41 protein-coding genes and 3 pseudogenes are annotated in these 43,198 nt (G+C 73.1%); 30 read left to right on the forward strand and 14 right to left on the reverse strand.

The annotated features are described in order from the left end of the window. The 4 genes from MCAG_RS16155 to MCAG_RS16170 form a co-directional block, all read right to left on the reverse strand. Nucleotides 1–342, reverse strand: a 342-nt coding sequence (locus MCAG_RS16155) for a hypothetical protein (RefSeq protein ID WP_007074054.1), incomplete at its 3' end; no start/stop codon positions are given. A 171-nt stretch (nt 343–513) separates the two neighbouring features. Further along, nucleotides 514–774 (reverse strand): hypothetical protein, encoded by a 261-nt coding sequence (locus MCAG_RS16160; RefSeq protein ID WP_007074055.1) that lies wholly within the window; start codon nt 772–774, stop codon nt 514–516. A gap of 79 nt (nt 775–853) precedes the next feature. Beyond that, entirely contained in the window at nt 854–1,327 is a 474-nt protein-coding gene (mscL, locus tag MCAG_RS16165) for a large conductance mechanosensitive channel protein MscL (protein ID WP_007074056.1), read from the reverse strand. Between the two features lie 40 nt (nt 1,328–1,367). Next, nucleotides 1,368–2,051, reverse strand: a complete 684-nt coding sequence (locus MCAG_RS16170; protein WP_007074057.1) for a FadR/GntR family transcriptional regulator — start codon at nt 2,049–2,051, stop codon at nt 1,368–1,370. 50 nt (nt 2,052–2,101) lie between these two features. On the opposite strand from MCAG_RS16170, the pseudogene MCAG_RS16175 reads away from it, so the two are divergent. Next, nucleotides 2,102–3,414: pseudogene (locus MCAG_RS16175) on the forward strand (MFS transporter). Between the two features lie 34 nt (nt 3,415–3,448). Here the strand turns inward: MCAG_RS16175 and MCAG_RS16180 are convergent. Beyond that, entirely contained in the window at nt 3,449–3,805 is a 357-nt protein-coding gene (locus MCAG_RS16180; protein WP_007074059.1) for an STAS domain-containing protein, read from the reverse strand. Nucleotides 3,806–3,969: 164 nt separating this feature from the next. On the opposite strand from MCAG_RS16180, the gene MCAG_RS16185 reads away from it, so the two are divergent. From MCAG_RS16185 to MCAG_RS16210, 6 genes are read left to right on the forward strand one after another with little or no spacing between them, the layout of a single operon-like run. Next, on the forward strand, nt 3,970–4,833 hold the full coding sequence (locus MCAG_RS16185) for an STAS domain-containing protein (RefSeq protein ID WP_036373696.1): 864 nt from the start codon (nt 3,970–3,972) through the stop codon (nt 4,831–4,833). Then, nucleotides 4,833–5,246 carry an STAS domain-containing protein gene (locus MCAG_RS16190; RefSeq protein WP_007074061.1) on the forward strand — a complete coding sequence of 138 codons (414 nt, stop codon included), beginning with the start codon at nt 4,833–4,835 and terminating at the stop codon, nt 5,244–5,246. The genes MCAG_RS16185 and MCAG_RS16190 overlap by 1 nt, the downstream gene beginning before the upstream one ends. Beyond that, nucleotides 5,243–5,662, forward strand: a complete 420-nt coding sequence (locus tag MCAG_RS16195) for an ATP-binding protein (RefSeq protein WP_007074062.1) — start codon at nt 5,243–5,245, stop codon at nt 5,660–5,662. The genes MCAG_RS16190 and MCAG_RS16195 overlap by 4 nt, the downstream gene beginning before the upstream one ends. Beyond that, nucleotides 5,659–6,675: a SpoIIE family protein phosphatase gene (locus MCAG_RS16200; protein ID WP_036377303.1), complete on the forward strand. Its 1,017-nt coding sequence runs from the start codon at nt 5,659–5,661 to the stop codon at nt 6,673–6,675. Before MCAG_RS16195 ends, MCAG_RS16200 begins: the two co-directional genes overlap by 4 nt. A gap of 32 nt (nt 6,676–6,707) precedes the next feature. Then, the gene (locus tag MCAG_RS16205) at nt 6,708–8,033 is read left to right on the forward strand and encodes a sensor histidine kinase (RefSeq protein WP_036377304.1); all 1,326 of its coding nucleotides are present in this window, start codon (nt 6,708–6,710) and stop codon (nt 8,031–8,033) included. 2 nt (nt 8,034–8,035) lie between these two features. Next, nucleotides 8,036–9,577 carry a SpoIIE family protein phosphatase gene (locus tag MCAG_RS16210; RefSeq protein ID WP_036373700.1) on the forward strand — a complete coding sequence of 514 codons (1,542 nt, stop codon included), beginning with the start codon at nt 8,036–8,038 and terminating at the stop codon, nt 9,575–9,577. Nucleotides 9,578–9,669: 92 nt separating this feature from the next. Here the strand turns inward: MCAG_RS16210 and MCAG_RS16215 are convergent, their stop codons facing one another. Further along, the gene (locus MCAG_RS16215; protein WP_007074065.1) at nt 9,670–10,050 is read right to left on the reverse strand and encodes a hypothetical protein; all 381 of its coding nucleotides are present in this window, start codon (nt 10,048–10,050) and stop codon (nt 9,670–9,672) included. 229 nt (nt 10,051–10,279) lie between these two features. On the opposite strand from MCAG_RS16215, the gene MCAG_RS16220 reads away from it, so the two are divergent. The 6 genes and pseudogenes from MCAG_RS16220 to MCAG_RS16240 all read left to right on the forward strand — a co-directional run bounded on the left by MCAG_RS16220 (nt 10,280) and on the right by MCAG_RS16240 (nt 14,123). Continuing rightward, nucleotides 10,280–11,089: a helix-turn-helix transcriptional regulator gene (locus tag MCAG_RS16220; protein WP_007074066.1), complete on the forward strand. Its 810-nt coding sequence runs from the start codon at nt 10,280–10,282 to the stop codon at nt 11,087–11,089. After that, on the forward strand, nt 11,080–11,271 hold the full coding sequence (locus tag MCAG_RS16225) for a DUF397 domain-containing protein (RefSeq protein WP_036373705.1): 192 nt from the start codon (nt 11,080–11,082) through the stop codon (nt 11,269–11,271). The genes MCAG_RS16220 and MCAG_RS16225 overlap by 10 nt, the downstream gene beginning before the upstream one ends. Before the next feature lie 171 nt (nt 11,272–11,442). Next, nucleotides 11,443–12,012: a TIGR03086 family metal-binding protein gene (locus MCAG_RS16230; RefSeq protein WP_007074067.1), complete on the forward strand. Its 570-nt coding sequence runs from the start codon at nt 11,443–11,445 to the stop codon at nt 12,010–12,012. A gap of 38 nt (nt 12,013–12,050) precedes the next feature. Further along, entirely contained in the window at nt 12,051–12,587 is a 537-nt protein-coding gene (locus MCAG_RS16235; RefSeq protein WP_007074068.1) for a PadR family transcriptional regulator, read from the forward strand. Next, nucleotides 12,584–12,745: pseudogene (locus MCAG_RS30930) on the forward strand (ATP-binding cassette domain-containing protein); the annotation flags it as partial. The gene MCAG_RS16235 and the pseudogene MCAG_RS30930, both read left to right, overlap by 4 nt. A 430-nt stretch (nt 12,746–13,175) precedes the next feature. Beyond that, a complete protein-coding gene (locus MCAG_RS16240; protein ID WP_007074069.1) occupies nt 13,176–14,123 on the forward strand; it encodes a threonine/serine dehydratase in 948 nt (315 codons plus the stop codon). A 3-nt stretch (nt 14,124–14,126) separates the two neighbouring features. On the opposite strand, the gene MCAG_RS16245 is transcribed toward MCAG_RS16240, so the two are convergent. Continuing rightward, the gene (locus MCAG_RS16245; RefSeq protein WP_007074070.1) at nt 14,127–16,220 is read right to left on the reverse strand and encodes a S9 family peptidase; all 2,094 of its coding nucleotides are present in this window, start codon (nt 16,218–16,220) and stop codon (nt 14,127–14,129) included. Between the two features lie 112 nt (nt 16,221–16,332). Between MCAG_RS16245 and MCAG_RS16250 the strand changes: the two genes are divergently transcribed. Continuing rightward, nucleotides 16,333–17,691, forward strand: coding sequence for an FAD-binding oxidoreductase (locus MCAG_RS16250; protein WP_036373710.1), 1,359 nt, complete (start codon nt 16,333–16,335; stop codon nt 17,689–17,691). Between the two features lie 76 nt (nt 17,692–17,767). On the opposite strand, the gene MCAG_RS16255 is transcribed toward MCAG_RS16250, so the two are convergent. Continuing rightward, nucleotides 17,768–19,849, reverse strand: coding sequence for a SpoIIE family protein phosphatase (locus tag MCAG_RS16255; protein WP_007074072.1), 2,082 nt, complete (start codon nt 19,847–19,849; stop codon nt 17,768–17,770). A 281-nt stretch (nt 19,850–20,130) separates the two neighbouring features. On the opposite strand from MCAG_RS16255, the gene MCAG_RS16260 reads away from it, so the two are divergent. Together MCAG_RS16260 and MCAG_RS16265 are read left to right on the forward strand one after the other, a co-directional pair. Beyond that, the gene (locus MCAG_RS16260) at nt 20,131–24,498 is read left to right on the forward strand and encodes a HAMP domain-containing protein (RefSeq protein WP_007074073.1); all 4,368 of its coding nucleotides are present in this window, start codon (nt 20,131–20,133) and stop codon (nt 24,496–24,498) included. Beyond that, on the forward strand, nt 24,495–25,049 hold the full coding sequence (locus MCAG_RS16265; protein WP_007074074.1) for a two-component system response regulator: 555 nt from the start codon (nt 24,495–24,497) through the stop codon (nt 25,047–25,049). Before MCAG_RS16260 ends, MCAG_RS16265 begins: the two co-directional genes overlap by 4 nt. A gap of 72 nt (nt 25,050–25,121) precedes the next feature. Here the strand turns inward: MCAG_RS16265 and MCAG_RS16270 are convergent, their stop codons facing one another. Further along, nucleotides 25,122–25,457, reverse strand: coding sequence for an STAS domain-containing protein (locus MCAG_RS16270; protein WP_007074075.1), 336 nt, complete (start codon nt 25,455–25,457; stop codon nt 25,122–25,124). A 173-nt stretch (nt 25,458–25,630) separates the two neighbouring features. Between MCAG_RS16270 and hemL the strand changes: the two genes are divergently transcribed. The 10 genes from hemL (at nt 25,631) to mqnP (ending at nt 35,168) form a co-directional block, all read left to right on the forward strand. Continuing rightward, nucleotides 25,631–26,968, forward strand: a complete 1,338-nt coding sequence (gene hemL / locus MCAG_RS16275; protein ID WP_007074076.1) for a glutamate-1-semialdehyde 2,1-aminomutase — start codon at nt 25,631–25,633, stop codon at nt 26,966–26,968. 64 nt (nt 26,969–27,032) lie between these two features. Further along, nucleotides 27,033–27,680, forward strand: a complete 648-nt coding sequence (locus tag MCAG_RS16280; protein WP_007074077.1) for a histidine phosphatase family protein — start codon at nt 27,033–27,035, stop codon at nt 27,678–27,680. Further along, nucleotides 27,680–28,255: a TlpA disulfide reductase family protein gene (locus MCAG_RS16285; RefSeq protein ID WP_007074078.1), complete on the forward strand. Its 576-nt coding sequence runs from the start codon at nt 27,680–27,682 to the stop codon at nt 28,253–28,255. Before MCAG_RS16280 ends, MCAG_RS16285 begins: the two co-directional genes overlap by 1 nt. Beyond that, nucleotides 28,255–29,193, forward strand: a complete 939-nt coding sequence (locus tag MCAG_RS16290) for a cytochrome c biogenesis CcdA family protein (protein WP_007074079.1) — start codon at nt 28,255–28,257, stop codon at nt 29,191–29,193. Before MCAG_RS16285 ends, MCAG_RS16290 begins: the two co-directional genes overlap by 1 nt. Next, nucleotides 29,193–30,959: a cytochrome c biogenesis protein ResB gene (locus MCAG_RS16295; RefSeq protein WP_083802290.1), complete on the forward strand. Its 1,767-nt coding sequence runs from the start codon at nt 29,193–29,195 to the stop codon at nt 30,957–30,959. Before MCAG_RS16290 ends, MCAG_RS16295 begins: the two co-directional genes overlap by 1 nt. Next, nucleotides 30,959–31,981 carry a c-type cytochrome biogenesis protein CcsB gene (gene ccsB / locus MCAG_RS16300; protein WP_036373716.1) on the forward strand — a complete coding sequence of 341 codons (1,023 nt, stop codon included), beginning with the start codon at nt 30,959–30,961 and terminating at the stop codon, nt 31,979–31,981. Before MCAG_RS16295 ends, ccsB begins: the two co-directional genes overlap by 1 nt. 266 nt (nt 31,982–32,247) lie before the next feature. Then, entirely contained in the window at nt 32,248–32,502 is a 255-nt protein-coding gene (locus MCAG_RS34885) for a hypothetical protein (protein ID WP_007074082.1), read from the forward strand. A 7-nt stretch (nt 32,503–32,509) separates the two neighbouring features. Continuing rightward, complete coding sequence (locus tag MCAG_RS34890; RefSeq protein WP_232290197.1) at nt 32,510–32,650, forward strand: hypothetical protein; 141 nt, start codon at nt 32,510–32,512, stop codon at nt 32,648–32,650. A gap of 146 nt (nt 32,651–32,796) precedes the next feature. After that, the gene (locus MCAG_RS16310) at nt 32,797–34,257 is read left to right on the forward strand and encodes a menaquinone biosynthesis decarboxylase (RefSeq protein ID WP_036373719.1); all 1,461 of its coding nucleotides are present in this window, start codon (nt 32,797–32,799) and stop codon (nt 34,255–34,257) included. Further along, nucleotides 34,257–35,168, forward strand: a complete 912-nt coding sequence (gene mqnP, locus MCAG_RS16315) for a menaquinone biosynthesis prenyltransferase MqnP (RefSeq protein WP_036373722.1) — start codon at nt 34,257–34,259, stop codon at nt 35,166–35,168. Before MCAG_RS16310 ends, mqnP begins: the two co-directional genes overlap by 1 nt. Before the next feature lie 128 nt (nt 35,169–35,296). On the opposite strand, the gene MCAG_RS16320 is transcribed toward mqnP, so the two are convergent. After that, nucleotides 35,297–36,295, reverse strand: coding sequence for a terpene synthase (locus MCAG_RS16320; protein WP_036373724.1), 999 nt, complete (start codon nt 36,293–36,295; stop codon nt 35,297–35,299). A 132-nt stretch (nt 36,296–36,427) separates the two neighbouring features. Between MCAG_RS16320 and MCAG_RS16325 the strand changes: the two genes are divergently transcribed. Beyond that, nucleotides 36,428–37,057: a UbiX family flavin prenyltransferase gene (locus MCAG_RS16325; protein WP_036373727.1), complete on the forward strand. Its 630-nt coding sequence runs from the start codon at nt 36,428–36,430 to the stop codon at nt 37,055–37,057. 85 nt (nt 37,058–37,142) lie between these two features. Here the strand turns inward: MCAG_RS16325 and MCAG_RS16330 are convergent, their stop codons facing one another. Further along, nucleotides 37,143–37,409 (reverse strand): BldC family transcriptional regulator, encoded by a 267-nt coding sequence (locus tag MCAG_RS16330; RefSeq protein ID WP_007074087.1) that lies wholly within the window; start codon nt 37,407–37,409, stop codon nt 37,143–37,145. 268 nt (nt 37,410–37,677) lie between these two features. On the opposite strand from MCAG_RS16330, the gene MCAG_RS16335 reads away from it, so the two are divergent. Both MCAG_RS16335 and MCAG_RS16340 read left to right on the forward strand, forming a co-directional pair. Beyond that, complete coding sequence (locus MCAG_RS16335; RefSeq protein WP_007074088.1) at nt 37,678–38,136, forward strand: Lrp/AsnC family transcriptional regulator; 459 nt, start codon at nt 37,678–37,680, stop codon at nt 38,134–38,136. 89 nt (nt 38,137–38,225) lie between these two features. Continuing rightward, a complete protein-coding gene (locus MCAG_RS16340) occupies nt 38,226–39,317 on the forward strand; it encodes a PLP-dependent cysteine synthase family protein (protein WP_007074089.1) in 1,092 nt (363 codons plus the stop codon). A 74-nt stretch (nt 39,318–39,391) separates the two neighbouring features. Here MCAG_RS16340 and MCAG_RS16345 read toward each other — a convergent pair whose 3' ends face one another. The 3 genes from MCAG_RS16345 to MCAG_RS16355 all read right to left on the reverse strand — a co-directional run bounded on the left by MCAG_RS16345 (nt 39,392) and on the right by MCAG_RS16355 (nt 42,610). Beyond that, a complete protein-coding gene (locus MCAG_RS16345) occupies nt 39,392–40,021 on the reverse strand; it encodes a putative glycolipid-binding domain-containing protein (RefSeq protein WP_007074090.1) in 630 nt (209 codons plus the stop codon). A 97-nt stretch (nt 40,022–40,118) separates the two neighbouring features. Next, entirely contained in the window at nt 40,119–41,918 is a 1,800-nt protein-coding gene (locus tag MCAG_RS16350; RefSeq protein WP_198141746.1) for a DEAD/DEAH box helicase, read from the reverse strand. Nucleotides 41,919–42,355: 437 nt separating this feature from the next. Next, complete coding sequence (locus MCAG_RS16355) at nt 42,356–42,610, reverse strand: hypothetical protein (RefSeq protein ID WP_198141575.1); 255 nt, start codon at nt 42,608–42,610, stop codon at nt 42,356–42,358. A 257-nt stretch (nt 42,611–42,867) separates the two neighbouring features. Here MCAG_RS16355 and MCAG_RS34895 point away from each other — a divergent pair. Continuing rightward, nucleotides 42,868–43,198: pseudogene (locus MCAG_RS34895) on the forward strand (hypothetical protein); the annotation flags it as partial.

Consider the following 43,198-nt stretch of genomic DNA (forward strand, 5'->3'; position numbering starts at 1 on the left):
GTCGAGGCGTACCCGGCCGTTAGCGACGGCGGCGATCTGGTCGGCCAGCACGTAGACCGCGCCGGTTGGGGCGCGGTCGGTGGAAACCTTCAGATAGCCGGTACGCAGCAGGCGGGCGGCCAGATCGGCCGGGACGTCCGGCTCCTCGACCGCCGCCGACTCGATCAACTCGTCCAGGCTGCCGCCCGGGTCGGCGGTCGGCGCCTGCACGGTCACCGCGTACGGGTCGCCCCGCTGGACGAGGTCCACGGTGCCGATCTCCGCCCCGGTCACGTCGACCACGGGCATTCCGGTGGTGACGCGGGAGATGGCTGCCTGCTGATCCGTGCCCTGCTGCTCCATTCCGGGGCGGTTCCCACCCCGCCGCCCGACTAAACGCCCCGCCGGTCAGGCCCGGCCGGCCCGTCCCCACCGCCCCGGCCGGCCCGTCCCCACCGCCCCGGCCGGCCCGCCCGAACGCCCCGCCGGTCAGGCAGGGCTGGCCCGGTCGGGCCCGACTGAACGCCACCCCGGTCAGGCCCGGGTGCCCGGGGTCGGGAGCCAGGAGCCCGGCGGCCGGGGCGACAGCTCCCGCCAGCCGTCCGCCCCGGCGAGCAGCGCGCGGACGGTTTCCTCGGCCTCCTCCGCGCTGGGATACTCGTAGAACTGGGAGACCCCCTCCGCGCCGCCGGCGCGCTGCTCGACGTGCCACCGGTCGCCGTCCACCCGGAGGAAGACGTCCCGCCGGGCCAGTCGCCCCCACTTGCCGTTCCACCAGTGCTTCCGCTGCTCCATGGCCGGACTCTATCGAACATGTGTACGAGGTGATCCGGCCCCCACGGGAATCGCGCGGGGGCCGGTGTGCAGGTGGGTGTCAGCGCGCGGCCGGGGGCTCCGGGTTGCGGCCGAGCACGTCGTCCAGGGCGCCCCGCTGCTGGCCCGGGGCGGTGTGGCCGGCGGCCACCAGCGCGTCCCGGATCTCGGTGAGCAGCTTGACCTCCTCGCTGGGAGCCGAGGGCGGCGGCTCCTCGCCGCGCTTGCGCCGCTCGGCCAACTTGTTCATCGGGTAGACGACCAGGAAGTACAGCGCCGCCGCGGTGAGCAGGAAGGTGATCACCGCGTTGACGAAGGCGATCCAGTCGAAGGCGATGCCCCGGAACTTGGGGGCCGTGCCGGCCAGACCCTTGTCGCTGCCGGTGATCAGCAGCACGAAGACGCGGATCAGCGGATCCAGGAACGACTTGGTGAGCTGGGTGACCACGCCCGTGAACGCGGCGCCGATGACGACGCCGACCGCGAGGTCGACGACGTTCCCGCGCATGATGAAGTCTTTGAAGCCCTTGAGCATCCGTTTACTCCCGTGGGTCCGGTTTACCGTCGGGGGCAACCTATTCCCCCCGGGGATGCTCCAGAAAAGCACCAGCCTCCCGAGCTGCCAAGCCCGGGTCGCCGGCGCGGATGGCGTCCACCAGCCGGGCGTGGTCGACGTACCGCTCGGGCTCCAACGCGTCGCCCATCGCCTGGGTGATCGTGCTGCGCAGCGCCACGCCGACGGACGCGTACAGCTCGGCGAGCATGCCGTTGTGCGCGGCGGCCACCACCGCCGTGTGCAGGGCCGCGTCGGCCTCGACGAACTCGTCGACCCGGCCCGCGCACCAGGCGGCTTCCCGGGCGGCGAGCGCGCCGTCGAGGGCGGCCAGGTCGTCGGGGGTACGCCGCAGCGCGGCTAGCCGCGCCGCCTCCACCTCGAAGGCGCGGCGCACCTCGACCACCTCGGCCATCCGGTCGTCGGTGAGTCGGCGGGCCACCACGGGGGCCAACTCGTCGGTCGACACCACGTACGTTCCGGAGCCCTGCCGGCACTCCAGCACCCCGGAGTGCACGAGGGCGCGGACCGCCTCGCGGACCGTGTTGCGTCCCACCCCGAGGGCGGCGACGAGCTGTGGCTCGGTGGGGATGCGCCCACCCACCGGCCACTCGCCACCGAGGATGCGGGCCCGGAGCTGCTCGATCGTCTGCCGGACCCGCTGGCCCCGGGGTGGCGGGGGCGCGGAATCAACCGACGGTGGCACTGGTTACATCACCTGCCCAGAATTCATCCCATGATTGTAGGTTGAAGGCCATGACCCCGCCACCGACCGCCATCGCGGAACCCGCCACCGGGATCGCCCGGCCCCGACCGACCGTCGACGGGGCCCGGCGCCCGGCTCCGGCCCCCGCCCCGAAGCCCGGGCGGCGCGCGGAGCGGCCGGTGACCGGCGGGCTGCTGGTGCTGGTCGGCATGCTGCTGGTCGCCCTGAACCTGCGCGCCGCCGTGACCAGCCTCGGTGCCCTGCTCGGCGAGGTCCGCACCGGCCTCGGGCTCTCCGGGGCGATGGCCGGGCTGGTCACCACCCTGCCGACGATCGCCTTCGCCGGGCTCGGCGCGCTCACCCCCTGGCTGGTCCGCCGGTACGCGCCGGCCCGGGTGCTCGTGGTCGCCATGACGGCCCTGGCCGCCGGGCAGGTGCTGCGCGTGGTCACCGACTCCGCGCTGGTCTTCGTGGCCACGAGCGCGCTGGCGCTGGCCGGCATCGCGGTGGCGAACATCCTGCTGCCGATGCTGGTGAAGCAGCACTTCCCGCGCCGTACCGGGCTGGTCACCGGCGCGTACACGATGGCGTTGACGGCGGGCACGACGGTGGCCGCCGCGTCGGCGGTGCCGGTGGCGCACGCCTTCGGGTCCTGGCGGGCCGGGCTCGGGGTCTGGGCCGCGCTGGCCGCGCTGGCCGTACTCCCGTGGGTGCCGTTGGCGCTGCGGGCCCGCGCCGCGCGACGGGCCGCCACCCCGACGGCGGTCGTCGCCGCCCCGGCCCGGGTGCGACCGGCGAGACCCGGCTCGCCTGGGCGATGGCGGTCTACTTCGCGCGCAGTCGCTGAGCGGGTTACGCGATCATGGACTGGCTGGCGCAGCTCTTTCGCGACGCCGGCTTCCGCCCGGAGGCGGCCGGGCTGCTGCTGGCCGGGGTGACCGCGCTCGGCGTGCCGGTGGCGCTGCTGATGCCGGCGCTCGCCGGCCGGCTGCGGACGCTGCGCCCGCTGGTGTTCGGGCTGACCGCCTTCTCCGCCGCGTCCTACCTGGGGCTGGCGCTCGCGCCGCACGCCGGGGCGCTGCTCTGGGTGGCCCTGCTCGCCCTCGGCCAGGGCGCTTTCCCGTTGATTCTCACCACCATCGGGCTGCGTGCCCGCACGGCCGAGGGGACGGTGGCGCTGTCGGCGTTCGCGCAGAGCACCGGGTACGTGATCGCGGCGCTCGGCCCGCTGCTGGTCGGCGTCCTCTACGAGGCGACCGGCGGGTGGACCGCGCCGATCGGGTTCCTGCTCGTCGCCCTCGCCGTGCAGGCGGTCGCGGGCATGGCGATCGCCCGCCCCCGGTTCATCGAGGACGAGCGTTGAGCGGGGCGGTTTGCAGCCAGTGCTGAGTGGGCGGTCAGGAGGAGGCCGGAGTGGGGTCGCCCGCGACGGCCTGCTCGACCGTCGGGTACGTGTGCAGCACCTCGACCAACCCGCTGACCTCCAGGATGCGCAGCACCCCGCGCTGCGGTGCGGCCAGCCGAACCACGCCGCCGGCCTCGTCGCAGCTGTTCTTGGCGCGCACGAACACGGACAACCCGGTCGAGTCGCAGAACGAGACTTCCGTCAGGTCGAAGACGAGGCGGCTGCGGCCCTTGTCCAGCAGGTCCGTGATCTGGTCCTGGAGCTGTGGAGCCGTCGCCATGTCCAGCTCGCCCGCGACCGACACGACGACCACGTCGCCGCGCTGTTCCGTGTGCACCGTCAGAGACATTCGCCGACCTCCTGCTCCTATACCGGGGAACCGTATCCCACGGGCGGCCTCCGGCGCAGAACGGGAGCGACGAGGGTGCGCGTCGTCATGTCGTTGCCGTGTGGCAAGTAGTTCCCCCTACCCGGTGGTAGAGTCCGGCCGACCCAGGCCAGAGGGAGGATGCCATGGCGTTGAGCGCCGAGGAAAGCAGTCGGCTCACCGGTCTGCTCGACGAGCACGCCGAGCGAATCACCAACCGCTGGGTGGAGCTGCTGGCTGCCTCGTTGCGCGGCCGGCTCAGCCAGGCGGAGCTTCGTCGCCAGGTTCAGGAGCTGCACCACGCCATGATCGAAGCCGCCCGCAGCGGCGGATTCGACCTGGAGTCCGAGTCGGCCGGCGAGCTGCGGGCCGTGCTGGCCGAGCTGTCCCGGGGCCGGGCCCGACAGGGCTTCACCGCGACCGAGACGGCGACCAGCGTGTACGCCCTCAAGGACGTCATGCTGGAGGTGCTGGAAACCGACACGACGGACGCCCGCACGCTGCGCGACTACGTGGCCTTCTCCTCTCTGGTCGACCAGATGGGGCTGTTCACCTTCGAGAGCTTCGTGCGGACCCGGGAGAGCCTGATCGCCGACCAGGCCGAGCAGCTTCTCGAACTCTCCACCCCGGTGGTCAAGATCTGGGAGGGCGTGGTCGCCGTCCCGCTGGTCGGCACGCTCGACTCGGCCCGCGCCCAGGTGGTGATGGAGCGGCTGCTCCAGACCCTGGTCGACACCAGCTCGCCGTACGCGATCATCGACATCACCGGCGTGCCGGCGGTGGACACCCAGGTCGCCCAGCACATCCTCAAGACGGTGGTGGCCGCCCGGCTGATGGGCGCCGACTGCATCATCTCCGGCATCCGGCCGCAGATCGCCCAGACCATCGTCGCGCTCGGCATCGAGTTCGGTGACATCGCCACCAAGGCCAGCCTCGCCGACGCGCTGCGGCACGTGCTGCGGCTGACGGGCGTGGAGGCCGCGCGCCGCCAGCCGCGCCGGGAGTCCTGATGGAGCGGGTGCCGGTCCTGAAGATCGGCGACATCCTGCTCGTCTCGATCCAGGTCGACATGTCCGACCAGACGGCGGTGCAGCTCCAGGAGGACCTGGCCGAGCGGATCGTCGCCACCGGCTGCCACGGCGTGATCATCGACATCACGGCGCTGGCCATCGTCGATTCGTTCGTCGGCCGGATGCTCTCCACCATCGCCTCCATCTCCAGGGTGCTCGACGCCGAGACGGTGGTGGTCGGGATGCGACCCGCCGTCGCCATCACCCTGGTCGAGCTGGGCCTGTCGCTCGAAGGCATCCGCACCGCCCTGAACGTGGAGCGGGGGATGGAGCTGATCGCGGCGACCCGGGACGACGACCACGGTTACGACGACGCCGACGAGCCGGGCGACCAGTCGACGGACACGAGGTGACCGCGGGCGTCGACCGGGGCCATCCGCAGGCCCAGGCGATCCGGAGCGACGAGGACGTGGTGCGGGTCCGCCAGCTCGTGCGTACGGTCGCGGTGGCGGTCCGGCTCTCCCTGGTCGACCAGACCAAGCTGGTCACCGCCGCCAGCGAGCTGGCCCGCAACACCCTGGTCTACGGCGGGGGCGGCACCGCCGAGGTGTCCACGGTGGACAACGGCCTGCGGCGCGGGGTGCGGATCGTCTTCGCCGACGACGGCCCCGGCATCGCCGACCTGGACCTGGCCCTCACCGACGGTTACACCACCGGCGGCGGGCTCGGCCTCGGCCTCAGCGGCGCCCGCCGCCTGGTCGACGAGTTCGACATCGACACCGGGCCGGAGCGGGGCACCCGGATCACGGTCACCAAGTGGTCCCGATGACCATCGACGACGTGTCCGACCACGGCCTGTGGTTCCGGGTGGAGAGCAGCAGCGCGGCCAGCGCGGTCCGGCGGGCCGCCGAGCGGCTGGGCGGGCAACTCGGCATCGGCGAGGCCCGGACCGCCAACCTGGCCATCGTCGCCGCCGAGCTGACCAGCAACCTGGTCAAGCATGCCAGGGACGGCGTGCTGCTGCTGCGCCCCGTGCGCCGGGGTGGGCGGGCCGGCGTGGAACTCGTCGCCATCGACTCCGGACCCGGCATGGCCGACCTCACGGTCTCCTCTCGGGACGGGCACTCCACCACCGGCACGCTCGGTATCGGGCTCGGTGCCATCATGCGCCAGGCCGACTGGTTCGACGGCTACTCCCGCTCCGGCCGGGGCACCGTCCTCGCCGTACAGGTCTGGCCGAAGGGGGCCGCCCCGGCGCAGTCCTGGGCCGGCGCGCTGACCCGGCCGCTGACCGGTGAGCCGGTCAGCGGCGACGGATACGCCGTCCGCGTCGCCGAGGGGCGGCACCAAGTGCTGGTCTGCGACGGGCTCGGGCACGGTCCGCTGGCCGCGTCCGCGACCGACGCGGCGCTGGCCGCGTTCCGGGCCGCCCCCGCCGAGTCGCCGGCCGCGGTGGTGCAGTACCTGCACCGGGCGATGTCGCACACCCGGGGCGCCGCGCTGGCCGTCGCCGAGCTGGACGGGCAGGCCCGGCTGCTGCGGTACGCCGGGCTGGGCAACATCGCGGCCTCGGTGCTCGCCGAGGGCGACCGGCGGCGCGGGCTGGTGTCCCTGCCCGGCATCGCCGGCCACCAGCGACCGGTCGTCCGCGAGTACGAGTACCCCTTCCCCGCCGGGGCGTCGTTGGTGATGCACAGTGACGGGGTGGTGGATCGCTGGCAGCTCGACGACTACCCCGGCCTGTCGGTGCGGGCCCCGCTGGTGCTGGCCGCGACCGTGCTGCGCGACGCCGGGCTGCGGCGGGACGACGCGTGCGTACTCGCCGCGCGGGCGCCCTGGTGACCGGCCCGGCGGGCGGTTCGTCGCTGCTCCAGATGGCGCTGCGGGTCGAGCACGACATCTTCCTCATCCGGCAGCGGGGCCGGGAGGTGGCCGAGGCGGTCGGGCTGGAACACCAGGACCAGGTCCGGCTCGCCACCGCGCTCAGCGAGGTGGCCCGGGACCTGCTGCGGATCTGCGGCGGGGCGGACGTCACCTTCGCTGTCGCGATCGAGGCACAGGGGCCGGTCAGCCTGTGGGTGGACCTCGCCCCGGCGCGTCCGCTCCCCGGCGGCCGGTACGAGCCGCAGTCCGGCGCGGTGGCGCGGCTGGTGGACATGCTGAGCGTGGTGGGCCGTGGGAACGATACGGTCGTGAGGATGTCCCGACGTGTCCCGGCCAACGCACAGGCGCTGACGCCGGAGCGCCTCGCCGAGCTGCGCGCCGAGCTCGGCAGCACCGCTCCGGCCAGCGCCCTCGACGAGCTCGCCCTACAGAACGAGCAGCTCATCGCCGCCCTCGACGAGGTGCGCAGCCAGCGCGACGAACTGGCCGAACTCAACGAGGAACTACAAGAGACCAACCGGGGCGTGATGGCCCTGTACAACCAGCTCACCGAGGAGTTGGAGGCGACCAACCGGGGTGTGGTGGCCCTCTACGCCGAGCTGGACGAGAAGTCCGCCCAGCTCCGTACCGCCAGCGAGTCGAAGAGCCGGTTCCTGGCCAACGTCAGCCACGAGCTGCGCGCCCCGGTGACCGCGATCATCGGCCTGAGTCGACTGCTGGCCGACTCGGCGTCCGACCCGCTCACGGCCGAGCAGGTCCGCCAGGTGGGGCTGATCCGGGACTCGGCCGTCGATCTGCTCGGCCTGGTCAACGATCTGCTCGACCTCGCCAAGGCGGAGTCCGGGCGGCTGGAGCCGAACTGGACCGAGGTGGACCTGCGGGCGGTCTTCGGTCAGCTTCGCGGCACCCTGCGCGCGCTGTCCAACAGGCCGGGCGTCCAGCTGGTGGTGGAGGACCCGCCGCCGCCCGGCACGGTCCGCTCCGACGAGGTGCTGCTCGCCCAGGTGCTGCGCAACCTGCTGCACAACGGGCTGAAGTTCACCGAGCGCGGCGAGGTCCGGCTGCGGGCCGAGGTCCGCGACGGGCGGTGGTGGCTGGCCGTCTCCGACACCGGGGCCGGCATCGCGCCGGAGCTGCACGAGCGGATCTTCGAGGAGTTCTACCAGGTGCCGGGGAACACCCGCGTCGGCGGCACCGGCCTCGGCCTGTCGTACGCGCGGCGGGTGACGCACCTGCTCGGCGGCACCCTGGAGCTGACCAGCGAGCCGGGACGGGGCAGCACCTTCACCGTGACCCTGCCCGTGGGCGGAGCGTGACGGTGGAGGGCGGTCAGGGGACCGTGCTGGTCGTCGACGACAGCCGCACCAAGCGATACCTCCTGGTGAGCTGGCTGAGCCGGGCCGGTTTCGCGACGCTGGAGGCGGAGAGCGGCAGCGAAGCCCTGGCCCGGGTCGGGGTGGACCAGATCGACCTGGTGGTGCTCGACGTCCGGCTACCCGACCTGACCGGGTTCGAGGTCTGCGAACGGATCAAGAAGGCCCACCCGGCGATGCCGGTGGTCCACGTGTCGGCGCACGCCGTCGACGTGACCGACCGGGCGCAGGGTCTGACCCGGGGCGCGGACGCCTACCTCGCCGAGCCGATCGAGCCGGACGAACTGATCGCCACCGCCAACGCGGTGCTGCGCTACTACCGGGCCCGGCAACGCGCCGAGCTGCTCGCCGGCCGGCTCAGCCGGCTCGCCGAGACGACCCTCGCCGTCAACTCCGCGCCGAACTTCCCCCGGCTGATGGCCGCCGCGGCGAAAGGCGCGGCGACGATGCTCGGCACCCCCGTCGTCGTGCTGGCCGAGACGATGGACGGCACCACGCTCGCCGCCGCCACCACCGGCCCCGGCGCGGTCCCGCTGATCCGCCCCTGGCCCATGCCGGTCGACGACGTGCCGATCGGGGCGATCCTGCGGGAGAAGGTGGACCCGGCCGAGTGGGCGGTGCACGACTGGGCCGGTGAGCCGGAGCTGGTCGTCGCGGTCGCCCGGCTGCGCGCCGACCGGTCCCCCATCTACGTGGCGGTACCGCCCCGGGCCCTGGTCCCGGACGCCCCGGTGGTGCGCCAGCTCGCCCAGGCCCTCGCGGCGGCGGTGGAGGCGCAGCGGACCCTCGACGAGGAGCACCGGATCGCGGTGACCCTGCAACGCAGCCTGCTGCCGCGCCGGCTGCCCGAGGTGCCGGGGCTGGACCTGGCCGTCCGGTACGAGCCGGCCAGCGCGCAGACCGAGGTGGGCGGGGACTTCTACGAGCTGGTGATGCTCGGCGACGAGCTGCTGGTGGCCATCGGCGACGTGGCCGGCCACTCGTTGCACGCGGCGACGGTGATGGCCGAGCTGCGGCACGCGGTGCGGGCGTACGCGGTCGAGGGGCACCCGCCCGGCCTGATCCTGACGCGGGTAAACGAGCTGATGCGCACGCTGCTCCCCGGCGAGTTGGCCACCATCTGCGTACTGCTGCTGCACCCCGGCACCGGCCGGGTCCGGCTGGCCAGCGCCGGCCACCTGCCGCCGCTGGTCACCCGCGACGGTCACGTGGAGTACATCCAGCACTCCGCGCCGCTGCTCGGCGTCCGCGCGGATCGCCCCGCCGACCTGGAGCTGGTCCTGCCGGCCGGGTCCACGCTGGTGCTCTACACCGACGGGCTGATCGAGCGGCGCGACGCCACCATCGACGAGGGGCTGGCCGCCCTGGCCCGGTGCGCCGAGACGGTGGACGACGACCTGGACGGCTTCTGTCAGCGGCTGGTGGTCGAGCTGGCCCCCACGGAGATCCAGGACGACGTCGCGGTAGTGGCCGTCCGCCGCCGATAGAGGTGTAAGGAAGGGCCCCTTGTTAACGCTTTCTGTATAGGAAGCACCCCCTCCTAACACACGCACCCGGAGGTGCGCCCGCCGCCGCGCGTTCAACGCCTGCCCTCGCGCAGCCAGCCGAGGAAGCGCCGGTGCAGCGCCTCGGGCGACGGCGTGGTGTACGGGTACGCCCGGTTGAGCTGCTCGTCCGCCTCCAGCATCAGGCCGGCCAGGTAGACGGCGAGCGTGACCGGCGCGTCGGCGTACTCGTGCAGGAGCCGGCGGCGGGCCGGCGAGCAGGGCCACGGTCCGCCGCAGGCCCGGCAAAGCCAAATCGGCCGGGCCGGCAGATGGTCCCGGGCGGGTGGGCCTTCACGTGGGGGCAGGCGGTTCCGGGCGGGCGGGTCCTCGCGCGTGGGCCGAGGGTCCCGGGCGGGCGGGTCCTCGCGCGCGGGCAGAGGGTTCCGGGCGGGGCCTGGGGGTCGGTCGTCCACTCTGGTGCCTCCTCTGGCGTGCCTCGACGGGGTGCGGGGGCGTGCCGCGCCCGGCACGCCCCCGCACGGGCCCGCCCGGGTCGGGGATTGTCGGAGGGAGACAGCCGCACGGGCCCGCTGGGGTCACATTCTGCTGATGTGGTGGTTACCGTATGAACGGTCGCGGCTCGGACCGCCCGGGCGTCGCGGCCGTGGTCCCGCAGGTCCCGTGGGTGTACGGAGGGTGTCCGTGGAGCGATCGTCCATGCTCGACCATTTCGCCGAGGAGTTACGGCTGGCCCGGTCGGCCGCCGGGCTCTCACAGGCGGCGCTGGCCGAGGCGGTCAGCTACTCGGCCGCGCTGATTGCCAAGATCGAGACGGGCGACCGGCGGCCCAGCGCGGACCTGGCCCGGCGCTGCGACGCGGTGCTCGGCGGGGGTGGCCGGTTCGTCCGCATCCAACGCCGGATCAGCCGGGAGACGGTGGTGCCGTACTTCCGGGAGTGGGCGGGGATCGAGCAGGAGGCGACCGCGCTGCGCGGGTACGAGCCGCTCTACGTCCCGGGCCTGCTCCAGACCGAGCGGTACGCCCGCGCGGTCCTGTCCGGACCCGGGCTGCTCTCGGCGGAGGAGGTCGAGCGGCAGGTCGTCACCCGGCTGGACCGGCAGGAGATCCTGACCCGGGACCGGCCGCCGACGCTAACCGTGGTGGTGGACGAGTCGGTGCTGCGTCGGCCGGTCGGCGGGCCGGAGGTGCTGCGGGAGCAGCTACGCCACCTGGTGAAGGTTGGCGAGGGGCTGCCCCGGGTGCGGGTCCACGTGGTGCCGTTCGCGGTGGGGGCGTACGCCGGGCTGGACGGCTCGTTCGTCATCGCCACGCCGCCGGTCGGCGAGGATATGGTCTATGTGGAGACTCAGCTCGGTGGCCACGTCGTCGACCGCCCAGCGGACGTGCGCCGGGCGGTCGACGTCTGGGAGTCGATCCGGGGCGAGGCGCTGCCCCACCAGCGGTCGATCGAGCTGATCGCGGAGATCACGGAGGCGGAACCATGGACCTGAGCGCTGCCCGGTGGCGCACCAGCAGCCGCAGCAACAGCACCGGCGGCAACTGCGTCGAGGTGGCCGGCAACCTGCCCGGCGTGGTGGTCGTACGCGACTCGAAGAACCGCACCGGCCCCGTGCTGGCGTTCGCCCCGGCCGCGTGGCGGGCGTTCCTCACCCGGTTCCCGCCGGCCGGCTGAGCCCCGGCCGCCCTCGGCTGAGCCCGGCCGGCTGAGCCCGGTTGAACCCCGGCCGGCCCTGACTCCCGCCGGCCGGCCGAGCCTGTTCACGTCGCCTGCCCGGCGAGTCACGGATGCCCCGATTGTCCGCGCGCGGCTTGTTTTCCTAGTTAGCCCTCATATGCTGCCATTATGACCACGAAGACTAGTGAACTGCTGGCGGACGCCGCGCCGCGCGCCGTGGCGGTGGTCCGGGGGATCTCCGACGACCAGTTCGACCTGCCCACCCCCTGCGAGGACTACACCGTCCGGGTGCTGCTCAACCACCTCTTCCACGCGGTGGTCAACTTCCAGACGATGGCCGCTCGGCAGCCGGTGGACCTGACGGACGAGGGCGATCTGCTCACCGACGGCTGGCGAGAGCGGTTCGCCGCCGAGACGCAGCGGCTGGTCCAGGCGTGGGCCGACCCGGCCGCGCTGGAGGGGGTGTCGCCCGGAACGGGGCTGCCTCAGGAGACTGTCGGCGACATGGCCGTGACCGACCTCACCGTGCACGCGTGGGACCTGGCGCGGGCCACCGGCCAGCCGTACGAGGCCGCGCCGGCCACGATCGCCACGCTGAACGCGTTCATGGACCGGATGGGCGAGACGAGCCGGCAGATGGGGACCTTCGCCGCGCCGGTCGCCGCGCCGCCGGACGCCACCGAGCTGGACCGGGCCCTCGCCCGGATGGGCCGCGACCCCGGCTGGTCGCCGAGCTGACGCTTGACTCCACTATTCTCCCAGTGAATAGTGGCCCGGTGTCCACCCCGCACGTGCTGCTCGGCCTGCTCGCCGAGGGCGACAAGCACGGGTACGAGCTGAAGCGCGCGCACGACAGGCGGCTGCCCCGGGCCCGGCCACTTGCGTTCGGGCAGGTCTACGCCACGCTCGGCCGGCTCCAGCGGGACGGGCTCGTGGCCCCCGCCGGCCAGGACCGCGACGCCGGCCCGGACCGCACCGCGTACACGCTCACCGCCGCCGGGCGCGACGCCCTGGCCGCCTGGCTCGCCGAGGTCGAGCCGCCGCTGCCGTACGTCGCCAGCACGCTCTTCGCCAAGGTGGTGGTGGCGCTGCTGGTCGCCGACACCGGCCGGGTCCGGTCGTACCTCGTCGCCCAGCGCCAGGCGCACACCGACCGGATCCGTGCGCTGACCGCCGTCAAGGCGGACCCCTCGGCCGGCCTCGACGACGTCGTCGCGGCCGACTACGCCATCGCCCACCTCGACGCCGACCTGAGGTGGTTGCGCACCACTCTGGAGCGGATCGCCGAATGGCACCAGGAGGTGCACTCGTGACGGAACTTCAGGCTCGCGGCGTGGTGAAGGCGTACGGGCCGACACCCGCGCTGCGCGGGATCACCCTCGACGTCGCCGAGGGGGAGATCGTCGCGGTGACCGGCCCGAGCGGCTGCGGCAAGTCCACCCTGCTGCACTGCCTGGCCGGCATCCTGCGAGTCCCTCCAGTACGCCACGGCGCTGCTGCGTGAGCCGGGGCTGCGCGGCGGGACGGCCTTCGCGCTGCTGCTGCGCCGGGTCGTAACCACCCCGTTCGGCGTGGTCCGTCGCGTCCATCGGGACCGACCGCCTTGCCCCTGGTTCGCGCTGCTCATCCCGGCCGGCCTGGGAGCGTTCGCCGGCTACCACCCGCTGCTCATCTGGCTGGATCGCCACAACGTGCAGGCGCCGCTGCCGAGGCACGGGCGCTCGGTGACGTCGGCTGGGCGAACCCGTTCTACCTGGACACGCTCGGGCTGGTGGATGTCGTCGCCGCGGTGGCCCTCACGGTCGCGGCCGGGCTGCTCTTTTTGCGGGCCAGCACGACCGTCGAGGAGTTGCGGGCGAACTGAGGTGCGACGCGGTGCCGGCCAACGGCAGGATGGTGCGATGAACCTCGTGACGCTCGACGACATCTGGGCCGCCGCCGCCGACATCGCGCCGACCGTTCTGCGTACGCCGCTGCTGGCCGCGCCCTGGGACGACGGGCTGTGGCTGAAGCCGGAGAGCCTGCAACCGGTCGGTTCGTTCAAGCTGCGTGGGGCCACCCACGCGGTCATCCGGCTCGACCCCGACGACCGGGACCGGGGGGTGGTCACCCACTCGTCCGGCAACCACGGCCAGGCCCTCGCGTACGCGGCGCGGGCGGCCGGCATCCCGTGCACGGTGGTGGTGCCGGAGGGCAGCCCCGGGGTGAAGGTCGCCCAGATGCGGGCGCTCGGGGCGGAGGTGCTGCTCGTCCCCCCGTCCCGGCGGCTGGCCGAGGCCCGGCGGATCGTTGCCGCGACCGGGGCGACGCTGGTGCCGCCGTTCGACGACCGGCGGATCATCGCCGGCCAGGGCACCGCCGGGGCCGAGATCGTCGCAGACCTGCCCGACGTCGACGTGGTGCTGGTGCCGGTCGGCGGGGGCGGCCTCGCCTCCGGGGTCGCCACGGCGGTCAAGGCGCTGCGCCCGTCGACCGCCGTGTACGGCGTCGAACCGCTGCTCGCCGCCGACGCGCGGGACTCGCTCGCGGCCGGGCGGGTGGTCACCTGGGACGTGGAGCTGACCTTCCGGACCTGCGCGGACGGGCTGCGTTCCAACCTGTCCGAGCTGACCCTCGCCCACCTGCGGGACCGTCTCGACGGCATCGTCACGGTGACCGAGGAGGAGATCCGGGCGGCGGCCGGTCGCCTGATCCGCGAGGCCCGGCTGGTCGTCGAGCCCAGCGGGGCGGTGGCGACGGCCGCCCGGCTGTTCCGCGCGGGCGAGCTGCCGGCGGGGCGTACGGCCGCGGTGGTGACCGGCGGCAACGTCGACCCGACCGTGCTCGCCGACCTGGTCACCACCGCCTGACCCTTACGCCCCCAGGCGGTCGAGGATCCAGGCGTTGACGAACGCCTCCTCGCGCCACGAGTCGTACCGGCCACTCGGGCCGCCGTGCCCGGCCCCCATCTCGGTCTTGAGCAGGTAGTCGCCCTGCGGGGCGACCGCCCGCAGCCGGGCGATCCACTTGGCCGGCTCGTGGTACAGCACCCGGGTGTCGTTGAGGCTGGTCACCGCGAGGATGGCCGGATAGTCCATCGGGGCCACGTTCTCGTACGGGGCGTACGACTTCATGTACGCGTACACCTCGGGGTCGTCGAGGGGGTTGCCCCACTCCTCCCACTCGGTGACGGTCAGCGGTAGCGACGGGTCGAGGATCGAGGTGAGCGGGTCGACGAAGGGCACCTGCGCGACGATGCCGGTGAACGCGTCCGGCGCGAGGTTGGCCACCGCGCCCATCAGCAGGCCCCCGGCCGAGGCGCCCCGGGCCACCAGCCGGTCGGCCGACGTCCACCCGGACTTGACCAGGTGCCGGGCGCAGGCGACGAAGTCGGTGAAGGTGTTCTTCTTGGCCAGCATCTTGCCCTGGTCGTACCAGCGCCGGCCCAGCTCGCCGCCGCCGCGGATGTGCGCGACGGCGAAGACGACGCCCCGGTCCAGCAGGGAGAGGCGGGCGATGGAGAACCACGGGTCCATGCTCGCCTCGTACGAGCCGTACCCGTAGATGACGCAGCCGGCGGAGCCGTCGCGGGGGGTGCCGGCGCGGCAGACCAGCGAGATCGGGACCCGGGTGCCGTCGTCGGCGAGTGCCCAGTCCCGGTGCTGCTCGTAGTCGGCCGGGTCGTACTCGCGGCCGTCCGGGCCGGGCCGGACCGGCTTGCGCCGGCGCAGGGTCAACTTTCGGGTGACCAGGTCGTAGTCGTACACCGACTCGGGGGCGACAAGCGAGGCGTAGCGCAGCCGGACCTGCCGGGTGCGGTACTCCGGGTTGCTGTCCAGCCCGACGCTGTAGATCGGCTCGGGGAAGTCGATGTCGTGGCCGTCGCCGCCGCTGATTGGCAGCACCCGCAGCCCGGTCAGCCCGTTGCTGCGCAACGAGACGACCAGGTGGTCGGCGAACGCGTCCACCGACTCCAGCCGGGTGCCGGGGGAGTGCGGGATCAGCGGCACCCAGTCGCCGGGCGCGTCCGCCGAGGTGTACGCGAGCGCGAAGTCCTCGGCGTCGTCGTTGTGCAGGATGAGGAAGCGGTGCCCGTGGTGTTCGACGCTGTATTCCACGCCCTGCCGACGCGGCGCGACGAGCGCCGGCTCGCCGGTGGGGTTGCCGGCGGGGATGACCCGCACCTCGCTGGTGATCTTGCTGTGGATGTCGATGAGGACGAACTTCTCCGACCGGGTCAGCTCGACGCCGACCCAGAAGCGCTCGTCGTTCTCCTGGTGGACCACGACGTCCTCGCTCGCCGGGGACCCGATCCGGTGCCGCCAGACCCGGTTGGGCCGCCAGGCGTCGTCGACGGTGACGTAGAACAGCACCGAGGCGTCCGCCGACCAGGCCGTGCCGTAGAAGGTGTCCGGCACCTCGTCGGCCAGCACCTCGCCGGTGGTCAGGTCCTTCACCCGCAGGGTGAACCGCTCGTCACCGCTGAAGTCCGTCGAGTACGCCAGCCAGCGCCCGTCGGGGCTGACGTCGAACGCGCCGAGGGAGAAGAAGTCGTGCCCCTCGGCGAGCAGGTTGCCGTCGAGCAGCACCTCCTCGCCGTCGAGGGGGGCACCGTCCACGCTGACCGGCGGCTCGGTCTCGCCGTCGCGGACCGCGCGTCGGCAGTGCACGCCGTACTGCTGGCCCTCGACCGTGCGGGTGTAGTACCAGTGACCGTCCTTGCGGACCGGCACCGACAGGTCGGTCTCCTGGGTGCGCCGACGCGTCTCCTCGAACAGGGTGGCCCGCAGTTCCGCCAGGTGTGCGGTGCGCGCCTCGGTGTACGCGTTCTCCGCCGTCAGATGGGCGATCGTCTCCGGGTCGTCCTTGGTGGCCAGCCAGGCGTACTCGTCGACGACGGTGTCGCCGTGGTGGGTGCGCTCGACGGGGATCCGCTTGGCGGCGGGCACGGGGGTCTCGGTGGTCACGCCGGTCAGGTTACCGGCCGCCGGGGTTCCGGTACCCGCCCGTCGAGATCGACGCCCCGCGCGTCGACTCGGTGAGGCGACCGAGTGTTCGAACACATGTACGATTGCCGCCATGGCGGCAGCAGCGTGGTCCATCGACCGATCCAGGGCAGTGGGCATCACCCGTCGGCTGGCGGAGATCTGCGGCCCGCCCTTCGCGCGGTTGGGCGGGGCGGCAGACGAGGTCGCCGGTGAGCCGGCCCGGTGGGTGGCGGTGCCCGGCGCCGAGCAGGCCGCGGCCGAGGTGCTGCGGCTGGCCGCCGCCCACGACCTGACGGTGGTGCCCCGGGGCGCCGGCACGAAGATCGACTGGGGCGCCGCCCCCGACCACGTCGACATCATGCTCGACACCGGCCGGCTGGCCGGGATCTGTCACCGGCCGCCGGACGCCGGCGTGGCCGAGATCGGCGCGGGCACGCCGCTGCGGGCGGTCCAGGCGACCCTGGAACGGTCGGGGCTGCGGCTGGCCCTCGACGCGCCCTCGCCCGGGGCGACCGTCGGCGGGGTGCTGGCCGCCGACGAGTCCGGCCCGCTGCGGCACCGGCACGGCAGCCCCTGCGAGCAGCTTGTCGGCGTGCGCTACCTGGCCGCCAGCGGCGAGCTGATCAGCGCGGGCGGCGGCGCGCCCGGCCTGGAGTTGGCCCGACTGCTGTGCGGTTCGCAGGGCGGCCTCGGCGTGCTGGTCTCGGCCACCCTGCGGGTGCAGCCCGTGCCGGCCAGCCGGGCCTGGGTCACCCGTCCGGTGTGGAGCCCGCTGGAGGTCGACGGCCTGGTCCGGGAGGTGCTCGCCGCCCGGCTGGACCCGGCGGCCGTCGAGCTGGACCTGCCGGCCCGGGCGAACCGGGTGCGCCCGCCGCTGCACCCGGACGCCCCGGAGGCTCTCGCCCGGGCCCGCCACCCCTCCATGTTCCGGCGCACGGTGGTCCCGGCCGGGGCGGGCAGCCTGACCGTGCTGCTGGAGGGCGGCCCCGTCGACGTCGCCGAACGCGCCGACGGGCTGTGCGGCCTGCTGGGCGACGAGGCGACAATCGACCACTCGGCCCCGCAGTGGTGGCGGCGCTACCCGTTCGGGCTCGGCGAGACGGCGCTGCGCATCGAGGTGCCGATCACCGACCTGCACGCCGCCGTCTACGCGCTGCGCGACGCGGCCGGGGGCCCGGTGCCGGTCCGCGGCTCCGCCGGCCAGGGCGTGCTGCACGCGGCGCTGCCCGGCAGCCTGCCCGCCGAGCGGGTGGCGTCCATCGTCGCCGGGGTGCGCGCCGTGCTGCTCGCCCGGCGTGGCCGGTGCGTGGTGGTCGCCGCGCCGCCAGCGGTGCGCGAGTCGGTCGACCTGTGGGGCGAGCTGACCTCCCTGCCCCGACTGCGGGCGGCCAAGGAATACCTGGACCCGCACCAGCGCCTGGCTCCGGGCCGCCTTCCCGGCGGCCTTTGAGCGCCCCGCGCGGCCTGGCTGGCCCCGCCCGGCCGCCGGCGCTCGCCCAGCGCGCCTGCAGGTCGTGCCGATGGGGTCAGCGGCGGTCGTTGCGCAGCACCAGGATCGCGATGTCGTCGCGGGGCGTCTCGGCCGAGAACCCGAGCGCCGTCGAGCGCAGCCGGGCGGCCACCACGTCGGCCGAGTACCCGGCCAGCGGCGCGGCCGACTCGCGCAGCCGCTCCGTGCCGAAGAACTCCCGGCCGCGTCGGCGCTCGGTCACCCCGTCGGTGTAGAAGATCAACGAATCTCCGGGGGCCAGGGTGAGCTCGGCGGCCGGCGAGGTGATCGTGTCGAGCAGGCCGAGCGCGGTGCCGCCGGCACCGACGAACGTGGCCCCGTCGCCGACCCGCAGCAGCACCGGGCGGTCGTGGCCGGCCAGGTGCAGGGACACGTCGAGTTGGTCGCCCTCGCCCGGCCCGACGGCCGCCAGCGCGAGCGTGCAGTAGCGCCCGCCGCCCCGATCGACCAGCGTCTCGTTGAGCCGTCCGAGCGCCTCCGGCAGCGGCTTGCCGTCGCTGACCAGCACCCGGATGACGTCCCGGACCAGCCCGGTGACGGCCGCCGCCTCGACCCCCTTGCCGGACACGTCGCCGACCACCACGAGCCAGCGCCCGTCGGGCAGCGGAAGCACGTCGTAGAAGTCGCCGCCCACCTCGGCGTCGTCGCCGGTCGGCTCGTACTCGGCGGCGAAGCCGATGCCGTCGACCACCGGCAGGACCGGCGGCAGCAGCGACCGCTGAAGGGTCTGCGCCACCCGCCGCCGCTCGGCGTGGATACGGGCGTTCTCGATGGCCAGGGCGGCCCGCCGGGCCATGTCCTCCAGCACGGCGACCTCGTCCGGGTCGTGCCGGTGCCGCTGGTGGCGGCCCACGGCGAGGGTGCCCAGCCGCTGCCCGCGCGCCACCAGCGGGACGGCGAAGCCCTCCATCGGCCCGCCCAACGGCACCTGCGATCCGAGCCGGGACGCCTCGCGTAGCCGGGACTGCACCGAGTCCGGCCCGGTTTCCTGGAGCACCTTGTGTAGCTGCGGCAGCACCGTCTCGTCGGCATGGGTGGCCGCCGCGAGCCTCAGCCGCCCCCACTCGTCGGACGTGTGCACCGCGCACCACTGCCCGAGGCGGGGGACCACGAGCTGCGGGATCAGCACCATCGTCAGCTCGACGTCCAGGGACTGGGCGAGCAGCTCGCCCGCCTCGGCCAGGAAGGTCAGCCAGGCCTGCCGGCGGACGTCGGCGCGGCGCAGCCGGTCGTTCTCCAGGTGCAGCGAGAGCCGCTCGGCGGTCAGCACCGCGAGCGGTCGCGCGTACGTCGAGGGAGCGGCGTCCAGCTCCAGCTCCCCGGCGTACGGCCGGTGCACCGCCAGCGGCACCCGCAGCAGCTCGTTGCCGGCGCGGGGGGTGCGGCCGTACCGGGCCAGGACCTGCCGGCCCAGCCCGTCGCCCCGGTCCAGTCGGACGAGGCCGCCGGCCGCGCCGACCATCTCGGCGAGCCGGGTGAGCAGTTCGGTGGCGAAGTCCGGTAGCGGATCGTCGGCGTACTGGTCGGGGGCGGTCTGCATCAGCTCGCTCATCGCCCCGGCGCTGGGCCCCAGGTGCTCCCCGTCGGCGATCGACATCGGCGTGCCCCCGGCGGCGCCGGCCTGGGGGCCGGCGGCGATCCGCTGCCCATCGGCGGCGCCGGGCCGGTCCAGCCGGAACCACACCCCCTTGCCGGTGGGCAGGTAGGTGGTGCCCCACCGGCTGGCGAAGTGATCCACCAGCAGCAGCCCCCGGCCGCGCTCGGAGACCTCGTCGATCTTGGAGGTGTCGTTGCGTACGCCGACGGTCAGCTCGTCGACCGAGCCGGCGGCGAAGTCGGAGACCGTCACGGTGACCCCGACGTCGTCGGCGACGACCTCGATGTCCAGTTCGGTGCGGGCGTGCTCGACGGCGTTGGTGGTCAGCTCGGTGGTGAGCAGCAGAGCCTCGCTGAGCAGGTCGTCGAGGCGCGCGGCGGCGAGCACCGACCGGACCAGGGCACGCGCGGCGGCCGGCGTCCGCCGGTCGGCGGGCAGCCGTATCCGCCGGACGCGCTCGTCCGGACTGTCGAAGGCCGCCGGCCCCGCCTCCGCTGACACCTCCGTATCCTCCACTGCGCCCGGCCCCAAGCCAAGCCGATCCGGCGGTCGGAGCCCGTGGCGCGCGCGGGGCCGGTGCCGGTGCCGCCGTCGTGCCGGCCTGTGGCGGGCAGAGGGGTTGCGCCGGCCCCGGGCCGGCGGGCGGGTGTGGCCGCGTCGGCCCTGGTCGGCGGGCGTGGCGGGCGCGCGTGCGGCATGACACCGTCGTCCAGGCGGGCACAATGATGAGACGGCCGGTGCGTCGACGGGGCGCCGGCGGCCCCCGAAAAGCGAGGAATGCGATGACCACGGCGAAACACCCGGTAGCCGCGGACCCGTCCGCGCCGGACCCGTCCGCCCTGCTCCGCGAGTTGACGGCGGCGTTGCGCCGGGTGCGCGGTGGCGACCTGAAGGTGCGGCTGCCCCGCCGGGCGGGTGGGGCCGGCGAGGTGGCGGACGCGTTCAACGACGTGGTGGCCCTCCAGGAGCGGCAGCACCTCGACCTGCGCCGGATCAGCCGGGTCGTCGGCCGGGACGGCCGGCTCACCCAGCGCCTGGACGAGGAGGGGCTGGAGGGTTCCTGGGCGGAGGGCCACCGGGCGGTCAACTCGCTGATCGACGACCTGGGCCGCCCGACCACCGAGATCGCCCGGGTGATCGTGGCCGTGGCCGACGGCGACCTTTCCCAGCACATGGCGCTGGAGATCGACGGTCGCCCGCTGCGCGGCGAGTACCTGCGGATCGGTCGGACGGTCAACACGATGGTCGACCAGCTCTCGTCCTTCTCCAACGAGGTGACCCGGGTGGCCCGGGAGGTGGGCACCGAGGGCAAGCTGGGCGGCCAGGCCGACGTGCGCGGGGTGGCCGGCACCTGGAAGGACCTCACCGACTCGGTGAACACCATGGCGTCGAACCTGACCGGCCAGGTGCGGTCGATCTCCCAGGTGGCGACGGCGGTGGCGAAGGGCGATCTGTCGCAGAAGATCACGGTCGGGGCACGCGGCGAGGTCGCCGAGTTGGCCTACACGATCAACTCGCTCACCGACACGCTGCGTCTCTTCGCCGAGCAGGTGACCCGGGTGGCCCGGGAGGTGGGCACCGAGGGCAAGCTGGGCGGCCAGGCCGACGTGCCGAATGTCGCCGGCACCTGGAAGGACCTGACCGACAGCGTCAACTCGATGGCGTCGAACCTGACCGCCCAGGTGCGCAACATCGCCCAGGTCTCGACGGCCGTCGCCCGGGGTGACCTGTCGCAGAAGATCACCGTCGCCGCGCAGGGCGAGATCCTGGAGCTGAAGGACACCGTGAACACGATGGTGGATCAGCTCAGCTCGTTCGCCGACGAGGTGACGCGGGTGGCGCGCGAGGTGGGCATCGAGGGCAAGCTGGGCGGTCAGGCCCAGGTGCGCGGCGTCTCCGGCACCTGGCGCGACCTCACGGAGAACGTCAACCAGCTCGCCGGCAACCTGACCAGCCAGGTGCGCAACATCTCGCAGGTTTCGACGGCCGTGGCGAAGGGCGACCTGAGCCAGAAGATCACGGTGGACGCGCAGGGCGAGATCCTGGAGCTGAAGAACACCGTGAACACGATGGTGGATCAGCTCAGCTCGTTCGCCGACGAGGTGACCCGCGTGGCGCGCGAGGTGGGCACCGAGGGCAAGCTGGGTGGTCAGGCCCAGGTCAAGGGCGTCCTGGGTACGTGGCGGGACCTGACGGACAACGTGAACTCGATGGCGTCGAACCTGACGTCGCAGGTGCGCAACATCGCCTCGGTCACCACGGCGGTGGCGAAGGGTGACCTGTCGCAGAAGATCACGGTGGATGCCCGGGGCGAGATCCTGGAGCTGAAGTCGACGGTGAACACGATGGTGGATCAGCTCAGCTCGTTCGCCGACGAGGTGACGCGGGTGGCCCGGGAGGTGGGCACCGAGGGCAAGCTGGGCGGCCAGGCCCAGGTGCGCGGCGTGGCCGGCACCTGGCGGGACCTGACGGACAACGTGAACTCGATGGCGTCGAACCTGACCGCCCAGGTGCGCAACATCGCCCAGGTCTCGACGGCCGTCGCGAAGGGTGACCTGTCGCAGAAGATCACGGTGGATGCCCGGGGCGAGATCCTGGAGCTGAAGTCGACGGTGAACACGATGGTGGATCAGCTCAGCTCGTTCGCCGACGAGGTGACGCGGGTGGCCCGGGAGGTGGGCACCGAGGGAAAGCTGGGCGGTCAGGCCCAGGTCAAGGGCGTCTCGGGTACGTGGCGGGCCCTGACGGACAACGTCAACTCGATGGGGTCGAACCTGACGTCGCAGGTGCGCAACATCGCCTCGGTCACCACGGCGGTGGCGAAGGGTGACCTGTCGCAAAAGATCACGGTGGACGCGCAGGGCGAGATCCTGGAGCTGAAGAACACCGTCAACACGATGGTGGACCAGCTCCGGTCGTTCGCCGACGAGGTGACCCGCGTGGGCCGCGAGGTCGGCATCGAGGGCAAGTTGGGTGCCCAGGCCCAGGTGAAGGGCGTCTCGGGCACCTGGCGGGACCTGACGGAGAACGTCAACCAGCTTGCCTCGACGCTCACCACCCAGCTACGGGCCATCGCCCAGGTGTCGACCTCGGTGACCCGGGGCGACCTGACCCAGCGGATCACGGTCGAGGCGCAGGGTGAGGTCGCCGACCTGAAGGACAACATCAACCAGATGATCGTCACCCTCCGGGAGACGACGAAGAAGAACGCCGAGCAGGGCTGGCTGGACTCGAACCTGGCCCGGATCGGCGGTCTGCTCCAGGGGCAGCGGGACCTCGGCGAGGTCTGCCGAATGATCATGATGGAGGTGACCCCGCTGGTCGACGCGCAGCTCGGCGCGTTCTTCCTGGCGGACACCTCCGACGGCAGCATGCGGCTGCGGCTGACGGCCTCGTACGGCTACGTGGCCCGGGGGCACGACGTCACGTTCGGGCCGGGTGAGGGGCTGGTGGGGCAGGCCGCACTCTCCCGCCGGACCATCCGGGTGAGCGCGTCGCCGAACGGCCGGCTCACCCTGCGCTCCGGGCTGGCCAACACCCCACCGGCCGACCTGGTGGTGCTTCCCGTCCTGTTCGAGGGCGAGCTGCTCGGCGTGATCGAGTTCGCCAGCGTGGCGGCCTTCCCCGAGCTGCACCTGACGTTCCTGGAGCGGCTGGTGCTGACCATCGGCGTGGCGGTCAACACCATCCAGGCCAACCGGCGCACGGAGGAACTGCTGGCCCAGTCCCAGCGGCTGGCCCACGAGCTCCAGGAGCAGTCGGCCGAGTTGCAGCGCACCAACGCCGAGCTGGAGGACAAGGCCCAACTCCTGTCGGAGCAGAAGGCGAACATCGAGACCCAGAACCGGGAGATCGAGCTGGCCCGGCTCGGCCTGGAGGACAAGGCGCAGCAGCTCACCCGGGCGTCGGCGTACAAGTCGGAGTTCCTGGCCAACATGAGCCACGAGCTGCGTACGCCGCTGAACTCGCTGCTGCTGCTCGCCCGGCTGCTGGCGGAGAACTCGGAGCAGAACCTCACCCCGAAGCAGATCGAGTTCGCCCGGACCATCCACGGCTCCGGCTCGGACCTGCTGCGCCTGATCGACGACATCCTCGACCTGTCGAAGATCGAGGCGGGCCGGATGGACGTCGAGCCGACCGAGGTCCAGTTCGCCGAGATCCGGGGGTACGTCGAGCAGGCGTTCGCCCCGCAGGCGGAGGAGAAGGGCCTCGACTTCCAGGTGCTGCTCGCCAAGGAGCTGCCCCCGGCGCTGGTCACCGACGCGCAGCGGTTGCAGCAGATTCTGCGCAACCTGCTCTCCAACGCGGTGAAGTTCACCGACAGCGGCGCGGTGACGCTGCGCATCGCCCCGGCCCCCGAGAACGTCGTCTTCGACGTCCCGGCGCTGATCAACGCCCGGCAGGTGATCGCCTTCACGGTGATCGACACGGGCATCGGCATCTCGGACGACAAGCTGTCGCTGATCTTCGAGGCGTTCCAGCAGGCGGACGGGACGACCAGCCGCCGCTACGGCGGCACCGGGCTGGGGCTGTCGATCAGCCGGGACCTGGCCCGCCTGCTCGGCGGCTCGATCACGGTCAGCTCCGCGCCCGGGGAGGGCTCCACCTTTACTCTCTACGTACCGGAGGTGCTGGCGCCGGACGCGGTGGTCGCGCCGGCACCGCCCTCGCCGGCCCGGGCGGGCCTGCCGTCGTCGCTGCTCATGCCCCCATTGGCGCTGTCGGAGCCGGCCGAGACGCCGGCCACCCGCCGGCTGGAGGGCGTCAACGTGCTGATCATCGACGACGACGTGCGGAACGTCTTCGCGCTCACCAGCGCATTGGAGTTGCACGGTATGACCGTGTTGTACTCGGATAACGGCGCGGACGGGGTTCGCCTGTTGGCCGAGCATCCGGAGGTGGACGTCGTGCTGATGGACGCGATGATGCCCGACCAGGACGGATACGAGACGACGCGGCAGATCCGGCGTAACCACCACTTCGCCGACCTCCCGATCGTCTTCCTGACCGCGAAGGCGATGCCCGGGGACCGCGAGTCCGCGCTCGTGGCGGGAGGCAGCGACTACATCACCAAACCGGTCGACCTGGACGAGCTGATCGAGCTGATGGCGTCCTGGGTGAGCGGCAGCCGAGGCGAGGAGATTTCGTGACCCAGACGGCCAAAGCGCTGCTGGTCGACGACCGGCGGGAGAATCTGATGGCCCTGGAGGCGATTCTCCAGGGGTTGCCGGTGCAGTCGGTGGCGGTGGAGAGCGGGGAGGCGGCGCTCAAGCAGTTGCTGGTGGACGACTTCGCGGTAATTTTGCTGGACGCGCAGATGCCGGACATGGACGGCTTCGAGACCGCGAGCCACATCAAGCGGCGGGAACGTACCCGGCACGTGCCGATCATCTTCCTCACCGCCGCCGACAAGGATGCCCAGCTCGCCCTGCGCGGGTACGCGGTCGGCGCGGTGGACTACCTGACCAAGCCCTTCGACCCCTGGGTGCTGCGGGCCAAGGTGTCGGTCTTCGTCGAGCTGTGGGTGAAGACCCGGCAGTTGGCCGCGCAGTCCGACCTGGTTCGGGAGCGCGAGGCGCAGTGGCGGGCGCTCACCGACGCGGTCGACGAGGCCGCGACGCTGCTGCGCGGCGAAGCTCCGGACTCCCACGCCCGCGCCGTCGAACTCCTCGAACAGGCCCGCTGGGGTCACAGCCTGTAGCCCGCCCGGCGCGGCCCTGGGCGGCGCTCGCGACCGGCCCGACTGGCCCGGCGTGGGCCGGTGCTGCCGGGGTCAGTCGGCGGGGGCGCCGTTGCGGATCATCAGGGCCGAGCGGAGGCCCGTGATGTCCAGGACGCGAAGCAGGAAGTCGCCGACGTTGGTCAGGATCAGCAGGCTCTGCGCATGGCTGGCCTTGCGGCTGAGGACGACCAGGGTGCCCAGGCCCTGCGAGTCGCAGAAGGTGACGCCACCCAGGTCGAGCACGATCCGCGGCGGCGGATCGGCGAGCGCCTCGTTGACGACGGTCGAGAGCTGGGTGGCCGTGAGCATGTCGATCTCACCGGCGAGGCGAAGCACGACTTCGTCGCCCGTTCGGTGTACCGCGATGGACAGTTCGGCACGATCCACCGGGTCAGCCTATCGCGATCCGGCTCACCCGGCCCGCTGAGGCAGTTCGGCGCGGGTCCGCCCCCGCCGGAGGCGGCTGTCGCACAGGTGGGCACCGCCGCCGGGTGAGCCCGGTAACCCCGAGCAGGGGTCGCTACCGATTCGCCGCCCGGCGCTGACACAATGGCGACATCGTGACCGATGACTTTTCCGCCGGAACCGGCCGCTACCCGGCCGACGCGCCGGCCTCCGAGGCCCTGTTCGACCGCGCCCGCGCCATCGTGCCGGGCGGGGTGAACTCCCCCGTGCGCGCGTTCCAGGCCGTCGGCGGGACCCCGCGCTTCATGGTCCGGGGGGAGGGTCCCTGGCTCCACGACGCGGACGGCCGGCGTTACGTCGACCTCGTCTGCTCCTGGGGGCCGCTGCTGCTCGGGCACGCCCACCCCGAGGTGGTCGAGGCCGTCCAGGCCGCCGCCGCCCGGGGCACCAGCTTCGGCACCCCGACCCCCGGAGAGGTCGAGCTGGCCGCCGAGATCGTCGACCGGACCCCGGTCGAGCAGGTCCGGCTGGTCAACTCGGGCACCGAGGCCACCATGTCGGCGATCCGGCTGGCCCGGGGCTTCACCGGCCGCTCCAAGATCGTGAAGTTCGCCGGCTGCTACCACGGGCACGTCGACGCGCTGCTCGCCGCCGCCGGCTCCGGCGTGGCCACCCTCGGCCTGCCCGACTCGCCCGGCGTCACCGGCGCGGCGGCGAGCGAGACGATCGTGCTGCCGTACAACGATGTCGCCGCCGTCGAGGAGGCGTTCGCCGCCGAGGGCCAGCACATCGCAGCGATCATCACCGAGGCGGCGGCCGGCAACATGGGCGTGGTCGCCCCGCGCGACGGGTTCAACGCCCAGCTCGCCCGGATCGCCCACGCGCACGGCGCGCTGCTCCTCGTCGACGAGGTGATGACCGGCTTCCGGGTCTCCCGCTCCGGCTGGCACGGCCTCGACCCGGTCGACGCCGACCTGTGGACGTACGGGAAGGTCATGGGTGGTGGGCTGCCCGCCGCGGCCTTCGGCGGGCGCGCGGAGATCATGGCGCGGCTCGCCCCGGCCGGCCCGGTCTACCAGGCCGGCACGCTCTCCGGCAACCCGCTGGCCTGCGCCGCCGGCCTGGCCACGCTGCGCCTGGCCGACGACGCGGTCTACCGCAGGCTCGACGACACCGCCGCCGTCGTGGGCAAGCTGGCCTCCGACGCGCTGGCCGCCGCCGGGGTCCCGCACCACCTGTCGTACGCGGGCAGCATGTTCTCGATCTTCTTCACGGACGCCGACGTGGTCGACTACGACAGCGCGCGGACCCAGCAGGTCCCGGCATTCCGGGCGTTCTTCCACTCGATGCTCGCCGACGGGGTCTACCTGCCGCCGAGCGCGTTCGAGGCCTGGTTCGTCTCGGCGGCGATCGACGACGCCGCCCTGGAACAGATCGCCGCGGCCCTTCCGGCGGCGGCGAACGCGGCGGCAGCGGTGGGCAACGGGGGGTAGTGGTGAGCGCGAGGAGTGAGCCGGTTTTGCGAGCCCCGCAGTCGCGAACGAAGGGGGCGCTGCGGTGAGCAAGACGGTGGTCCACGTACTGCGACACGGCGAGGTGTACAACCCGGGCCAGATCCTGTACGGCCGGCTGCCCGGCTTCCGCCTGTCGGAGCTGGGCGTGCAGATGGCCAAGGCGGCGGCCCAGGGGCTCGCCGAGCGGAACGTGGTGCACGTGGTGGCCAGCCCGCTCGAACGCGCCCAGCAGACCGCCGACCCGATCGCCGCGCAGTTCGGCCTGCCCGTCGGGGTGGACGAGCGGCTGATCGAGAGCGCCAACTGGTTCGAGGGCAAGAAGGTCTCCCCGGGCGACGGTTCGTTCCGTGACCCGCGTAACTGGTGGGTGCTGCGCGACCCGGTCACCCCGTCCTGGGGCGAGGCGTACCGAACCATCGCCGAGCGGATGTTCGCCGCCCTGCACGCGGCCCGCGTCGCCGCCGAGGGGCGGGAGGCCGTGCTGGTCTCCCACCAGCTCCCGATCTGGACGCTGCGCCGGTACGTCGAGCGCAAGCGGCTCTGGCACGACCCGCGCAAGCGGCAGTGCGGGCTGGCCAGCCTCACCTCGTTCCACTTCGACGGCGCGAAGGTGGTAGGGATCGGGTACACCGAGCCCGCCGCCCACCTCGTCGCCACATCGCCGACCGCCCGGACGGCCAAGGGGGCCTGATGTCAGCCCGAAGGTGGATCGTGGGGCTCCTCGCGGCCGTGACGACCACGGCGGCGTTGACCGCCTGCTCCTCCGATAGTCAGGAGCAGCGCTGCACCACCACCGACGGGGTCATCGAGTGCGCCCCCGACCAGCGCTCCGCCGCCCCGAAGCTGGCCGGTGAACTGCTCACCGGCGGCAGCTACGACGTCGCGAAGGACCTGGGGCAGGTCGTCGTGGTCAACTTCTGGGGCTCCTGGTGCGCCCCCTGCCGCGCCGAGGCCGACGACCTGGAGGCCACCTACCAGGCCACCAAGGCGTCCGGGGTGACGTTTCTCGGCATCAACGTGCAGGACAACCAGGACAAGGCCATCGCGTTCGAGGAGGGCCGGGTGACCTACCCGAGCCTGTTCGACCCGCCGAGCCGGCTCGCCCTCGCCTTCGACATCGCGCCGAACACCATCCCGGCCACCGTGATCCTCGACCGGGACGGCCGGGTCGCCGTGGTGATCCGGTCGGCGGTCACCCAGGACCGGCTGCGACCGATCGTCGAGCGGATCGCCGCCGAGCGACCCGCCCCCAACGGTTCGCGCTGATGGGCCAGACCTTCCACGACATCGCCAGCAGCGGCCCGCTGCTGCTGGCCATCGGCGCGGCGGCGCTCGCCGGGCTGGTCAGCTTCCTCTCCCCGTGCGTCCTTCCGCTGGTCCCCGGCTATCTCTCCTACGTCACCGGCCTGGCCGGCGCCGACCTGGAAAATGCAAGGAAGGGCCCCCTGTCAACGCCTCCGGTAGAGCAGGGGCCCCCTGTCGACACCCCGGGCGGCGGGCAGGCGGCCGGCGGCGGGGACGGCCATCCGGCGGGCCCGTCCCGATTCGGCGATACGGCCGGCGGGGTCGCGGTGCGGGAACGGGCGGCCGAGCGTACCCAGAGAGGGCGCAGGCCCGGCGCGGTGGTCAAGGGGCGGGTCCTCGCCGGGACGCTGCTGTTCATCGCCGGCTTCACCGCCGTGTTCACCGCCACCGCGATCCTGTTCGCCAGCGTCGGCCGGGTCTTCATCCAGTACGAGCGGCAGCTTGAGATCGGCGTCGGCGCGCTGATCGTCGTGCTCGGGCTGGCGTTCGTCGGGGTGCTCCCGGGCCTGCAACGGGAGTTCCGTATCCACCGGCTGCCCGCCGCCGGCCTGCTCGGGGCCCCGGTCTTCGGCGCGGTCTTCGCGCTGAGCTGGATGCCCTGCACCGGCCCGACGCTCGCGGCGGTGCTCGGCATGGCCACCCCCGGCGGGCAGCTCGACCGGGCCGTGGTGCTCGCCGTGGCGTACTGCCTCGGGCTGGGCGTGCCGTTCGTCGTCTTCGGGCTGGCCTTCCACCGCCTGCTCGGGGTGTTCCGCGCCGTGCGACGCAACAGCCGCTGGGTCACCCGGGTCGGCGGGATCCTGCTGGTCCTGATCGGCCTGGCGCTGGTCACCGGCGGGTGGACCAACTTCGTGATCTGGTTGCAGACGACGGTGGGCGTGGGCGAGGTGAGCATCTGATGACGGTCGTCGAGGACCGGCCGGCCCCGCCGGCCGCCGCGCCGCGCCGCCGGCCCAACCCGGTGCTGGCCCTGCTGCGTAACTCGTGGCGGCAGCTCACCAGCATGCGTACGGCGCTGATTCTGCTCTTCCTGCTCGCCGTCGCCGCGATCCCCGGCTCGGTGCTGCCGCAGCGCGGGGTGAACCCGGAGAACGTCAACAAGTACTTCGTCGACCACCCCGACCTGGCCCCGAGGCTGGACCGGATCGGCGCGTTCGAGGTGTTCGGGTCGGTCTGGTTCTCCGCGATCTACCTGCTGCTGTTCACCTCGCTGATCGGCTGCATCGTGCCCCGGCTACGCGAGCACGTGCGCGCCCTGCGGGCGAAGCCGCCGGCCGCGCCGCAGCGGCTGGACCGGCTGCCCCAGCACGCCGTGCTGACCGGCGTCGCCACCGATGCCGAGGCCGTCGCGGCCGAGCTGCGCCGCCGCCGCTGGCGGGCGCAGGTACGCGGCAACGAGGTGTCCGCCGAGAAGGGGTACCTCAAGGAAACCGGCAACCTGCTGTTCCACACCTCGCTGATCGCCGTGCTGCTCGGCGTCGCGCTCGGTTCCTGGTACGGCTGGCACGGCAACAAGCTGCTGGTGGCCGGCGCGGAGAACGCGTTCTGCAACACCCGCCAGCAGTACGCCGAGGCCAAGCTCGGCCCCCGGGTGGACAGCGCCGGCCTGCCGCCGTTCTGCCTGACGCTGACCGACTTCGAGGCCACGTTCCTGGAGTCGACGCAGCCGGAGTCGTACCGGGCCACGGTCGACGTGGAGGAGGCCGGCCGGGCCACCCGCACCGCGTCCTTCTCGGTGAACGACCCGCTGCGCCTCGGCGACGCCAACATCTACCTGCTCGGCCACGGCTACGCGCCGATCCTGCGCTACACCGACCGGTACGGCAGGACGCAGACCAGCAACTTCCCGTTCCTGACCACCGGGGACGCCACCCTTACCAGCGAGGGTGTGGCCGCGTTCCCGGACGTCAACGTCGACCCGGCGACGGGGAAGCGGGACGCCGGCCTCCAGGTCGCCTTCGAGGGGCTCTACCTGCCCACCGCGCCCCAGCAGGCCCCGTTCACCCGGTCGGAGTTCCCGACCGAACGCAACCCGGCGGTGGTACTGGTCGCCTACCGGGGGAACCTGGGCATGGACGCCGGCATCCCCGGTTCGGTGTACCAGCTCGACCAGCGCCAGGTCGCCAGCGGCAAGCTCAAGCAGATCGGTGACCGGAAGCTCGCCGTCGGCGAGAAGTGGACGCTGGACGACGGCAGCGTGCTGGAGTTCGTCGGCACGAAGCCGTACATCACCATCTCGGTGCGGTACGACCCCGGCTCGATCCTGCTGCTCGGCAGCTCGGCGACGCTGCTGGTCGGTCTCATGGGCGCCCTGTTCGGCAGGCGTCGCCGGGTGTGGTTCCGGGTCACGCCGGCCGGGCCCGACCGGGCGACGGCCGGCGCGGCCGACCCCGCCGGTGGATCTCCGACGGCCGGTAGTAGTTTGGTGGAGGTCGGTGGCCTGCCGCGCACCGACTATCCAGGGTTCGCCGACGAGTTCGCGCAGCTCGTTGCCGTTATCAGCGGCGACGTGACGCCGGGCGGCCGGGCCGGCGACGGTGGGGCAGGCGGCCGGGCCGGCGACGGTGGGGCAGGCGGCCGGGCCGGCGATGTTACGCCGGGCGAGCTGGCCGGCGGGGGCCACGACGCGGGCGGTCCGGCCGGGACGCGAGAAGGAGCGCAGTGATGTCCGCACTCTCCGACCAGTTGGTCACGTTCGCGATCCTGGCGTACCTGATCGCGATGATCAGCCATGCCGTCGAGTACGCCCTGGGTAACGCCCGTGCCGTCGCCCGGCCCGCCGCGCCCGCGCGTGAGCTGGTCGGCGCGGGGGTCGGGGCGAGAGCCGGCGGCCCGGTCGACGCGCCGGTCGCCAGCGCCGACGCCCTGCCCGACGCTCCGATCGCCAAGGCCGACGCCGCGCCGGCCGGCGGCGACCGCTCGGCGGACCGGGGCCTGCTGGCCGGCCGCGCTGCGGTCTGGATCACCGCGCTCGCCGCCGCGCTGCACCTCGCGGCCACGGTCACCCGCGGCATCGCCGCCGACCGGATGCCCTGGGGCAACATGTACGAGTTCGTGCTGACCGTGTCGTTCGTCGGTGCGGCGGCGTGGCTGGCCGTGCTGTGGAAGCGCCCCTCGCTGCGCCGCCTCGGGCTGTTCCTCACCCTGGTCATGGTGCTGCTGCTGGCGTTCGCCGAGATGAAGCTCTACGTCGAGGTGGTGCCGCTGACCCCGGCGCTCCAGTCGTACTGGTTCATCGTGCACGTGTCGACGATCAGCTTCTCGTCCGGCATCTTCCTGCTCGGCGTGGTGCCGGCGGTCGCGTTCCTCATGCGCAACGGGTACGAGCGGGGCCGGCGCAGCTTCCCGTACACGCTGGCGAAGCGGTTGCCGGCGGCGGCCGGCCTGGAACGGCTGACCTTCACGCTGCACGCCTTCGCGTTCCCGATCTTCACCTTCGCGGTGATCGCCGGGGCGATCTGGGCGGAGGCCGCGTGGGGCCGGCCGTGGGGCTGGGACCCGAAGGAGACCTGGGCGTTCATCTCCTGGGTGGTGTACGCGGGCTACCTGCACGCCCGGGCCACCCCGAGCGTGCGGCGCAACGTGGCGACCTGGATCGCCATCCTCGGCTTCCTCACCATGCTGATGAACCTGTTCGGGGTGAACTTCTTCTTCACCGGCCTGCACTCGTACGCCGGGGTGAGCTGACCAGCCCGATCCGACCCGCACGCGCGGTCGGCCGGCCCCCAGGGTCGGTGGCAGGTGCCGGTGCCCGAGTCGGTGAAGGTGCCGCCGACCACCGGGAGGAGCCGACCACCGGGAGGAACTGCCAGGTGTAGCTGGCCGGGGAGAGCACGAGCTTGAGCACCCCGAGGTTCGTCCGTTCCTGACTCGCTGTTGGTGGCGCGCGTTACCTGCTCGCCGAGGAGCCCGACCTGCGGGACGTCGCGCTCTACCACTCGGTCCTGGCGGCGGTGGCGGAGGGGAACGCGACCAGGGGCGGCATCGCCGGCTACATCGGCCGGAAGGCGACGGACCTGCAACACCCGCTGACCGTCCTGGAGGACGCGGGTCTGCTCGTCCGCGCCCCGGAGCCGCTGCGCGGCGGGCGGAGCCGGTATCGAATCACCGAGCCGCTCATCGCCTTCTACCAGGCCGTGATGCGGCCGGCCTGGACGGCCTTGGAGCAGCGGCGGGGCTCGGACGAAGCGGCTGGGCCGGGCGCGTGACCTGCTGGTGGGCCGCGCCGGGCTCGACGCGGCGGGTGCCCGACTGCTGCTGGCCAGCGCCGAGGGCTTCACCGACGAAGTGGCCCGGGAGGCGGCGCGCCGGCCGGACGTGGTCCTTGTCGACGCCGCCCGGCTGTACGTGGACTGAGCGGTGGGTGCCCGGCCCCGTCCACCCGGTGGTTTCCTCTTCTCCAGCGCAGGAGTGTCGGCTGTTAACAGGGGGCCCTTCCTCTACAGAATGCGTTAACAAGGGGCCCTTCCTTGCATCTCAAGGGGGTGCGGGAGACTGGGGGTATGGCGGCACGTGGGTTCCCGTACACCGATCTAAAGGACTTCCTCGCGGCTCTGGAACGGGCCGGGGAACTGCGCCGGGTCAGCGTCCCGGTGGACCCGACGCTGGAGATCAGCGAGATCGTCACCCGGACCGTGCGGGCCGGCGGCCCCGCGCTGCTCTTCGAGCGGCCCACCCGGGGCGAGCTGCCGATGGCGATCAACCTGTTCGGCACCGAGAAGCGGATGGCGATGGCGCTGGGCGTCGACTCCCTCGACGAGATCGGCGCGCGGATCGGCGCACTGATCAAGCCGGAGCTGCCGGTCGGCTGGTCCGGCATCCGCGAGGGCCTCGGCAAGGTCATGCAGCTCAAGTCGGTGCCGCCGCGCAAGGTCAAGACCGCCCCCTGTCAGCAGGTGGTGTACTCCGGCGACGACGTCGACCTGGGTCGGCTGCCCGGCCTCCAGGTCTGGCCCGGCGACGGCGGGATCTTTCACAACTACGGGCTCACCCACACCAAGCACCCCGAGACGGGCAAGCGCAACCTCGGCCTCTACCGGCTCCAGCAGCACTCCCGCAACACCCTGGGCATGCACTGGCAAATCCACAAGGACTCCACCGCCCACCACGCGGTCGCCGAGCGGCTCGGCCAGCGCCTGCCCGTAGCGGTCGCGATCGGTTGCGATCCGGTCGTCTCGTACGCGGCCAGCGCGCCGCTGCCCAGCGACATCGACGAATACCTGTTCGCCGGGTTCCTGCGCGGCGAACGGGTCGAGATGGTCGACTGCCTCACCGTCCCGCTCCAGGTGCCCGCGCATGCCCAGATCGTGCTGGAGGGGTACCTGGAGCCCGGCGAGCGGCTGCCCGAGGGGCCGTTCGGCGACCACACCGGTTTCTATACGCCGGTCGAGCCGTTCCCGGTGCTGCACATCGAGACGATGACCATGCAGCGCGACGCCGTCTACCACTCGATCGTCACCTCGAAGCCGCCGCAGGAGGACCACGGCCTCGGCAAGGCCACCGAGCGGATCTTCCAGCCGCTGCTGAAGCTGCTGATCCCGGACATCGTCGACTACGACCTGCCGGCCGCCGGGGTGTTCCACAACTGCGCGATCGTGTCGATCCGCAAGCGCTACCCGAAGCACGCCCAGAAGGTGATGAACGCGATCTGGGGCGCGCACCTGATGTCGCTGACCAAGCTGATCGTGATCGTCGACGACGACTGCGACGTGCACGACTACCACGAGGTCGCCTTCCGGGCGTTCGGCAACGTCGACTACGCTCGCGACCTGCTGCTCACAGAGGGGCCCGTCGACCACCTCGACCACGCGTCGTACCAGCAGTTCTGGGGTGGCAAGGTTGGCGTCGACGCCACCCGCAAGCTGCCCACCGAGGGCTACACCCGTGGCTGGCCCGAGGAGATGACCATGGCCCCCGAGGTCGTGTCGCTGGTCGACAAGCGTTGGAAGGAGTACGGGATCTGATGGCGACCGCCGCCGTTACGCCCGCGCGGCCGGGCCGCGTCAAGTCCTTCCTCAAGCTCGTCGCGATCGAGCACTCCGTCTTCGCGCTGCCGTTCGCGTACCTGTCGGCGCTGACCGCGATGCAGGTCAACGGCGGGCGGGTGCGCTGGGGTGACCTGCTGCTGATCACCGTGGCGATGGTCGGGGCGCGGACGTTCGCCATGGCCGCCAACCGGATCCTTGACCGGCACATCGACGCGCGGAACCCGCGTACCGCTGCCCGTGAGCTGGTCACCGGGGCGGTGAGCCTGCGGACGGCCTGGACCGGCGCGGCCGTCGCGCTCGTGGTGTTCCTCGCCGCCGCCGCCCTGCTCAACCCGCTCTGCCTGGCGCTCGCGCCGCTCGCGGTGATCCCGCTGATCGTCTACCCGTACGGCAAGCGGTTCACCAACTGGCCGCACGCGATCCTCGCGATCGCCCAGGCGGTCGGCCCGGTCGGCGCGTGGCTCGCCGTCACCGGCACCTTCGCCGGCTCGTGGCCGGCGTGGCTGCTCGGCGCGGCCGTCGGCCTGTGGATCGGCGGCTTCGACCTGATCTACGCCTGCCAGGACGTCGACGTCGACCGCGAGATCGGCGTGCACAGCGTCCCCGCCCGGTACGGGCTGCGGTTCGCCCTGCACGCCTCCACCGTCGCGCACGGGGTGACGTTCGCGCTGTTCATCTGGTTTGGGGCGCTCGTCGGGTTCGGCTGGCCGTGGTGGATCGGGCTGGCGCTCACCGCCGCCGCGTTCGGGTACCAGCACCTCGTGGTCAGCCCGACCGACCTGAGCAAGGTCAACCGGGCGTTCTTCACCGCGAACGGGTTCGTCGGCATCGCGCTGTTCGTGTTCGCGCTGCTCGACCTGGTGGCCCGGCTGGGCGTGCGCCCCTGAGCCGGTCCGCTCGCGGCCTTGTGCGCTTGCAATTTTGTGGGCTCGCGGTTCTGTGCGCTCGCGGGCTTGTGCGCTCGCGGGCTTGTGCGCTCGCGGGCTTGTGCGCTCGTGGGCTCGTGGGCTCGTGGTTAAGAAGGGGCCCCTGCTCTATCGGGGGCGTCAACAAGGGGCCCCTCCTTGCGGTAGCGGGCGCTCTCCAGCGTCCACTCAATCGTGCCGCGAACGGCGGCGGCGACCCCGTCGAGATGTTCGGTGACGGCCTCGTCCAGCGCCGGCCCGAACGACGGCACGCCCGCGCGCAGCTCGACGAAGCGGCGCAGCGCCGCCCGCCACCGCTCGGCGGCCAGGCCGACCGCGGCGTTAACGCCGACACCCCGCTCGGCGGCCAGGGCCAGCACCAGGTTGTGCCCGCCGGAGGTGGCCCGGTCCCGCTCCAACGAGGCGATGTCGTTGTACCAGGAGAGCAGGTCGTTGCCGAGGTCCGCGATCTCGCGCAGCCGCGGGTGGTGGTACACCGCGTCGGGCAGCGCCCGGCCGGTGACGAATTCGATCAGCGAATACGACACGTACGCCGCCGAGGTGGCCCGGCGCAGCTCGACGTACCGGGCCACGCCAGGTGGGCGGCCGGCGGTCTTGTCCACCGCTTCCTGCCAGACACCGTGCAGGTGGTGCCCGACCGCGTCGGCGAACTGCTCCCGCCAGCGGTCCGGCATCCGGCGGCGCGGCTCCCGCCACGCGCGCACCAGCAGCCGGCGCAGCGGGCCGGTGAGGCCCGGGTGTTGCCCCCGGGGGCCGTCGCGCAACAGGCGGAGCGTCCCGTGCCGCAGCGCCATGATCTGGTCGGGGTGCAGCCTGTCCGGCCCGTCGCAGGCGTCGTCGACCAGGAAGAACCAGGTGAACAGGGCCGCGATCACGCGCAGGTCGGGCTCGGTGGCCTGCGGGTAGAGCCGGCCGGCGTACCGGGCGAACCGGGCGCGGGACAACCGGTCCAGGGCGGGGCCGTCGAGCGGGAGGCCGACGCTGGGCATCCGGTCGTCGAGCCAGCGTTGCACCCGATCGGCGTACGGCGACAGCCGAGGCGGGATCGGGCAGTCGGCGCGCAGCGACCGAAGGACATCGTCGGGCATCACCGATTTCCTCCCGTGGGACGTCGATCGCCCACCGCAGCATGACAGGTCGCTGCCGCGCTGGTGCCCCCACCCGCCCCGGGGGTGGGGGTGGCCGGCAGTCGGCCGCCCTGACCAGGCAGGCTGGACGGTATGCGTGAACCATGGGTGGTGGGGGTTTCCGGCGCGTCGGGCACACCGTACGCGGCGGCGGTGGTCCGCGGGCTGCTCGACGCCGGCGAACCGGTGGACCTGATCGTCTCCCGGGCCGCCCGGCTGACCATCCTCGACGAGACCGGGCGGGCCTTCCGCGACGCGCACTGGGCCGAGGACCTCGCGGCCTGGCTCGGGCGCGACCTGGGCGACGCCGACCTGCGGCACTGGCCCGCCGGCGACCTCGCCGCCGGGCCCAGCAGCGGCTCCTACCAGGTACGCGGCATGGCGGTCGTCCCGGCCAGCACGGCGGCCTGCGCCGGCATCGCGATCGGTCTGTCCAAGGACCTGTTGCAGCGGGCGGCCGAGGTCAACCTCAAGGAGCGCCGGCCGGTGGTGGTCGTGCCCCGCGAGACGCCGGTGACCCGCAGCCACCTGGAACACCTGATCGCCCTGCACGACGCCGGGGCGGTGGTGCTACCGGCCAGCCCCGGCTTCTACGGCGCCGGGGCGTCCGCCTCCGCGCGGCAGCTCGTCGACTTTGTGGCGGGCAAGGTGCTCGACGCGCTCGGCGTGCCGCACACCCTGTTTCGTCGCTGGTCCGGCGAACTGGGCACCGACCGCTCCTGAGCGGCGCGGTGGGTCGCCCCGGCCGCGAGATAGGTGTCCGGGACGCGGACCGGACTGGCCGGCCCGTGCCCGTCAGCGCACCTGGTCAGTACATCCCGGCGTTGGCCGGGCCGGGGCCGGTCGACGCGGCGGGGCCGGCGTTACGGGCCTTTCCCATGTCGTCCGTCTCGTCCAGCATGCCCTCCCCCTCAAGCAGGGCTCGCACCTCGGATTCCCGAAACCGGCGATGCCCGCCTGGAGTCCGGATGCTGCCGATCCGGCCGGCCGCTGCCCAGCGCGTCACAGTCTTCGGGTCAACCCGAAACAGCGCGGCGACCTCACCCGGTGTCAGCAGGCGATCTCCAGTGTCCACAGCCCCCTCCTCGCGTCGACGAAGCCCTCGGCTGAACACACTGCCCCCGGCCGGTGCGAGCCCAGAGCCGTCATGAGGGACGTATGGCAATTACAGCACCAGCGACCTGGCCTGTCCGCCAAACGCGAAAAACGCACTGAGTGGGAAGTTAGTAAACGGGACCGGCTCTGCTCTCCCTCGACCGAAGGTCTGCGGACACTCACCTGCTGTCATGTGCAACGCATGCCGGGCGACCGGCGTTACGCCCAAACGACTAGGGTCACAATCCGTGGACGCCATCGACCTCAGCCTCGTGGAGCTGCTGCAAGGCAACGCCCGACTCTCGTACGCCGAGCTGGCCCGCCAGGTCGGGCTCTCCGCTCCGGCCGTGCACGAGCGGGTCGGCAAGCTGGAGTCGAGCGGCGTCATCCGGGCGTACCGGGCGGAGGTGGAGCCCGAGTCCATCGGCCTCGGCGTGACCGCGCTGATCGGCATCGTCGAGGACTCCGGCGGTGACACCGACGACGTGCTGGAGGCGTTCCGGCGGATGCCCGAGATCGAGTCCTGCTACTTCATGGCGGGGGTCGAGTCGTTCCTGCTGAAGGCGCGGGTCGGCACCATCGCCGAGCTGGAGCAGTTGATCGTGCGGCTGAACCGTACCCCCGGGGTGGCCTCCACCCGGACCGGGATCGCCCTCTCCACCAAGTGGGAGAACCGCCCACAGCCGCTGGACCGCCCCGCCGCCTGACCGCCCCGCCGCCTGGCGACCCGTGACCTGATCGGCCCGCCGCCTGATCGGCCGCGACCAGGGCTGATCCGCTTGCTACGTTTCCGAACATGACTCATCTCGACCGGTGCGACGAGGCCAGCCGGACGTGGGTGACCGAGGCGATCGCCACGGTCGAGGCCGATGCCAACCGGTCCGCCGACACCCACCTGCTGCCGTTCCCGCTGCCCCGGGAATGGGGGATCGACCTCTACCTCAAGGACGAGTCGGTGCACCCCACCGGCTCGCTGAAGCACCGGCTCGCCCGATCCCTGTTCCTGTACGGGCTCTGCAACGGCTGGATCGGCCCGGAGACGACGATCGTCGAGGCGTCCTCCGGCTCGACGGCGGTTTCCGAGGCGTACTTCGCCCGGATGCTGGGGCTGCCGTTCATCGCGGTGATGCCGGCGTCCACCTCGCCCGAGAAGATCAGCCAGATCGAGTTCCAGGGCGGGCGCTGCCACCTCGTCGACGATCCAGCCAAGGTGGTCGTCGAGGCGCGCTGGCTCGCCGAGGACTCCGGCGGCCACTTCATGGACCAGTTCACCTACGCCGAGCGGGCCACCGACTGGCGGGGAAACAACAACATCGCCGAGTCGATCTACGCGCAGCTCGCGCTGGAGCGACACCCCCTGCCGGCCTGGATCGTCGTTGGGGCCGGCACCGGCGGCACCAGCGCCACCATCGGCCGGTACACCCGGTTCCGGCGGCTGCCCACGAAGCTCTGCGTGGTGGACCCGGAGAACTCGGCGTTCTACCCCGCCTGGCAGGCCGCCGACTGGTCGGTGTGCACGGGCCGGGGCTCGCGGATCGAGGGGATCGGGCGGCCCAGCGTCGAGGCGTCGTTCCTCCCCGCCGTGGTGGACCGGATGGTCCGGGTGCCCGACGCCGCCTCCCTGGCCGCCATGCGGGCCGGCTCGGCCCTGCTCGGCCGCCGCGTCGGCGGCTCCACGGGCACCAACCTGTGGGGCGCGTTCGGCCTGATCGCCGGGATGCTCGCCGAGGGCCGCGCCGGCTCGGTGGTCACCCTGATCTGCGACCCGGGGGACCGGTACGCCGACACGTACTACGCCGACGACTGGGTGGCCGGGCAGGGGCTCGACCTCGCCCCGCATCTGGCGACCGTCGACCGCTTCCTCGCCACCGGCACCTGGCCCGCGTGAAAGGAAGGGCCCCCTGTTAACGCATTCTGTTGTACAGGGGGCCCTTCCTAACACCCCTCTGCGCCCGGGAGGGCTCAACGGGGGGCGACGCGGTCGGCCAGGCCCGGGTAGTGGATCACCCAGCCGTCCGGGTCGACGTCAAGGTCGGCGGTGAACGTCCCGCTGGCGAAGCGGACCCAGCCGGGGCCGAAGGCCGTGTAGACCTGCTCGGCGGGCAGCACCGTCAGGCTGGGCACCAGCACCCACGCCACGGTGATTCGGTGCGCCGTCCCCGGCGTCGCCGAGACCAGCCCGAGCCGGCGTACCGCAAGGGTGTTGAACAGCGGCGATCCGCCCAGGTCGACGTCCGTTGCGCCGGCCAGCCGGTCCGGGTCGTCGGTGCCGGGCAGGCCGGCCGGCGGATGCCCGGCCGCCCGCAGCGCCGCGTCCAGGTTGCCCTGCTCGGCGGCGGTCACGCGCCACCGGCCGCCGGCCGGTTCCAGGCGTACGCTCCGCTGCCAGCCCGCGCCCTCGGCCTCGACCTCCAGCCGGCTGGTCGCCCAGTCGGACCCGGTCGTCAGCCGGTACCGGCAGGTGTAGGGGATCGGGTCGACGGCGAGGGCGATGCCCTGCGCGCCGAGCCCGCTGTTTTCGTCGAACACCACGTGCTCGGTTCCGGCGGTGTCCATCCGGGCCCAGAACAGCGATTTCGTCGTGATCGGCATGAACCGGACGTTACGGCACGCCGTTGGCGCCGGCAGGACAAGCGGAAACGCCGCTGCGGAGCGTGGGCTCGCAGCGGCGTTCCGGTCGTCGCCAGGATCAGTGGGTACGCGCCGGCGGTCGCCCGCCGAAGCCGCGCCGGTCGTCGCGCGGTCGGTCGTCCCGTCCGCGCCCCTCGGGACGGAAGCTGCCCCGCCGATCTCCGGTACGCGGGTCCCCGCCTCGCTCACCCCGCTCCGCGAACCGCCGCTCCCCGGCGGGCCGGTCGCCGTAGCGGCGCTCGCCGACGGGGCGGTCCTCGTAGCGGCGCGGGGCGGTCGGCCGGTCGTCGTAGCGTTGTTCCCCTGTGGGCCGGTCGCCGTAGCGGCGCTCGCCACCGGCCCGCTCGTCGAACCGCCGCCCGCCGGACGGGCGGTCGTCGTAGCGGCGCTCGCCTGCGGGTCGGTCGTCGTAGCGGCGCTCGCCTGCGGGTCGGTCGCCGTAGCGGCGCTCGCCTGCGGGTCGGTCGCCGAAGCCGCGTTCGCCCCGGCCGTCCCGGTCGTCGTAGCGGCGCTCGCCCGTGGGCCGGTCGCCGTAGCGGCGCTCGCCTGCGGGCCGGTCGCCGAAGCCGCGTTCGCCCCGGCCGTCCCGGTCGCCGTAGCGGCGCTCGCCCGTGGGTCGGTCGCCGTACCGGCGCTCGCCCCGGTCCTCGAACCGGCGCGGGGCGGACGGGCGGTCGCCGTGCCGGCGCGGGGCGGGAGCCTCGTCGCGGACCGGCACGCCGCTGGGCTCGCGGGCACCGGTCAGCTCGGCCAGGGCCGGGTCGCCGGCCCGGACCCGGGTCTCCGCCGGCTCGACGCCAGCCTTCTCCAGCATGGCGAGCGTGGTCCGGCGCTGCTTGGGCAGCACCAGCGTGGCCACCGCCCCGGACTCGCCGGCCCGGGCCGTACGTCCTGCCCGGTGCAGGTAGTCCTTTGGTTCCTTCGGCGGGTCCACGTGCAGCACCAGGGAGACACCGTCCACGTGGATGCCCCGAGCCGCCACGTCCGTGGCGACCAGCACGCTCATCCGGCCCTCGCGGAACTCGGCCAGGGTCTTGGTACGCATGCGCTGCGTCTTGCCCCCGTGCAGCCCGCCGGCTCGTACGCCGACGGCGGCGAGCTGCTCGACGAGCCGGTCCACCCCGAGCTGGGTACGGGCGAACAGCATCGTCCGGCCGGCCCGGGCCGCGATGGACGCCGTCACGGCGAACTTGTCGTGCGGCGGGATCAGCAGCAGGTGGTGGTCCATCGTCGAAACGGCGGCGGTGGCCGGGGCGGTCGAGTGGGTGACCGGGTCGGTCATGAACCGCTTGACCAGCGAGTCCACGTCACCGTCCAGGGTGGCCGAGAAGAGTAGCCGCTGGCTGCCGGCCGGCGTCTTGGCGAGAAGCTCCGTGACCTCCGGCAGGAAGCCCATGTCGGCCATCTGGTCGGCCTCGTCGAGGACGGTCACCTCGACGTCGTCGAGGTGACAGACGCCCCGATTGATCAGGTCACCCAGCCGCCCGGGGGTGGCCACGACGATCTCGACGCCCCGCCGGAGCGCGTCGATCTGCCGGTCGTACGGCACGCCGCCGACGGCGGTCTTGAGGAAGATTCCGACGGCCTTGCCGAGCGGCACGAGAGCGTCGTTGACCTGCATGGCCAACTCCCGGGTGGGCACCAGCACCAGGGCCCGGGGGTGCAGCGGGCGGGCCCGGGCGCGCTTGGCGAGCCGGGCGATCACCGGCAGGCCGAAGGCGAGGGTCTTGCCGGAGCCGGTCTGGCCCCGGCCGAGGACGTCCCGCCCGGCGAGGGCGTCCGGGACGGTGGCCCGCTGGATCGGGAACGGCGTGGCGATGCCCAGCCGGCCGAGTGCCTGTACCAGCGGCTGGGGCAGGCCGAGCGCGGCGAAGTCGACGTCGGCCTCGACGAGGGCCTCGCCGTCGGTGTCCGTGTCGACCTTGCTGTCGGTCTGGGTGTCGGCGGGCGTGTCGACGGCGGCGTCGATCGTCGCGCTGTCGTCGGTGGTGGTGCCGGCCGGAGCGGTCTCGGCGACGGCGGTGATGCCGGCCGGGTCGCCCGCGTGGGCCGAGGCGTCGAAGACGGACGGGAACGTGCTGGGGTCAGCAAAGGTGGTCAAGAAATGCCTTTCGAGCGGGGCGCATCTTCGCGATGGCCTGCCGCAGCTGAACGCCGCCGGATCGCCCGCAAGATCGCCCATGGGCGCGCCTCACGCGCGCCGGGGTCAGTGATCACGACAAGTGTACGGCGACACGGCAATCCCGCCACCGTGCCCTGGAAAGGTAGTGGGCGGGCTCACCATCCGCGGGCCCCTCAGCTGTTGAGGAGGCCGCCGACCAGCCCGTCCATGGCGTCGCCGGCCAGCAGTACGACGAGCACCCCGATCGCGACGAGCAGCCCGAGCGACGCCGCCATGACGATCACCACCTTGGCGGTGCTGGACCGGGCGGCCGGGGCATCCGTCCAGCCCTGGGCCAGGATGTGCCCGGTCAGCGAGCCGGAATTGTCCAGTTGGTTGCCGGTCGGCAGCGCGACCGTGGCGAAGCCCGGCCCGTCGGTGCCGTACACGATGCTGGCCAGGTCGGCCGTTCCCGGCTCCGGACGCCCGGCGGGAACACCGACCGCAGCCCGGCTGCCGGCCGGACCGGTCGCGGGCGCGGGAACCCCGCTCGTGGCTGCCGCCGGCCAGGCGGTGGTCGGGGCCGCGCCGTACAGGCCGGACGCCGGTCGGTCCGGTGCGGGCGGGCCCGACGCCGGGACACCGGAAACCGGGGAGACCGGCGTCCCCCGCCGTGCCGGCGCCGGCGGGCAGGCCGTCCCGCTGCGTGGCCGGGTTGGTCGGTGGTGGCCAGGCCGGCAGCGCCGGCACCACGGGTGGCGCGGAGGACGGCGGGGTCGCCGGCGCAGCCGGGACCGGCGGCGCGGAAGACGACCAGAACGCGGACGGCCCGGAGTCCGGCGATGTCGTGGTGGGTGCGGAGACACTCGCGGTGGCGGCCCAGCCCGAGTGGTGGCCCGGCGCCGGTGGCGCGGTTCTGGACGGGCCAGCCGGGGGCGGTGCCGACGCGGTCAGCGGTGGCGGCGGAAACGGCGGCGCGGGCATCGGACCGGGAGGCGGCGGAGGCGGCGGCACCGCCGGGCCGGGCGGGGGGATCG

It is taken from the genome of Micromonospora sp. ATCC 39149 (assembly GCF_000158815.1).
Classification (GTDB): domain Bacteria; phylum Actinomycetota; class Actinomycetes; order Mycobacteriales; family Micromonosporaceae; genus Micromonospora.

Excerpts from the sequence above, each read along its gene's own strand:
- MCAG_RS16160 (WP_007074055.1), bottom strand. The coding sequence starts at position 774 with ATGGAGCAGCGGAAGCACTGGTGGAACGGCAAGTGGGGGCGACTGGCC.
- mscL (WP_007074056.1), bottom strand. The coding sequence starts at position 1,327 with ATGCTCAAGGGCTTCAAAGACTTCATCATGCGCGGGAACGTCGTCGAC.
- MCAG_RS16180 (WP_007074059.1), bottom strand. The coding sequence starts at position 3,805 with ATGTCTCTGACGGTGCACACGGAACAGCGCGGCGACGTGGTCGTCGTG.
- MCAG_RS16185 (WP_036373696.1), top strand. The coding sequence starts at position 3,970 with ATGGCGTTGAGCGCCGAGGAAAGCAGTCGGCTCACCGGTCTGCTCGAC.
- MCAG_RS16190 (WP_007074061.1), top strand. The coding sequence starts at position 4,833 with ATGGAGCGGGTGCCGGTCCTGAAGATCGGCGACATCCTGCTCGTCTCG.
- MCAG_RS16200 (WP_036377303.1), top strand. The coding sequence starts at position 5,659 with ATGACCATCGACGACGTGTCCGACCACGGCCTGTGGTTCCGGGTGGAG.
- MCAG_RS16205 (WP_036377304.1), top strand. The coding sequence starts at position 6,708 with ATGGCGCTGCGGGTCGAGCACGACATCTTCCTCATCCGGCAGCGGGGC.
- MCAG_RS16225 (WP_036373705.1), top strand. The coding sequence starts at position 11,080 with ATGGACCTGAGCGCTGCCCGGTGGCGCACCAGCAGCCGCAGCAACAGC.
- MCAG_RS16230 (WP_007074067.1), top strand. The coding sequence starts at position 11,443 with ATGACCACGAAGACTAGTGAACTGCTGGCGGACGCCGCGCCGCGCGCC.
- MCAG_RS16240 (WP_007074069.1), top strand. The coding sequence starts at position 13,176 with ATGAACCTCGTGACGCTCGACGACATCTGGGCCGCCGCCGCCGACATC.
- MCAG_RS16250 (WP_036373710.1), top strand. The coding sequence starts at position 16,333 with ATGGCGGCAGCAGCGTGGTCCATCGACCGATCCAGGGCAGTGGGCATC.
- MCAG_RS16260 (WP_007074073.1), top strand. The coding sequence starts at position 20,131 with ATGACCACGGCGAAACACCCGGTAGCCGCGGACCCGTCCGCGCCGGAC.
- MCAG_RS16285 (WP_007074078.1), top strand. The coding sequence starts at position 27,680 with ATGTCAGCCCGAAGGTGGATCGTGGGGCTCCTCGCGGCCGTGACGACC.
- MCAG_RS16290 (WP_007074079.1), top strand. The coding sequence starts at position 28,255 with ATGGGCCAGACCTTCCACGACATCGCCAGCAGCGGCCCGCTGCTGCTG.
- MCAG_RS16295 (WP_083802290.1), top strand. The coding sequence starts at position 29,193 with ATGACGGTCGTCGAGGACCGGCCGGCCCCGCCGGCCGCCGCGCCGCGC.
- ccsB (WP_036373716.1), top strand. The coding sequence starts at position 30,959 with ATGTCCGCACTCTCCGACCAGTTGGTCACGTTCGCGATCCTGGCGTAC.
- MCAG_RS16310 (WP_036373719.1), top strand. The coding sequence starts at position 32,797 with ATGGCGGCACGTGGGTTCCCGTACACCGATCTAAAGGACTTCCTCGCG.
- mqnP (WP_036373722.1), top strand. The coding sequence starts at position 34,257 with ATGGCGACCGCCGCCGTTACGCCCGCGCGGCCGGGCCGCGTCAAGTCC.
- MCAG_RS16320 (WP_036373724.1), bottom strand. The coding sequence starts at position 36,295 with ATGCCCGACGATGTCCTTCGGTCGCTGCGCGCCGACTGCCCGATCCCG.
- MCAG_RS16325 (WP_036373727.1), top strand. The coding sequence starts at position 36,428 with ATGCGTGAACCATGGGTGGTGGGGGTTTCCGGCGCGTCGGGCACACCG.
- MCAG_RS16340 (WP_007074089.1), top strand. The coding sequence starts at position 38,226 with ATGACTCATCTCGACCGGTGCGACGAGGCCAGCCGGACGTGGGTGACC.
- MCAG_RS16345 (WP_007074090.1), bottom strand. The coding sequence starts at position 40,021 with ATGCCGATCACGACGAAATCGCTGTTCTGGGCCCGGATGGACACCGCC.